This is a genomic window from Synechococcus sp. MIT S9508, from assembly GCF_047303045.1.
In the GTDB taxonomy this organism is placed as follows: Bacteria; Cyanobacteriota; Cyanobacteriia; order PCC-6307; family Cyanobiaceae; genus Synechococcus_C.
The window spans coordinates 2395963-2453633 of the sequence record NZ_CP138941.1; the positions used below are offsets into that span (position 1 = coordinate 2395963).

55 protein-coding genes, 1 tRNA gene, 1 other RNA gene and 2 pseudogenes (2 of these 59 only partly in view) are annotated in these 57671 nt (G+C 56.3%); 38 read left to right on the forward strand and 21 right to left on the reverse strand.

Going from position 1 to position 57671, the window contains the following annotated elements; genetic code table 11:
• The 5 genes from miaB to ftsZ all read left to right on the forward strand — a co-directional run.
• Window positions 1-1030: the 3' portion of a tRNA (N6-isopentenyl adenosine(37)-C2)-methylthiotransferase MiaB gene (gene miaB / locus SIB42_RS13345; RefSeq protein WP_369818434.1), read on the forward strand. 383 nt of this gene lie to the left of the window's left edge; 1030 of the gene's 1413 nt are visible here — the last part of the coding sequence; its start codon lies off the left edge, out of view; its stop codon occupies window positions 1028-1030.
• A gap of 39 nt (window positions 1031-1069) precedes the next feature.
• Window positions 1070-2131, forward strand: a complete 1062-nt coding sequence (locus SIB42_RS13350; protein WP_067094196.1) for a D-alanine--D-alanine ligase family protein — start codon at window positions 1070-1072, stop codon at window positions 2129-2131.
• 25 nt (window positions 2132-2156) lie between these two features.
• Window positions 2157-2567 (forward strand): hypothetical protein, encoded by a 411-nt coding sequence (locus tag SIB42_RS13355; protein ID WP_067094194.1) that lies wholly within the window; start codon window positions 2157-2159, stop codon window positions 2565-2567.
• Window positions 2567-3412 (forward strand): cell division protein FtsQ/DivIB, encoded by an 846-nt coding sequence (locus tag SIB42_RS13360; RefSeq protein ID WP_067094190.1) that lies wholly within the window; start codon window positions 2567-2569, stop codon window positions 3410-3412. Before SIB42_RS13355 ends, SIB42_RS13360 begins: the two co-directional genes overlap by 1 nt.
• Window positions 3413-3484: 72 nt before the next feature.
• The gene (ftsZ, locus tag SIB42_RS13365; RefSeq protein ID WP_067094187.1) at window positions 3485-4645 is read left to right on the forward strand and encodes a cell division protein FtsZ; all 1161 of its coding nucleotides are present in this window, start codon (window positions 3485-3487) and stop codon (window positions 4643-4645) included.
• Between the two features lie 65 nt (window positions 4646-4710).
• Here the strand turns inward: ftsZ and ffs are convergent.
• Window positions 4711-4807: signal recognition particle sRNA small type (gene ffs / locus SIB42_RS13370), an RNA gene on the reverse strand.
• Window positions 4808-4851: 44 nt separating this feature from the next.
• Here ffs and panB point away from each other — a divergent pair.
• Window positions 4852-5670 carry a 3-methyl-2-oxobutanoate hydroxymethyltransferase gene (gene panB / locus SIB42_RS13375; RefSeq protein WP_074160732.1) on the forward strand — a complete coding sequence of 273 codons (819 nt, stop codon included), beginning with the start codon at window positions 4852-4854 and terminating at the stop codon, window positions 5668-5670.
• On the opposite strand, the gene hemW is transcribed toward panB, so the two are convergent.
• Window positions 5582-6844 (reverse strand): radical SAM family heme chaperone HemW, encoded by a 1263-nt coding sequence (hemW, locus tag SIB42_RS13380; protein ID WP_067094181.1) that lies wholly within the window; start codon window positions 6842-6844, stop codon window positions 5582-5584. The two genes, panB and hemW, sit on opposite strands and share 89 nt — an antisense overlap.
• A 71-nt stretch (window positions 6845-6915) precedes the next feature.
• Here hemW and SIB42_RS13385 point away from each other — a divergent pair, with 71 nt between their 5' ends.
• The 5 genes from SIB42_RS13385 to cbiB are packed head-to-tail and all read left to right on the forward strand — an operon-like array spanning window position 6916 to window position 11512.
• A complete protein-coding gene (locus SIB42_RS13385) occupies window positions 6916-8070 on the forward strand; it encodes a PIN/TRAM domain-containing protein (protein ID WP_067094178.1) in 1155 nt (384 codons plus the stop codon).
• A gap of 29 nt (window positions 8071-8099) precedes the next feature.
• Window positions 8100-8771 carry an ATP-dependent Clp protease proteolytic subunit gene (locus tag SIB42_RS13390; RefSeq protein WP_067094175.1) on the forward strand — a complete coding sequence of 224 codons (672 nt, stop codon included), beginning with the start codon at window positions 8100-8102 and terminating at the stop codon, window positions 8769-8771.
• A 53-nt stretch (window positions 8772-8824) separates the two neighbouring features.
• The gene (locus tag SIB42_RS13395; protein ID WP_413328142.1) at window positions 8825-9427 is read left to right on the forward strand and encodes an ATP-dependent Clp protease proteolytic subunit; all 603 of its coding nucleotides are present in this window, start codon (window positions 8825-8827) and stop codon (window positions 9425-9427) included.
• Between the two features lie 56 nt (window positions 9428-9483).
• A complete protein-coding gene (ilvC, locus tag SIB42_RS13400; RefSeq protein ID WP_067094169.1) occupies window positions 9484-10479 on the forward strand; it encodes a ketol-acid reductoisomerase in 996 nt (331 codons plus the stop codon).
• Between the two features lie 28 nt (window positions 10480-10507).
• Window positions 10508-11512 (forward strand): adenosylcobinamide-phosphate synthase CbiB, encoded by a 1005-nt coding sequence (gene cbiB / locus SIB42_RS13405; RefSeq protein ID WP_067094167.1) that lies wholly within the window; start codon window positions 10508-10510, stop codon window positions 11510-11512.
• Here the strand turns inward: cbiB and SIB42_RS13410 are convergent.
• A complete protein-coding gene (locus tag SIB42_RS13410; RefSeq protein WP_082825026.1) occupies window positions 11506-12180 on the reverse strand; it encodes a sugar transferase in 675 nt (224 codons plus the stop codon). The two genes, cbiB and SIB42_RS13410, sit on opposite strands and share 7 nt — an antisense overlap.
• A 281-nt stretch (window positions 12181-12461) precedes the next feature.
• Here SIB42_RS13410 and SIB42_RS13415 point away from each other — a divergent pair, with 281 nt between their 5' ends.
• Both SIB42_RS13415 and SIB42_RS13420 read left to right on the forward strand, forming a co-directional pair.
• The gene (locus SIB42_RS13415) at window positions 12462-12719 is read left to right on the forward strand and encodes a hypothetical protein (RefSeq protein ID WP_067094164.1); all 258 of its coding nucleotides are present in this window, start codon (window positions 12462-12464) and stop codon (window positions 12717-12719) included.
• A 154-nt stretch (window positions 12720-12873) separates the two neighbouring features.
• Window positions 12874-14148 (forward strand): glycosyltransferase, encoded by a 1275-nt coding sequence (locus tag SIB42_RS13420; RefSeq protein ID WP_074160731.1) that lies wholly within the window; start codon window positions 12874-12876, stop codon window positions 14146-14148.
• Between the two features lie 136 nt (window positions 14149-14284).
• Here SIB42_RS13420 and SIB42_RS13425 read toward each other — a convergent pair.
• The 8 genes from SIB42_RS13425 to hisF form a co-directional block, all read right to left on the reverse strand.
• Window positions 14285-14371, reverse strand: a tRNA-Ser gene (locus SIB42_RS13425).
• Window positions 14372-14426: 55 nt separating this feature from the next.
• The gene (locus tag SIB42_RS13430) at window positions 14427-15584 is read right to left on the reverse strand and encodes a ComEC/Rec2 family competence protein (protein WP_197459871.1); all 1158 of its coding nucleotides are present in this window, start codon (window positions 15582-15584) and stop codon (window positions 14427-14429) included.
• Window positions 15556-16362 carry a DUF4131 domain-containing protein gene (locus SIB42_RS13435; RefSeq protein WP_156485159.1) on the reverse strand — a complete coding sequence of 269 codons (807 nt, stop codon included), beginning with the start codon at window positions 16360-16362 and terminating at the stop codon, window positions 15556-15558. Before SIB42_RS13435 ends, SIB42_RS13430 begins: the two co-directional genes overlap by 29 nt.
• A 42-nt stretch (window positions 16363-16404) precedes the next feature.
• Window positions 16405-17310: a glycine--tRNA ligase subunit alpha gene (glyQ, locus tag SIB42_RS13440; RefSeq protein WP_067094493.1), complete on the reverse strand. Its 906-nt coding sequence runs from the start codon at window positions 17308-17310 to the stop codon at window positions 16405-16407.
• 53 nt (window positions 17311-17363) lie between these two features.
• Window positions 17364-17711 carry a hypothetical protein gene (locus tag SIB42_RS13445; RefSeq protein ID WP_067094159.1) on the reverse strand — a complete coding sequence of 116 codons (348 nt, stop codon included), beginning with the start codon at window positions 17709-17711 and terminating at the stop codon, window positions 17364-17366.
• Between the two features lie 85 nt (window positions 17712-17796).
• A complete protein-coding gene (gene ubiE / locus SIB42_RS13450) occupies window positions 17797-18498 on the reverse strand; it encodes a bifunctional demethylmenaquinone methyltransferase/2-methoxy-6-polyprenyl-1,4-benzoquinol methylase UbiE (protein ID WP_067094153.1) in 702 nt (233 codons plus the stop codon).
• Window positions 18495-18752 carry a hypothetical protein gene (locus tag SIB42_RS13455; protein WP_231856384.1) on the reverse strand — a complete coding sequence of 86 codons (258 nt, stop codon included), beginning with the start codon at window positions 18750-18752 and terminating at the stop codon, window positions 18495-18497. The genes ubiE and SIB42_RS13455 overlap by 4 nt, the downstream gene beginning before the upstream one ends.
• 47 nt (window positions 18753-18799) lie before the next feature.
• Window positions 18800-19579, reverse strand: coding sequence for an imidazole glycerol phosphate synthase subunit HisF (gene hisF / locus SIB42_RS13460; RefSeq protein WP_067094150.1), 780 nt, complete (start codon window positions 19577-19579; stop codon window positions 18800-18802).
• A gap of 77 nt (window positions 19580-19656) precedes the next feature.
• Here hisF and SIB42_RS13465 point away from each other — a divergent pair, with 77 nt between their 5' ends.
• Genes SIB42_RS13465 through SIB42_RS13475 form a run of 3 tightly spaced genes read left to right on the forward strand, consistent with a single transcriptional unit; the run spans window position 19657 to window position 22876 of the window.
• Window positions 19657-19905: a DUF2862 domain-containing protein gene (locus SIB42_RS13465; RefSeq protein WP_067094487.1), complete on the forward strand. Its 249-nt coding sequence runs from the start codon at window positions 19657-19659 to the stop codon at window positions 19903-19905.
• Between the two features lie 11 nt (window positions 19906-19916).
• On the forward strand, window positions 19917-20870 hold the full coding sequence (gene chlG, locus SIB42_RS13470) for a chlorophyll synthase ChlG (protein ID WP_067094147.1): 954 nt from the start codon (window positions 19917-19919) through the stop codon (window positions 20868-20870).
• On the forward strand, window positions 20867-22876 hold the full coding sequence (locus SIB42_RS13475) for a transglycosylase domain-containing protein (RefSeq protein WP_067094144.1): 2010 nt from the start codon (window positions 20867-20869) through the stop codon (window positions 22874-22876). Before chlG ends, SIB42_RS13475 begins: the two co-directional genes overlap by 4 nt.
• On the opposite strand, the gene SIB42_RS13480 is transcribed toward SIB42_RS13475, so the two are convergent.
• Entirely contained in the window at window positions 22854-24197 is a 1344-nt protein-coding gene (locus tag SIB42_RS13480) for a 16S rRNA (cytosine(967)-C(5))-methyltransferase (RefSeq protein ID WP_067094141.1), read from the reverse strand. The two genes, SIB42_RS13475 and SIB42_RS13480, sit on opposite strands and share 23 nt — an antisense overlap.
• A 305-nt stretch (window positions 24198-24502) precedes the next feature.
• Here SIB42_RS13480 and SIB42_RS13485 point away from each other — a divergent pair, with 305 nt between their 5' ends.
• Window positions 24503-25282: a phycobilisome rod-core linker polypeptide gene (locus tag SIB42_RS13485; protein WP_067094138.1), complete on the forward strand. Its 780-nt coding sequence runs from the start codon at window positions 24503-24505 to the stop codon at window positions 25280-25282.
• Here the strand turns inward: SIB42_RS13485 and SIB42_RS13490 are convergent.
• Together SIB42_RS13490 and SIB42_RS13495 are read right to left on the reverse strand one after the other, a co-directional pair.
• Window positions 25261-25632, reverse strand: a complete 372-nt coding sequence (locus tag SIB42_RS13490) for an MGMT family protein (protein ID WP_067094135.1) — start codon at window positions 25630-25632, stop codon at window positions 25261-25263. The genes SIB42_RS13485 and SIB42_RS13490 overlap by 22 nt on opposite strands.
• Window positions 25632-25790, reverse strand: a pseudogene (locus SIB42_RS13495) (glycine zipper 2TM domain-containing protein); the annotation flags it as partial. The pseudogene SIB42_RS13495 and the gene SIB42_RS13490, both read right to left, overlap by 1 nt.
• Before the next feature lie 416 nt (window positions 25791-26206).
• Between SIB42_RS13495 and SIB42_RS13500 the strand changes: the two are divergent.
• A complete protein-coding gene (locus tag SIB42_RS13500) occupies window positions 26207-26740 on the forward strand; it encodes a hypothetical protein (RefSeq protein WP_067094130.1) in 534 nt (177 codons plus the stop codon).
• A gap of 73 nt (window positions 26741-26813) precedes the next feature.
• A complete protein-coding gene (locus SIB42_RS13505) occupies window positions 26814-27008 on the forward strand; it encodes a hypothetical protein (protein WP_067094127.1) in 195 nt (64 codons plus the stop codon).
• A 77-nt stretch (window positions 27009-27085) separates the two neighbouring features.
• Here SIB42_RS13505 and SIB42_RS13510 read toward each other — a convergent pair whose 3' ends face one another.
• Window positions 27086-27451, reverse strand: a complete 366-nt coding sequence (locus SIB42_RS13510; RefSeq protein WP_413328149.1) for an AIR synthase — start codon at window positions 27449-27451, stop codon at window positions 27086-27088.
• A 139-nt stretch (window positions 27452-27590) separates the two neighbouring features.
• Here SIB42_RS13510 and trmH point away from each other — a divergent pair, with 139 nt between their 5' ends.
• The gene (trmH, locus tag SIB42_RS13515; RefSeq protein WP_067094120.1) at window positions 27591-28280 is read left to right on the forward strand and encodes a tRNA (guanosine(18)-2'-O)-methyltransferase TrmH; all 690 of its coding nucleotides are present in this window, start codon (window positions 27591-27593) and stop codon (window positions 28278-28280) included.
• Window positions 28281-28307: 27 nt separating this feature from the next.
• Here the strand turns inward: trmH and SIB42_RS13520 are convergent, their stop codons facing one another.
• Both SIB42_RS13520 and SIB42_RS13525 read right to left on the reverse strand, forming a co-directional pair.
• Window positions 28308-28568, reverse strand: a complete 261-nt coding sequence (locus SIB42_RS13520) for a hypothetical protein (RefSeq protein ID WP_067094117.1) — start codon at window positions 28566-28568, stop codon at window positions 28308-28310.
• Window positions 28569-28589: 21 nt separating this feature from the next.
• Window positions 28590-29408 carry an ABC transporter permease gene (locus SIB42_RS13525; protein WP_231856392.1) on the reverse strand — a complete coding sequence of 273 codons (819 nt, stop codon included), beginning with the start codon at window positions 29406-29408 and terminating at the stop codon, window positions 28590-28592.
• A 56-nt stretch (window positions 29409-29464) separates the two neighbouring features.
• On the opposite strand from SIB42_RS13525, the gene SIB42_RS13530 reads away from it, so the two are divergent.
• The 3 genes from SIB42_RS13530 (at window position 29465) to SIB42_RS13540 (ending at window position 32275) form a co-directional block, all read left to right on the forward strand.
• Window positions 29465-30949, forward strand: coding sequence for a sensor histidine kinase (locus SIB42_RS13530; RefSeq protein ID WP_231856383.1), 1485 nt, complete (start codon window positions 29465-29467; stop codon window positions 30947-30949).
• A 29-nt stretch (window positions 30950-30978) separates the two neighbouring features.
• The gene (locus tag SIB42_RS13535) at window positions 30979-31314 is read left to right on the forward strand and encodes a hypothetical protein (protein ID WP_369818428.1); all 336 of its coding nucleotides are present in this window, start codon (window positions 30979-30981) and stop codon (window positions 31312-31314) included.
• A 220-nt stretch (window positions 31315-31534) separates the two neighbouring features.
• The gene (locus SIB42_RS13540; RefSeq protein WP_067094103.1) at window positions 31535-32275 is read left to right on the forward strand and encodes a response regulator transcription factor; all 741 of its coding nucleotides are present in this window, start codon (window positions 31535-31537) and stop codon (window positions 32273-32275) included.
• On the opposite strand, the gene SIB42_RS13545 is transcribed toward SIB42_RS13540, so the two are convergent.
• Entirely contained in the window at window positions 32229-33542 is a 1314-nt protein-coding gene (locus SIB42_RS13545; RefSeq protein ID WP_067094100.1) for a sensor histidine kinase, read from the reverse strand. The two genes, SIB42_RS13540 and SIB42_RS13545, sit on opposite strands and share 47 nt — an antisense overlap.
• 130 nt (window positions 33543-33672) lie before the next feature.
• Between SIB42_RS13545 and SIB42_RS13550 the strand changes: the two genes are divergently transcribed.
• Together SIB42_RS13550 and SIB42_RS13555 are read left to right on the forward strand one after the other, a co-directional pair.
• On the forward strand, window positions 33673-34089 hold the full coding sequence (locus tag SIB42_RS13550; protein ID WP_067094097.1) for a type IV pilin protein: 417 nt from the start codon (window positions 33673-33675) through the stop codon (window positions 34087-34089).
• Window positions 34089-34658, forward strand: a complete 570-nt coding sequence (locus SIB42_RS13555) for a hypothetical protein (protein ID WP_067094094.1) — start codon at window positions 34089-34091, stop codon at window positions 34656-34658. Before SIB42_RS13550 ends, SIB42_RS13555 begins: the two co-directional genes overlap by 1 nt.
• Window positions 34659-34748: 90 nt before the next feature.
• On the opposite strand, the pseudogene SIB42_RS13560 reads toward SIB42_RS13555, so the two are convergent.
• Window positions 34749-34969, reverse strand: a pseudogene (locus SIB42_RS13560) (elongation factor 4); the annotation flags it as partial.
• Window positions 34970-35363: 394 nt separating this feature from the next.
• Here SIB42_RS13560 and SIB42_RS13565 point away from each other — a divergent pair.
• From SIB42_RS13565 to SIB42_RS13605, 9 genes are all read left to right on the forward strand, one after another.
• The gene (locus tag SIB42_RS13565) at window positions 35364-36080 is read left to right on the forward strand and encodes a peptidylprolyl isomerase (protein WP_197459869.1); all 717 of its coding nucleotides are present in this window, start codon (window positions 35364-35366) and stop codon (window positions 36078-36080) included.
• Window positions 36081-36089: 9 nt separating this feature from the next.
• A complete protein-coding gene (locus SIB42_RS13570) occupies window positions 36090-39044 on the forward strand; it encodes an ABC transporter transmembrane domain-containing protein (RefSeq protein ID WP_067094087.1) in 2955 nt (984 codons plus the stop codon).
• Window positions 39041-40201 (forward strand): HlyD family efflux transporter periplasmic adaptor subunit, encoded by a 1161-nt coding sequence (locus tag SIB42_RS13575; RefSeq protein WP_067094083.1) that lies wholly within the window; start codon window positions 39041-39043, stop codon window positions 40199-40201. The genes SIB42_RS13570 and SIB42_RS13575 overlap by 4 nt, the downstream gene beginning before the upstream one ends.
• Window positions 40202-40533: 332 nt before the next feature.
• Window positions 40534-41001 carry a type IV pilin protein gene (locus tag SIB42_RS13580; RefSeq protein WP_156485158.1) on the forward strand — a complete coding sequence of 156 codons (468 nt, stop codon included), beginning with the start codon at window positions 40534-40536 and terminating at the stop codon, window positions 40999-41001.
• 22 nt (window positions 41002-41023) lie between these two features.
• Complete coding sequence (locus SIB42_RS13585; protein ID WP_156485157.1) at window positions 41024-42445, forward strand: hypothetical protein; 1422 nt, start codon at window positions 41024-41026, stop codon at window positions 42443-42445.
• A 781-nt stretch (window positions 42446-43226) separates the two neighbouring features.
• Window positions 43227-49571: a hypothetical protein gene (locus SIB42_RS13590; protein WP_413328154.1), complete on the forward strand. Its 6345-nt coding sequence runs from the start codon at window positions 43227-43229 to the stop codon at window positions 49569-49571.
• 5 nt (window positions 49572-49576) lie between these two features.
• Window positions 49577-50167, forward strand: a complete 591-nt coding sequence (locus SIB42_RS13595; protein WP_067094074.1) for a hypothetical protein — start codon at window positions 49577-49579, stop codon at window positions 50165-50167.
• Complete coding sequence (locus SIB42_RS13600; protein WP_067094071.1) at window positions 50145-50693, forward strand: prepilin-type N-terminal cleavage/methylation domain-containing protein; 549 nt, start codon at window positions 50145-50147, stop codon at window positions 50691-50693. The genes SIB42_RS13595 and SIB42_RS13600 overlap by 23 nt, the downstream gene beginning before the upstream one ends.
• Entirely contained in the window at window positions 50693-52069 is a 1377-nt protein-coding gene (locus tag SIB42_RS13605) for a prepilin-type N-terminal cleavage/methylation domain-containing protein (protein ID WP_067094067.1), read from the forward strand. Before SIB42_RS13600 ends, SIB42_RS13605 begins: the two co-directional genes overlap by 1 nt.
• Window positions 52070-52133: 64 nt before the next feature.
• Here SIB42_RS13605 and lepA read toward each other — a convergent pair whose 3' ends face one another.
• Window positions 52134-53948, reverse strand: a complete 1815-nt coding sequence (gene lepA, locus SIB42_RS13610) for a translation elongation factor 4 (protein ID WP_067094064.1) — start codon at window positions 53946-53948, stop codon at window positions 52134-52136.
• A 72-nt stretch (window positions 53949-54020) separates the two neighbouring features.
• On the opposite strand from lepA, the gene SIB42_RS13615 reads away from it, so the two are divergent.
• Both SIB42_RS13615 and SIB42_RS13620 read left to right on the forward strand, forming a co-directional pair.
• Window positions 54021-54356 (forward strand): DMT family transporter, encoded by a 336-nt coding sequence (locus SIB42_RS13615; protein ID WP_067094061.1) that lies wholly within the window; start codon window positions 54021-54023, stop codon window positions 54354-54356.
• A 123-nt stretch (window positions 54357-54479) separates the two neighbouring features.
• Window positions 54480-55133, forward strand: a complete 654-nt coding sequence (locus tag SIB42_RS13620) for a TVP38/TMEM64 family protein (protein WP_067094058.1) — start codon at window positions 54480-54482, stop codon at window positions 55131-55133.
• On the opposite strand, the gene SIB42_RS13625 is transcribed toward SIB42_RS13620, so the two are convergent.
• Window positions 55122-56603 carry a malate:quinone oxidoreductase gene (locus SIB42_RS13625; RefSeq protein WP_067094055.1) on the reverse strand — a complete coding sequence of 494 codons (1482 nt, stop codon included), beginning with the start codon at window positions 56601-56603 and terminating at the stop codon, window positions 55122-55124. The two genes, SIB42_RS13620 and SIB42_RS13625, sit on opposite strands and share 12 nt — an antisense overlap.
• 90 nt (window positions 56604-56693) lie before the next feature.
• Here SIB42_RS13625 and SIB42_RS13630 point away from each other — a divergent pair, with 90 nt between their 5' ends.
• Window positions 56694-56939, forward strand: coding sequence for a NifU family protein (locus SIB42_RS13630; protein WP_067094052.1), 246 nt, complete (start codon window positions 56694-56696; stop codon window positions 56937-56939).
• A gap of 463 nt (window positions 56940-57402) precedes the next feature.
• Window positions 57403-57671: the 5' portion of a hypothetical protein gene (locus SIB42_RS13635; RefSeq protein WP_156485154.1), read on the forward strand. 64 nt of this gene lie beyond the right edge of the window; 269 of the gene's 333 nt are visible here — the first part of the coding sequence; its start codon is at window positions 57403-57405; its stop codon lies beyond the right edge, outside the window.

Sequence of the window (57671 nt, forward strand, 5' to 3'; positions counted from 1 at the left end):
CAATCGGCTGGAAACCCTCTTGCAGCAAGTTGAGAGCGGTCAGCAGGTGGTGGCGACTGAAGAGCAGCACATTCTTGAAGACATCACCACTGCGCGCCGCGACAGCAGCATCTGCGGCTGGGTCAATGTGATCTATGGCTGCAACGAACGCTGCACCTACTGCGTTGTGCCCTCCGTGCGTGGCAAGGAACAGTCGCGCCTACCGGATGCGATCAGGCTGGAAATGGAAGGTCTGGCCGCGCAGGGGTACCGGGAAATCACCCTGCTGGGCCAAAACATTGATGCTTACGGCCGAGATCTCCCTGGCATTACTGCCGAAGGACGGCGCAAGAACACACTCTCCGACCTGCTTTATCACGTTCATGACGTTGAGGGAATTGAACGGATCCGTTTCGCCACCAGCCATCCCCGTTACTTCACCAGGCGTTTGATTGATGCCTGCGCCGATCTGCCCAAGCTCTGCGAACACTTCCATATCCCCTTCCAGAGCGGAGACAACGACGTGCTGCAGGCCATGGCGCGCGGATACACCATCGAGCGTTACCGCAAGATCATCGACCACATCCGTAAGCGCATGCCTGAGGCCTCTCTCAGCGCCGATGTGATCGTTGCCTTCCCCGGCGAAACCGACGCCCAGTTCAGACGAACCCTGCAGCTGATCGAGGAGATCTGCTTTGACCTGGTGAACACGGCCGCCTATTCACCACGGCCCAACACCCCAGCTGCGAACTGGGAGAACCAGCTCCCCGAGGACGTGAAAGTGGCACGTCTTCAGGAGATCAATGCTCTGGTGGAGCGCTGCGCCAAGGAACGCAATGCTCGCTATGCCGGCCAGGTCGAAGAGGTGCTTGCAGAGGGCATCAATCCCAAGGACCCCACGCAGCTGATGGGACGAACGCGCACGAACCGCCTGACGTTTTTCACTGCAGTGGGCGCCGATGGCCGGAACTATCAGCCAGGCGACCTGGTTCAGGTTCGGATCAATGCGGTGCGTTCGTTCTCTCTCAGTGGCACTCCCGTGCACGGCTGATACGTTTGCGGCGCAGACCTTCTTACAGATCTTTCCCCCATGCCGACTTCTCCTCTCCGCGTTGGCGTGGTGTTCGGAGGTGCTTCCGGGGAACACGACGTTTCAATCCGGTCGGCCTCAACGGTGATCAAAGCCCTGACCGACCCCAGCAATCGGGAGAGGTTCCAGGTGACCCCCCTCTACATCGACCGTGAGGGGCGCTGGTGGCCGGACACCATCGCCAAACGCGTGCTGGAGAGAGGAGCAGCACTGACCGATGACCATCTGCCTCAGCCACTGCCTGCACATGGACTGCGCCAGTTGCCGGTGGATCCCGATCAAATCGATGTCTGGTATCCGGTTTTGCACGGACCCAACGGAGAAGACGGCACGGTTCAAGGTCTGTTCACGCTGATGCAACAACCCTTCGTGGGTTCAGGCGTACTGGGATCCGCCGTGGGCATGGACAAGCTGGCTATGAAAGCAGCCTTTGCAGACGCCGGCCTCTCCCAGGTTCCTCATGTCGGAGTCAACGCGGCTGACCTTAACAATCCAGAGCAGCTGGAACGCCTGCTGATCAGGCTGGAGAAGGAGCTCGGCTATCCCTGCTTCGTGAAGCCCGCCAACCTCGGCTCATCCGTGGGCATCAGCAAGGTGCGCAATCGCGATGAACTCCTAGCAGGTCTGCGACTGGCAGCGGAACTCGATCCACGCTTGGTGGTGGAACAGGGCGTCACGGCTCGGGAGCTGGAATGTGCCGTCCTGGGGCGTGCGCAGCTGAAGGCTTCCGTTGTGGGTGAAGTGCGGTTCGACGCCGATTGGTACGACTACGAGACCAAATACACCGAAGGACGCAGTCAAACGCTGATCCCGGCACCCCTGCCCGATACCGTCAGCCAGCGGGTTCAGGCCATGGCCGTTGCTGCCTGCCGGGCCGTTCACGCCTACGGACAGGCACGTGTGGACGTCTTCTACGACGAAGCGAATGGGCAGATCTGGCTGAATGAGATCAACACACTGCCGGGCTTCACCTCTCAGAGCATGTATCCCACTCTCTGGGAAGCCTCCGGTATTCCTTTGCCACAGCTAGTGGCGGAGCTGGTGGCTACAGCGCAAGAATGAGCCCTCTGCCTCTGCTGCTGCCGCGATGATGCACGGTTTGCTCTGGTTCCCGCTGCTGCTGGTGTTTGTGCTGCTGGCGTCCTTGGGCTGGCTGGAGCGACGACGCCAGAATCTGTTTCGAGTCTGGAGCGAAGCATCCGAGCTGGCCAAACTCGATGGCTGCGGCGCAGCACGGCTGAAGAACGGTGAGCTGTGCTGGAGCAGTTTCCATGCCGGCAGCTTCAAGGATGAAGGTCGCTTTGTGATCAAGACACTGGAATTGGTGGAGTTGATGTCGCTCTCCTCTGGTGATGCACCGCTGGCCCATGAGTCTCAGGGTCGCTGCCGCCTGAGGCTGATCGGTGAAGGCCAACAGATGGACGTGCCCTTCTCGGATGCGGAACGGGCCCGCCGCTGGATGAATCAGTTGATGGCGAAGGCTCGTTGCGACCTGTGATGGCCCGCTCCAAAGCCAACAAACAGGACAGCAGCAACAGCAGCGCTCCCCTTCCTCCAGGCGTCGAACGCCGGCGCAGGCTGCGCCAGGAAAAACGCCAGGAGCAGTTGATTCAGAGCTGGCGCATCTTGCTGTTTGGCGGAGTCTCAAGCGGACTGATCTTGGTTCTGCTGAGCACCGGCTGGAGCTTGCGCTCGCAGCAGCAGCTCACAGTCCGAGGCAGCGATCGCCTCGGGAGTGATGCGGTGGTCAAAGCGGCCGGACTGCGCTTCCCAAGGCCCTTAATCACCTTGGAACCAGGACGTCTCGAGCGCCGATTGCTGGCCGAACTCCCGGTGCAGTCCGTGTCGGTGCAGCGCCGTCTTGTCCCGCCCGGTCTGGAGATCGAGCTCAAGGATCGTCGTCCAATCGCGGCGGCCAGCCGCATGGGGGCCCGCGGCAAGGAACAGGGCATGGTCGACGTTGAAGGACATTGGATGCCACTCACAGTTGCGCGCCAAGGAGAAGCCCCCGCCAGTGCGGTGCGAGTGGAGGGGTGGATTCCCAGCCGGCGTTCGATGATTGCGAAGGTGCTGAACAAACGAGATCAGCTGGGCAGTCCGTTGACGGTGATCCATATCGCCCCAGATGGTGACATCAGCTTGCGCACGCAAACTCTGGGTCTGGTGCGACTGGGCTCCAATGAACGTCTGCTGGATCAACAGCTCAGCACCATCGCCCTGCTGTCAAAAAGTCTGCCCGAAACCCTGCGAGGCAAAGCCAGCAGCGGCATCGATCTTTCAGACCCTTCCAAACCCGAATTGCAGTTGAAAGCGGATCCGAAACAGAAAACGAGCAAACCCTGACCAGAGGTTGCAGCGTGCTGAAACCACAACGAGTGTTATTTGAATTCGGCGATTGTGGCTCGCAGGGACATAATGCACACGCACCTCAATGGTTCGACGACGGCGATGGAGATGGTGAGCGGTCAGATGTCCCCTTCTCCTGATTCAGCAGGAATCCTTCCCTCTCAATCCGCCCGAATTGAAGTCATCGGCGTTGGTGGCGGTGGCAGCAATGCTGTGAACCGCATGATTCAAAGCGACCTCGAAGGGGTTGCATACAGAGTTCTTAACACCGATGCACAGGCCCTGCTCCAATCATCGTCAGAACATCGCGTTCAACTCGGGCAGACGCTGACACGTGGCCTCGGAGCTGGCGGTAACCCCAGCATTGGTCAGAAAGCAGCTGAAGAATCCCGCGCTGACCTGCAGCAGGCACTGCAAGGTGCTGATCTTGTCTTCATTGCAGCCGGCATGGGTGGTGGCACGGGAACCGGTGCGGCACCCGTGGTCGCTGAAGTCGCAAAGGAAAGTGGCGCCCTCACGGTTGGCATCGTCACCAAGCCCTTTGGCTTTGAGGGCCGTCGTCGCATGCGCCAGGCCGATGAGGGCATCGCCCGGCTTGCCGAGCATGTGGACACGCTGATTGTGATTCCCAACGACCGTCTCCGCGATGCGATTGGCAGTGCCCCTCTTCAGGAAGCCTTCCGCAGCGCAGATGATGTTCTGCGCATGGGTGTGAAGGGCATCACCGACATCATCACCTGTCCAGGCCTGGTGAATGTTGACTTCGCTGATGTGCGCTCGGTGATGACGGAAGCCGGCACTGCTCTCCTTGGCATTGGCGTCGGATCCGGCCGATCGCGTGCGATCGAAGCCGCCCAGACAGCAATCAATAGCCCTCTGCTTGAAGCTGCTCGCATCGATGGTGCCAAGGGTTGTGTGATCAACATCAGTGGTGGCCGCGATATGACCCTTGAGGACATGACCAGCGCCTCCGAAGTGATTTACGACGTGGTGGATCCCGAGGCCAACATCATTGTTGGAGCCGTGGTGGATGAACGTCTCGAAGGAGAGATCCACGTGACTGTCATCGCCACAGGGTTTGAGAATGGTCAGCCCTATCGCACCGAGAGAAGTGTTCCGCGCGCTGCCACGTCTGCTTTCAGTCCCGCTGAATCTCAAGATTCAGGTGCTCGCATTCCTGAATTCCTGAGACAGCGTCAGCAACGCCAGGATGGCGGCCAGAACAACTGACTCAGCGTGCAGTGCACTGATTGTGATGCCCGACTCTGGTTGTCCGGAGTCTTCTATTGCAATGTGGTGACCCGGAGTCCACGCCTGTCCAGAGCATCCCGTGTGGCTGCTGCCTTCCGGTTCTGACCAAGTTTGGGCGTCTGAACCGCATAGGTCCGAGTCATCTGTGATGTTAGCAATGGAAGTCCGCTGATTTGAGAAAGCGGTTGCGCGCCTCTGACCTGATCCGGTTCAAGCAGACCGGCCAACCGATCACCATGCTCACCGCCTGGGATGCTCTGAGCGCCTCCCTGGTGGAGGACGCCGGCGCTGATGTGGTGCTGGTGGGAGATTCACTCGCCATGGTCAGCCTCGGTCACAGCACAACCCTTCCCGTCACGCTGGAGCAGATGCTGCTGCACACCCAGGCGGTCTGCCGCGGTTTGAGCAAGCCGTTGGCCCAACAACCTCTGGTGATCACCGACCTTCCCTTCCTCAGCTACCAGTGCGGATTGGATCGCGCGGTAGCCGCAGCAGGAAGCCTGATCAAACAATCCGATGCAGCGGGAGTGAAGCTTGAGGGCGCCGAACCCGAGGTGTTGGCGGTCATTGAGCGCTTAGTTCGCACGGGAATCCCTGTCATGGGGCACCTGGGATTGTTGCCTCAAGCGGTCCACAGCCTTGGCTACCGCCGTCAGGCCAGGGATCCACGCAGCCAGGAACGCCTCTTACAGCAAGCTTCGGAACTGGAGTCGGTGGGGTGTTTTGCGATGGTGCTCGAGCACGTTCCCTCCGAACTCGCGAGCCAGGTGAGGCGGCATCTGGCCATCCCGGTGATCGGCATCGGAGCAGGGGATGACTGTGATGGGCAGGTGAGCGTGACCGCCGATCTACTTGGGCTGACCCGCTCACAACCACCTTTCAGCCAATCTCGGATGGATGGTCGAGGCCTTGGGGTCAAGGCTTTGAGCAGCTGGTTGGATGATCAGCGTCAGCACTCAGCTCCTCCCACCACTCCACCAGCTCCACAAGAACCGCATTGCTGACAGCCATCCCCAGAGGATCGGTGAGCTGCCAGCGAGCGCCGCGCTTGCGCAGCAGGTCTGTTAAGAGAAATCCTGCCCAGCGATCCTCCAGTTGAGGCAGCCAGCGACTGCAAGCTTGCAATGACCAGCCGCAACTCAGGGCTTGTTCCAGCAGGTCAACGCCTTCATGTCGCCTGAGCCCCACGAGCAGACGGTCCTCCAGGCTCATCGGCAGGGCCAACCCCTTTTGCAAAGACGAATGCGGACCGTCCCTCTGCTGCTGGTCGAGCCATTGCCCATAGGCTTCACGGGTGCGCGGTCTCGCGAAGCGCTCACCCCAGGGAGCACTGGTGGCACCCAAACCAAAAGCCCACCAACCGGCTCCGCTCCAGTACACACGGTTATGCCTGGAGGCATGGCCTGGCCTGGAGAAATTGGAGATTTCGTAGCGGCAGTAGCCAGCCCTAGCCAAGCGATCACTGGTGGCGGCAATCCGATCGGCAGCGCCGTCCTCATCGGGCAACTCCAGCTCACCGCGTTGCTCCAGCTTTGAGAACACCGTGCCAGGTTCCACGCTGAGGTCATAAATGGAGAGATGGGGAGCACCCATGGCAACTGCACGCTCCAGCTGAACGGCCCAGGCGTCGTCGCTCTGATTAGGCAAATTGCGAATCAGATCAAGGCTCCAGCTACGCAGAGCTCCATTTTCAACGGCTCCATGGAGCCATTCACAGGCTTCCAGCAGATCCGAGCGGCGATGACGGCGACCGAGGGCTTCCAAAACCTGGTCGTCAAAACTTTGACCACCCAAACTCACCCGATTCACACCGCAGCGCAGCAAGGCCTCGAGATCCATCCGCTCAAAGCTGGCAGGATCCATTTCCAGGGTGATCTCAGATCCGCTCTGCAAGCCGAAACGCGCCCTCAGGGCATTGAGCACACGCCACACCTGTTCAGGGGTCAGCAGCGAGGGTGTGCCTCCTCCGATGTAGACGGTGGCCAAAGGCGGCCCCATTGGAGAACATTCGATTTCCTGCAGCAGCTGGCCGAGATATGTCTCTATTGAGCGACTCCCAGGCCCACCTTGGGCATCCGCCTTGTCTCCCAGCGGCACCACCGCGAAATCGCAGTAGAAGCAGCGCCGATGGCAAAACGGAATATGGATGTAAGCGCTGCGGGGCGCGGGTGCGGTCATCAGCCCGAGCCAGGAGAGTGAGAATGGTGCATGCTGCCTGCAACTGGACTGGGCAGTGAGAACCCAACCTCATGGTCGAAGCGCTCATCATCATCCTGTTCCTGATCTCCGGGACGGCCACCGGCTGGATGGGCGTGCATCTGCTCCCGCAGGAATTGCTGGATGACACCAACGCCCAGCAGGTCCGTTTGGGACTGAGCGCCAGCGGTGCGGTCATCGGCCTGGTGGCCGGAGTGGTGTTCCGACGGCTGCGGCAGCGACTGATGAATCAGGTGCGCACCATGCCCACCGATCTACTGGTGAGCAGGGCTGTTGGACTGATCCTTGGCCTGCTGGTAGCCAACCTGCTGCTGGCACCGATTCTGTTGCTGCCTCTTGCCGGTGCCAGCTCTCTGGTGAAACCCCTGGCAGCGATTCTCAGCAACGTGTTTTTCGGTGTGCTGGGCTACAACCTCGCCGAGGTGCATGGACGGACGCTGCTGAGGCTGTTCAACCCAACCTCCACGGAGGCCCTGCTGGTGGCGGATGGTGTGCTCACACCAGCCACAGCCAAAATCCTCGATACCAGCGTGATCATTGACGGCCGTATTCAGGGAATGATCGGCTGCGGACTGCTGGAGGGGAAGGTGATCGTGGCCCAGACAGTGATCAACGAAATGCAGCAACTCGCCGATTCCAACAACATCGAGAAACGCGGCAAGGGTCGACGCGGTCTGAAGCTGCTCAATGCGCTACGCGAGACCTACGACAAACGTCTGGTGATCAACACGACCCGCTACGACGGAGCAGGCACCGATGATCGCCTGCTGCAGCTCACGGAAGACACCGGCGGCACGCTGGTGACGGCGGACTTCAATCTGGCTCAGGTGGCGCGGGTGAAGGATCTCAAGGTGATGAACCTCAGCGAACTGGTGATCGCCCTGCGCCCTGAAGTGCAACCCGGAGATGAACTCAACCTGAAGATCGTTCGCGAAGGCAAGGAGGAACACCAGGGCGTGGCCTACTTGGAAGACGGCACGATGGTGGTGATTGAAAACGCACGAGCTGCAATTGGTGAACGACGGGCCGTGGTGATCACGGGAGCCTTACAAAATCCAAGCGGCCGGATGGTGTTCGGTCGGCTCAACAAAGAAGGCGAAACAACCGCCACCAGCAAGAGCATTCCTGGAGCAAAACCGCCCCGCAAAAATCGACGCAATGAGCGTCCAACCCCAGAGTCCCGCTAGGCTCCACCGACCACGGCAGCCCGACGCGGATGACCACATCAGCTCCTTATTACGGCGATTCGTCGGTGATGCGGACCCCGCCCCCAGATCTCCCTTCATTGCTGCTCAAGGAGCGCATTGTCTATTTGGGGCTACCGCTCTTTTCCGATGACGACACCAAACGTCAGGTCGGACTCGATGTCACTGAACTGATCATTGCTCAGCTTCTTTTCCTGGAATTTGATAACCCTGACAAGCCGATTTACTTCTATATCAATTCAACTGGTACCAGCTGGTACACCGGAGATGCCATCGGCTTTGAAACGGAAGCTTTCGCGATCTGCGACACCCTCCGCTACGTGAAACCGCCGGTCCACACCATCTGCATCGGACAGGCGATGGGCACAGCAGCTGTGATTTTGTCTGCCGGAACCAAAGGACACCGCGCAGCCCTGCCCCACGCCTCGATCGTGCTGCATCAACCCCGCAGCGGAGCCCAAGGCCAGGCAACGGACATTCAGATCCGTGCCAAGGAAGTGCTGCACAACAAGCGAGCGATGCTTGAAATCCTGTCGACAAACACCGGCCGCAGCGTGGAGGAACTCTCGAAGGATTCCGATCGCATGAGTTACCTCACTCCAGACCAGGCCAAGGACTACGGGCTGATTGATCGCGTGCTCTCCAGTCGCAAGGAGCTACCAGCTCCCGTTCCGGCCGGCTGATCCAGGCCTCCTCCCTCACGTTTCACTGCTTTCTCTTCATCCCACCAGGACTCATGCCGATTGGAACCCCCAGCGTCCCCTACCGCCTCCCTGGCAGCCAGATGGAGCGCTGGGTGGACATCTACACCCGATTGGGAGTGGAGCGAATCCTCTTCCTGGGTTCCGAGGTCAATGACGCAGTCGCAAACAGCCTGGTTGCCCAGATGCTCTACCTCGACTCCGAGGACAGCAGCAAGCCGATCTACCTGTACATCAACTCCCCGGGCGGATCGGTCACAGCAGGGCTGGCGATTTACGACACCATGCAATATGTCAAGAGCGACGTTGTCACCATCTGCGTGGGTCTTGCGGCGTCGATGGGAGCCTTGCTGTTGGCGGCGGGCACCAAAGGCAAGCGATTGGCCCTTCCCCACAGTCGGATCATGATTCACCAGCCTCTGGGCGGAACTGCCCAAAGACAGGCCAGCGACATCGAAATTGAAGCGCGCGAGATTCTGCGCATGAAAGAGATGCTCAACCGCTCGATGGCGGACATGAGCGGCCAGAGCTTCGAGAAAATCGAGAAAGACACCGACCGCGATTACTTCCTCAGCAGCGAGGAGGCCAAGAACTATGGACTGATCGACCGGGTGATCGCCCACCCCAACGAGGCCTGATCGATCCGGCTCTTGCGTAAGCTCTGTCGTTACCAAGCTCCACGTTCATCGTCCGGATGGCTCAGCTTTTTTACGACTCCGATGCCGATCTCTCGCTGCTCAACGGCAAGACAGTTGCCATCATCGGCTACGGCTCTCAGGGCCATGCCCACGCCCTGAACCTCAAGGACAGCGGTGTGAACGTGGTGGTCGGCCTCTACGACGGAAGCCGCTCCGCTGACAAAGCCAAGGCCGACGGCCTGGAGGTTCTGAGCGTCTCGGATGCTGCTGCCAAGGCGGACTGGATCATGGTGCTGCTGCCCGATGAGTTCCAGAAAGAGGTCTATGACAAGGAAATCGCGCAACATCTCAGCGCTGGCAAGGTCCTCAGCTTTGCCCACGGTTTCAACATCCGTTTCGGCCTGATCCAGCCTCCCGCCGATGTGGATGTGGTGATGATCGCCCCCAAGGGCCCAGGTCACACCGTGCGTTGGGAATATCAAAACGGTCAGGGTGTTCCTGCACTGTTCGCGATTGAGAAAGACGCCTCCGGCCATGCCCGTGGCCTGGCCATGGCCTACGCCAAGGGAATCGGCGGCACCCGTGCCGGCATCCTGGAGACCAACTTCAAAGAAGAAACCGAAACCGACCTGTTCGGCGAACAGGCCGTTCTCTGTGGTGGCCTGTCCGAACTGGTGAAAGCCGGCTTCGAGACCCTGGTCGAAGCGGGTTACCAGCCTGAGCTGGCCTACTTCGAGTGCCTGCACGAAGTGAAGCTGATCGTGGATCTGATGGTGAAGGGTGGTCTGTCAGCCATGCGCGACTCGATCTCCAACACTGCCGAGTATGGCGATTACGTGAGTGGCCCCCGCCTGATCACCGCCGACACCAAAGCGGAGATGAAGCGAATTCTCTCTGACATCCAGGACGGCACCTTCGCCAAGAACTTCGTGGCTGAGTGCGAAGCCGGCAAGCCCGAGATGAACAAGATTCGCAAGCGCGACGGTGACCACAAGATCGAGGAAGTGGGCAAAGGGCTGCGTTCGATGTTCAGCTGGCTGAGAGCCTCCTGATCAGGGCATCATTCAGCCCTTTCTGCTGGTGATTGCCGCGGCCGGTCTCGACCGGCTGATCGGTGATCCCCTCTGGTCCCCACACCCTGTGGTGTGGATGGGTCGTTGTATCAGCACACTGCGGCGCAGCGTTGAACATTGGAGCGGTGGGCACCCGCGGTGGCTCCGTCTGGGTGGACTAGCCATCACGCTCGTTCTCACCCTTGGCAGCGCCAGCATCGGTTGGCTGATCGAACGGATGGCCCTGCAAACGGACGGCATACTCCAGAGCGTCGCTCTGCTGGCACTGGTCGCTGGCCTTGCCAGTGCTCTGGCAGCCAAAAGCCTTGAACAAAGCGTGCTGAATGTGATCGCAGCCCTCCCCCGCGAAGGGAGAGGCAGTCTCTCAACGGCACGAGAGCAGCTCAGCTGGATTGTGGGCCGCGACACGACCTCACTCAGTGGAGACGAGATCCTGCGCGCCACCGCCGAAACCGCCAGTGAGAATGCGGTGGACGGGCTGTTCGCACCGCTGTTCTGGATGTTGGCGGGTGCAGCTCTCTGGAGCCTTGGATTGAGCGACGCTCCAGGGCCACTAGCCCTGGCCTGGGGATTCAAGGCGGCCAGCACCCTGGATTCCATGCTCGGGTACCGCAGAGGAACGCTGCGCTGGCTGGGCACGGCAGGCGCAAGACTCGATGACCTGCTGACCTGGCTGCCCTGCCGCTTAGTGATGCTGAGCCTGCCGCTGGTCAGCATGCCCTGGCGCCAGTGGCCAGCTCTGATCAGATCGGCTGAATCCGAAGGCCAGCTCGATGCTTCACCGAATGCAGGACGCTCAGAAGCGATCTATGCGCACTGTGCAGGCGTGCAACTCGGCGGCAGGAACCGTTACGGCGATCATTGGGTGGAGAAACCACTGCTTGGAGCTGATCAGCCCAACGCAGACCCGCGAGGGATCAGCAGAATCCTGGAGCTGACTAGACGACTTGAACTGCTTTGGATCCTGATGGCAGCCATGTTGAGCTGGAGCCTGCAGGCGCGTGCTCAGTAAGCACCACGATCCATCGGCAGCAACAACACGCCGAACGTGCGCAGGATGATGGCCAGGTCAAGCAAGAATGAACGTCCGCGGGCGTAAGCCAGATCAAGCTTGACACGCTTGTCATAACTGAGATTATTTCTGCCGCTCACTTGCCAGAGGCCAGTCAAACCAGGCCGGACCGCCAGGACTTCATCCATGTAGTCGCCATAGCGAAAGATCTCTTCGTTCACGATCGGCCGTGGTCCGACCACACTCATCTGACCACGGAGAACATTCAGGAATTGAGGCAGCTCATCAAGGCTTGAGCGGCGGAGAAACCTGCCGATTGGCGTAATGCGTGGATCGTTACGCAGTTTGAAATCTCGTTCAAATTCAGCGCGCAACTCTGGTGAACGCTGCAACACCTGGGCAAGAACGGCATCGGCATCAGGCCGCATCGTGCGGAATTTGATGCACCCAAAGCGTTGATAGCCGCGCCCGACCCGTTTCTGCACATAAAACACTGGGCCCGGTGAGCTGAGCTTCACCAACACAGCCAGCAGCAGAAAGAGCGGAAAGCCCAGTCCAAGCACTGCCGCTGAAAACGCAAGGTCACCAGAGCGCTTGAGCGATCGACCAATCTTGCTCTGAGCACCAACAATGGTGCTAGCAGGAAGATCCGAAGGCGGAGCTGTCATCAACTTCAGGTGACGACGTGATGCGCGAAGGCGCAGTGCCGTTGCGGATGCTGAGAGGAGGGTCTGACGAGGAGTATCAACCACGGAATGTCCCTCTCGTCTCCAACCAATCAACCTGAAGGCCAAACATTCGTCAGCTGCAAAGGGCCAGTAACCGCAACGGCATAGAAGCACATCGCGGCCCAACCGGTGACATCCAGATGCGCCTAAAAGCGCAGAATATTGATCAAGAAGTCTCTCAGGCGATTGCCGTCTCACGTCCCACTCCCGAAGCTTGAGGTATGGCAACCACCAGCACTGCTCTCAACGGCCTCCTAGAGGAAGCTCTCCAGGAAGCCTCAATTGGAGAAACCGATCACTTCCACTGGCATGCCACAGCCGTGGGAATCGCCGCACTGTGGAGAGAGGAAAAGCCCCCGAACACCCCTCCCTTCGATGAAGCAGTCAGCGAAGGCCTAGAGGTCGGCCTGGATTTGAGTAGAGAGGAGAGGGAGTTCCACCAGGTCAAGGAAGGATTGGTGCTGCTATTCCACTCATAAGAGAGCAAAATCGAGCACCTGAAGAGGCAACAGCACTAAGGAGAGCAATACTTACAAAATCAATCCACCATCACGAAAACATCTCATTCCACCCTGCATCAGAAGCGCAAATCAGGGGCTAACTGCTAAAGTACTTTAATCAATCAATTTGACGATGAAGATTTATCTGCCGGTCTTTTCTTATTCAGCCTCATGCAAAACATTTGACCTAAATACAGAGCACAACCCCGGAATCGGAGGCACACAGCACGTCACAGTCCTACTTGCCTCAAGACTGGCAAGAGCGAAGCCACAATGGAACATCTATTTAGTAAACTATTCTCCAATCAACATTTTAAATGCAAGTCAAAATTTAAAACAAGTCAGCTTCACGAGCTTAGAGCATTTTTGTCAATTCCTAAGCAGCCCAGCAGAGACCGGCTCTCGCGCAATAATAACCGCATTACTCCTGGAAACGTGCAAGCTTGCAGAGCTGAAACTTATATCCAATAGAGTATTTTGCTGGCTACATCACCCCTTTCACTTCAAGCACAAGCTTCGACAAGCAGACTTTTTGGCATACATCAACCAAGGATCTTATCAGCACTCATCCAATTGCAGATTTTACCCAAGATGCATAATCATACAAAACATTTTTTCGCCAGCAAACAAATCTAACACAGAGAGTTCAATAGAAACAAGACAAGACTTCCCTCTTCGACTCGTCCACCTGGGCGCACTAGTTCCAGACAAAGGACTACTTCACATTGCCAAACAATGGAAAAGAATAAAAAAATTATATCCAAACGCCCAGCTGAATATAATCGGCTCAGCATTGACCTATAACTCTTGGAATGATGTTCATCAGCTAGTACCTGCGAACCCTAGTTACGCTAACCAAATTTTAAAGTACATTCCAGAGTCCGATATTGCCGAAGGCCACTGCAAGTTTCATGGCAACCTTGGCCTTGAGAAGGATGAAATCATCGAATCATCTCATCTTGCTCTCCAAAACCCAACCGGCATTCGCGAATCATTTGGTGCAGCGACTTTTGAATGCATGGCGCTTGGCACACCAGTCATAGCATCTGGAGATTATGGAATGCATGAAGCGATGCAATATTTTCCTGAATTAACAATCCAAAGAACCAGCCAACTGGCAGGAATAATTCGAGAAGCCTGCTCAGATACCAATCGGTACAAAGAACTACAATGCAGATCATTAGCAGTTGCAAAATTGTTTTCTCTGAATTCAGAAGCAGCTACGTGGAAATGGATCAGAGTTCTTCAAACAGAGAAACGCGAAATAACTGCGGACAGTATTATTTACCCTGGCTTCAACAGCAGCACTCTCAAGGCCATAACAAAACTGAATTACAGAAGAGTCAACGGCGTCCTAAGAACAAGCATCAAAAGTGCAACTAAATATTGTCTGCGAAAAACAAGATAAATACCAGGATTTCTACTCACACAATCGGGATACATCCTGGTGTTCGGCGAGACTATCCAGGACTAGAAAGAACTAGAACAGTCCCCGACCGCAAAAGGGTTGGGACGACGCGGAGCTTCTTAGGACTTGCTTGGAACGGAGAGGGTGGGATTCGAACCCACGAGGGTGTTACCCCTACACGATTTCGAGTCGTGCGCATTCAACCGGGCTCTGCCACCTCTCCAAGCGCTTGAAGCGCATTCCCACTTTAGTAGGCAGCCCTCTCGCACCCTGAACACTCAGCCCGATTGAAGGCGAAGATCACTGCGACGCAGTCGTTGAACTCGAGTTCCAAAGCGGACGTTCAACATGCGACCCCGCTGGTCAGCGACGCCAACACTCAGTCCATCGCTCTGGAGACGCTGCCCTGGCGTAAGAGGAAGCCGGCCTCTCTGTTCAACTTGAAGCGTGCGCGCCAATGCGTTCCAACACACCTGCTGATCCGTACCCACCGGATCGAGAACCGCAATCCAATCCAGCCGTTGATGGCCGAGCCCATGACTCAGTCGCGTCGCGATTCGACAACTGAGGTCATCACCATGGCGGCTCAACAGGGCCGCCCGACCTCGGTGGCGCAACACCAACCACTGACGACCCCACTGCTCCACACGAATCAAGTCGTCCCGCAGCTGAACATGAACCTGCAGGCATACCGCCAACAGAAACCACAGCTGCGAAAGGCCACGCCAGCGCTGCTGAGCAAGCAATAGCCAAGGGAGCAGCCCCAGCGCAAACAACAACACAAGCAAGGGATGCACCGGCCCTGTGAGCATCTGAGCCCCTGGACACTGAATGATCCAATTCACCAAACTGATCAGCCACCAACTCAACTGCTGCACAGGCCAGATCAAGCCAGGCAACAGAGCAGCGCTCAGAGCAGCCGCCAACAGCAACAGCAGCACCATCACTGCCAGTGCCATGGCGGCCAGGGTGAGTGGAGCTAACAACGGAGCAGCAAGCAGATTGCTGAGCAAGGCGTAAAGCGGCGCTGCTCCGAAATACAGCAATTGCAACGACAGGGTCCAGAACAGAGCAGCAAGGGGAATCGAAAGCGCCGGAGCCAGTCTTTGCAATGGCTGGGGCCAGTTCTGAACGATCCATTGCTCCAGGGGGCCGGCCGAAATCACCAGGCCAGCCGTCGCCGCTGCATTGAGCTGAAAGCCTACGGAACGCCCCCAGGCTGGATGCACCAGCAGCATGAGCACCAGGGTGACCAGGAGAGCCCCCAGCGGGCGACTGCGATGTCCGCTCTCACGAATCAGCAGTGCCTCAGCACCCATCAACACTGAGCGCACCACGGATGGCTGGATGGCTGCGCGCCCGCAAGGGCAAGAAACAACGCCATGGCTCCACTCCCCGCAGCAAGCCTTAAGGCCGCAGGCAAGGTCCTGGTGCAAGCGAGTGCTCTGCCCAACAGCACAGAGAGATGAAATCCGGTGCCGCCAGAGCGTGCGATAACCCAGCCACCCGAAATCCCTCGCGCAGGCTTCGCGGCAAGGACACCTGAGCAGCTTCAAGCACCAGAGCCGCGAGCAAAACTCCCGACTGCTCCCCGGCAAGGTCAGTGAAACGCTCAGCAATCGTGCGGCGTGCATCTGCCAGAGGAGTCCAGTCCTGCCGCAACACGTGCATGGCATCAGTGCGCAGACGACTCCACGTTCGTTGCAGAGCCAGTCGCTCATCACCACGGGCCAATAGCGGGTGCGAGCCAGGTTGAGGGCGGCGCAATTCGCCCTCAAGCTCGAGCCATGATCCAGTCAATAAAGGTGTCGTGCACAGGTCGATGGTGAGCTCCGTTCGGCCTCGACTGAACTGGCCATGGAGGCTGCTGACATCCAGCAGAGACCGGCAGAGACCGTTGGTCACAGCACCGTCAGCATGGATGCGGACCACGAGGCGCACCGCGAGTGGCGTGCCATCACGAGGAATAAACAGGCTGGGATCTCCTGACTGAGGCTGGGGCATGGCCCCAGCTCCACAGCGAGCGCTAACGAGACAGAGCATCAAAGCGAGACCCGCCATAACCTTTCTCGGCCGATGACTGGCTCGCCCCCAGGCAACCAGTCCGCCGACCAGAAGCGCCACCAGGCTCAACCACTGCGCTGGGGAGCGAACATAGGTCGCCCCTATGCAGGCCATGAACAGCAACAACCCGGCACTGAACACCGGTTTCATTCAGCACGATCGGAGTTGTTGCGAGAGTCCCCCCCCCCGCGATCAGACGGCGGTGGCTGCTACGGCAGCAGCAGCGGCGGGCTGCTTCAGCAATGGGAACCCCAGCACCTCCCGCTCAGACAGCCAAGCCTCGGCAACCTTGCGGGCCAGGTTTCTGATCCGACCGATGGTGGCTGTGCGCTCCGTCACCGAGATCACCCCTCGAGCCTCCAACAGGTTGAAGGTATGGCTGCACTTGAGCACAAAATCCAGGGCGGGCGCAGGCAGATTGCTTTCAATGAGATCAGCAGCTTCCGCTTCATAGATCGCGAACAACTGCTTGAGGCGCTCAGGGTTGGAGGCCTCAAAGTTGAAATGGCACTGTCCTTTCTCAAAAGGAAGCCAGATATCGCCATAACTACGGTCGGCATTCCAGCTCAGATCCCAGATGCTTTCGACGTCCTGCAAATACGTCGCCAAACGCTCAAGCCCATAGGTGATCTCAATCGACACCGGCTTGCAATCGATGCCGCCGCACTGCTGGAAATAGGTGAACTGGGTCACTTCCATGCCATCGAGCCAGACCTCCCAGCCCACGCCCCAGGCGCCGAGGGTCGGTGACTCCCAGTTGTCTTCCACGAAGCGGATGTCGTGATCAGCAGCACGGATCCCCATCGCTTCCAATGAGGCGAGGTAGGTCTCCTGGATGCCATCCGGCGAAGGCTTGATCAGCACCTGGTACTGGAAATAATGCTGTGCCCGATTGGGATTATCGCCGTAACGACCATCGGTGGGGCGACGGCAAGGCTCGGGATAAGCCACGGCCCAGGGCTCCGGTCCGATCGCTCGCAACACCGTGTGCGGACTCATGGTTCCTGCGCCCTTTTCCGTGTCGTAGGGCTGCAACAGCAGACACCCCTGCTCGGACCAGAACCGGTTGAGAGTGCTGATGATGTCCTGAAAATGCATCCGTGCGCTGGAGCCAATCCAATGCATTCTCGCGCCAGAGCCGCCTGGACAGCTCAGCTCAGGGAAAGGCAGCGACGCAGATGGGCGATCGCGTGATGGCGATGGGGATGACTGCGCCCCGGGCCCATGGTGCCCAGCCAGAAACTGCCATCACCCTGAAAAACCAGAACGGGTTTGCTGGCGCCTTTGCCGTGGGTCTCCAGCAGCGACATACAGAGCTTTTCGGCCACCTCCGCACCCCTTGGGCGAGAGCGCAGACGGCGCAGAACCGGATCCACTTGAGAGAACGAAACGAAGGTGGCCTTTTGTGAGTCGGTGACCAGGATCATCCCGTCCAGCCACTGGACTTCATCCAGCAAATCCTCAATGGAGGACAGCAGAGACGGCAATGGAAAGGCCATGCGTTTCTCCCCCGCTTCTTAATCATTCCTTCATAGTTCATCGGTCTCACCTGTCGCAAGCGAGGCACGTCGGAAAATGAATAGCTCAGGCCCAAACTGTGAGAAGGCCCATCAGGCCTGCTGCCACTGGGCGATGGCAGGCTTCGCGAAAACCGGCATCGAGAGCCAGCTGCTGCTGAGCGGCTCCATCGGCAAAACGCTTGAGGCTCTCCTCTAAATAGGCGTAGTGCTCGGCAAGACCGGCCCGAGACGCAATGGGAACCACCACTCTGCGCAGGTAAGTGCGTTGGAACAGAGCCGCAGCAGTACCTGAGGGCAGTCGGTTGAAATCCAGCAGACCGGCCCGGCCTCCATCACGCAGCACGCGCCGAAGCTCCCTGAGACCTGCCGCTGGGTCAGCAAGATTTCGTAATCCATAAGCCATCAACACCCCATCGACACAGGCATCAGGCATCTTCAGGTTCAGAGCATCACCCTGTTGCCATTGCACCGGCAGCCAGGGTTCGCGCGCCGATCGTTGGGCCGCAATCGCCAGAGGTGCAGCGGCCGCATCCACACCAACCACACTCCCTCCAGGTCGCAAACGGCGTGCCAAAGAGAGGGCTAGATCACCTGTTCCGCAACAAAGATCCAACCATTGCTCTCCTGGCTTTGGCGAGAGCTGCAGCACCATCTCTCGCTTCCATTGGCGATGCAGCCCAAGACTGAGCCAATCGTTGAACTTGTCGTAACTGTGCGCAGCATCGTTGAACAACTGTTCAACGGCTTGAGCATCGCCGGGCTTCAAAGCGGCAGGCCACTCAGAGTCATGACCATCACAGTGGCGAGTCCGACGGCGGCTGAGCACACCATGCAGCCAGCCAACATGAGCGAAAACTCGCCCTGATCCATGGCGGCTTGCATCAACTGAAGTGCCCAGCCCACAAGGGCGACCACCACAAACACCAGCAGAATGCCCAGAGGCAGCACCCAGCTCGTTGGGATGAGTGGGTGAACTGAAGAAACCGTCAGTGCCTCAATCGTGGAAAGCAGGAGATGCACTAAGGGAGTCCGACCACGCAGAACAGTTCTTTACACACTAAGAGAAGTCAAGCCTCAAGGGGCCGGATCATCAGGCCTCGGCTGAGCAAATCGGCCTTGATCGCCTCAACGGTGAGGATTCCGTCATGAAGGAGGGATGCCAACAGTGCAGCGGATGCCTGTCCGCCATCCGGACCTTCATCGAGTGCCGCAGCGATGTGATCAAGACAACCAGCGCCGCCGGAAGCGATCACAGGCACAGGCACGGCCTGTGCAACCGCCCGCGTGAGCTCGAGGTCATATCCCGCCTGGGTGCCATCACCATCCATGGATGTGAGCAGGATTTCACCGGCTCCGAGTTCAGCCACCTGGCGTGCCCAGGCGATCACATCCAGGCCAGTGTTCTCACGGCCACCCTTCACATACACATCCCAGCCGCCTGCCTCCCGCCGGCGAGCATCAATCGCCACTACGATGCATTGACAACCGAAGCGGCCCGCTCCATCCTTCACCAGCTCCGGCCTTCGCACTGCTGAGGAATTGAGGCTGACCTTGTCAGCTCCCGCCCGCAACAACTCGGTGATTCCCTCTACTGAAGCAATTCCACCACCAACGGTGAAGGGAATAGTGACCTGCTCCGATGTTCTGCGGACCATCTCCACCAGAGTGGCTCGGCCCTCATGACTGGCCGCGATATCCAGAAACACCAGTTCGTCAGCACCGGCCTGGCTGTAACGGCAGGCCAGCTCAACAGGATCTCCCGCATCACGAAGTCCGACGAAATTCACCCCCTTCACCACGCGCCCCTTGGCGACATCAAGACAGGGAATCAAGCGAAGGGCGACCATGGCATTCGATACACGGCTGTTAAGGTGCAACGTCTTTCCAAGCCTTGCAGGTCATGCTGGGAAATGTTCTCAATCTGATCAAACGATTAACCGGCTCAGAACCTCTTCCAACACCGAAACTCGAGTCCATTGAGGTTGGGAGCAAAGTTCGGGTCACCCGGGTTCGTGATCGCATTCCCCAGGGCATGGTTGACCTCTTAAAAAGTGATGCCTTCGGCACCGTTACTGAATTCCGCACGGTCGATGGCAAAGGCATTGGAGTGGTCGTCGAGCTGAGTGATGGATCCAGCTCCTGGTTCTTTGAAGACGAGATCGTCGCTGCCTGAGGCCTGATTCCGTGAGTGACGCCCGACAGCTGCTCGGCATGAAAGGTGCCAGTGGCACCACCAACATCTGGAAGCTGCGTCTGCAGCTCATGAAGCCGGTCACCTGGATCCCCTTGATTTGGGGCGTTGTCTGCGGCGCTGCGGCAAGTGGGAACTACGAATGGCGTCTTGATCACGTGCTCGCCGCCATCGCCTGCATGCTGATGAGTGGCCCCCTACTGGCGGGTTACACCCAAACCATCAACGACTACTACGACCGCGACATCGACGCGATCAATGAGCCCTACCGGCCGATCCCATCCGGCGCGATCTCACTGGGACAAGTCAGGCTGCAGATCTGGGTGTTGCTGCTGAGCGGATTGGCTGTGGCCTGGGGTCTGGACCAATGGGCCCAGCACACCACCCCTGTGCTCTTTCTGCTGGCTGTCGGCGGGTCTTTCATCAGCTACATCTATTCCGCGCCTCCTCTCAAGCTCAAACAAAACGGCTGGCTTGGTAACTACGCCCTGGGCGCCAGTTACATCGCTCTTCCCTGGTGGGCAGGCCAGGCACTCTTCGGTCAACTCACTTGGGCGACCGCTCTGCTCACCCTGGCCTACAGCCTTGCAGGGTTGGGGATCGCCGTGGTGAACGACTTCAAAAGTGTGGAAGGTGATCGTGCCCTCGGGCTTCAGTCACTTCCGGTTGCATTCGGAATTGGCCCAGCAAGCTGGATCAGCGCTGGGATGATTGATCTGTTTCAGCTGCTGATGGTTGCGGTGCTGATCGCGATCGGGCAGCATTTTGCTGCTGTTCTTCTTGTGCTGCTGATCGTGCCCCAGATCACCTTCCAGGACATCTGGCTGCTGCGCGATCCCGTGGCCTATGACGTGAAATATCAGGCGAGCGCGCAACCCTTTCTGGTGCTGGGAATGCTGGTCACCGCCTTAGCGATTGGTCACAGCCCTCTGACCCAAGGCATGTGATCCGCACCCGTCGTCATTGGATTCTGATCGGCGGCTCAGCCCTTTTGATCGGCAGTAGTGTGGCTCTGGCGCAATCCGCCGTTGTCAGTGCTTTCGACGCCACTCTCCCCGATGCACGCGGCATCAGCCGTTTCAGTCGACCCGGCACGATCACCCTGCTCGCCAGTGATGGCGCGGTAATCCAGAAGCTGGGACCTGCGACCCGCGAAAAAATCAAACCCGGGGAGATGCCTTTGCTGGTGAAGCAGGCGTTCATCGCCGCCGAAGATCGACGCTTCTACGAGCACAACGGTGTTGATATCTGGGGCATCGGCCGGGCTCTAGTGCGCAACGTGCGTCAGGGAGCCGTGCGAGAAGGCGCCAGTACGATCACCCAGCAACTGGCACGAACGGTGTTCCTCAGCCAGGACCGCACGATCACGCGCAAGCTTAAAGAAGCAGCCCTGGCCTACAAACTCGAACGCCAGCTCAGCAAGGAGCAGATTCTCGAGCAGTACCTGAACTATGTGTATCTCGGCGCCAGCGCCTATGGGCTGTCCGATGCCGCTTGGGTGTATTTCTCCAAGACACCAAATCAACTCAACCTGCAGGAAGCCGCACTGATTGCCGGCCTTCCCCCTGCTCCATCGGTGTATTCACCGCTGGTGAACCCTGACCTGGCCCTGGAGCGACGCAGCATCGTGCTGAATCGGATGCAACAGGCTGGATTCATCACCGCCAGCGAAGCCGAGCAGGCTCGTAACAGCCCGCTCGATCTCAAACCAGCCATTCCCAAATATTTCAACAGCTCAGCGCCGTACTTCACCAGCTGGGTGGCCCAACAATTGCCGCAGCTGCTGACCCCTGAGCAAATTGAAGTTGGAGGTCTGAAGATCCGCACCAGCCTCAATCTCGACTGGCAGAAGAAAGCCCAGCAAGTGGTGAGGAAGTATGCCCCGTTCAACACCGAAGGGGTGATCGTGTCGATGGAACCAGGAACAGGCCTGGTGCGAGTGATGGTGGGTGGCAAGAACTTCAGCAGCAGTCAATTCAACAGAGCAACCCAGGGCCTGCGCTCGCCGGGATCCACCTTCAAGCTGTTTCCTTATGCCGCTGCCCTCAGTTCGGGAGTGAAGCCGGAAGACATTTTTGTGGATGCTCCTCGCTGCTGGTCGGGCTACTGCCCCAAGAATTTCAAAAACAAATACTTCGGCAACATCTCACTGGCTGACGCCCTCAAGAATTCGCTGAACACGGTGGCCGTGCAGCTTCAGGACAAAGTCGGCTTCGACGCGATCATCGGCACCGCCAACAAGCTGGGCATTGGCAACGAGCGCCCGCTTGGCAAGTACTACCCGATGGCCATCGGTGCCTATGAGCAGACCGTGCTCGAGATGACGACCGCCTATGCCGCCGTGGCCAATCGCGGGGTGTACGTCAAACCCATGGCCTTCGAAGAAATCCGCGGCCCTGAAGGCAACGTTCTCTGGAGCAGGCGCATCGATGGCGAGAAAGGCCGTCGGGCCCTCGACAGCGAGGTGGCCGATGCCATGAACTGGATGCTGCAACGGGTGGTGACAGGAGGAACGGGTGCTGCAGCACGGCTTGATGATCGCCCTGTGGCTGGCAAAACCGGCACCTCCGAAGGAGCCCGAGACCTGTGGTTCATTGGCTCAATCCCACAGCTCACCACCGCGGTCTGGTTCGGCTACGACAACAACGCCGAAACCAACAGCAGCAGCGGCGAGGCCGCCTGGGCCTGGAAGCAATTCATGATCCAAGTGAAGGGCAGCTACAACGTTCAGAACTTCCCTCCTAAACCAGTCCTCAACCGCCCCTTCACAGGTCCGCAAAGGCAAAGCCGCACCACAACGGGCGCCACAGCCACCGATGAAAATGGGGACCAGCCGTTCAGCAGCGGCGAAGAACCGACAACCGACAAACCAGCCACACCCCCAAGGCGCTACATCGCTCCACCCGGGGGGCCACCTGTGGATGAAAACTTCATGCCGCTGCCGGTGCAGTGATCACTGCGGCATAAAAGCCATCGCCCCCACTGGGATCAGGCCAGCGCTGCTGCTCTGAGTTGAGCACGAGATCAGGATGCTCCTGCAGCCAGCTGTGGATCTGTTCAGTGTTTTCTGAGGGATGGATCGTGCAGGTCGCGTAAACCAGACGTCCACCCGGTGCCAGCAACGATCGAAGACCGTGCAGAAGCTCGATCTGCAGCTTCAGCAAGTCAGCCACCGACTCCTCGGTGACTCTCCAGCGAGCATCGGGATGGCGCGCCAACGTGCCTAGACCTGAACAGGGTGCATCCACAAGAATCCGGTCAAATCGCCCTCTCCACTCCGGTCGCTCCTGGGCGAGCTGCGACGCATCGGACGCCAGTGCCTGAATACTGCTGCAGCCCAGCCGTGCCGCATTGGCGGCCACCCGCTGCAAGCGACCGGGTGAACGGTCCACAGCCCAGATCTCTCCCTCATCACCCATCAACTCGGCCAAATGAGTGGCTTTGCCACCTGGGGCAGCACAAGCATCCAGCACGCGCTGACCAGGGCATGGATCCAGCAACGGAACCACCCACTGAGCCGCACGATCCTGGACGCACCAATAGCCTTCGCTGAAACCAGGCCACTGGCGCAGATCACCGGATGGCTCCAGCACCTGAAGTCCATCCGGGCAACCGGCGATCGCAGCTGTTGCAATGCCGCTTTCGGCGAACAGCGCTTCCGCACGATCGGGAGTTGAACGCAGGCGATTCACGCGCAGATCGAGGGGTGGAACCTGATTGAAAGCTCTGGCAACGCGCTCCGCCTGTTCTGGGCCACACCACTGAAACAGTCCACGGCTGAGCCACAACGGCAGCGACTGCTCCTGGGCCAGAGCAGCCGCCGGCTCCGCAGGCAGAGCCAACGCTTCGCCAGCCTCACGGGCTCGCAAGGCTGAACGCAACAGTCCATTCACCACCGGTGCCAAACGCGCCAACTTGCCGTGCTTGGCCAGTTCCACGGTGGTATTCACGGCAGCCGAGGCAGGAATGCGCTCCATCCGCAGCAACTGGTAAAGGCCGATGTGAAGCAGCCAGCGCAGACGTGGTGGCTGCTTGCGGGCAGGCACCTTGCCCAAGCGATCCAGCCAGCCATCCAGCCACTGCCGCCAGCGAATCGCCCCATAGGACAGCTCCGTGACAAATCCACGATCGAGAGCATTCAGAGGCCGTCGGCGCAGAGCCCGCTCTAGAGCGACGTCCGCGTAAGCCCCTGCTGCAACCGCCTCAAGCACATCCCAGGCAACACGACGAGAGAGCAGAGCATCTCGGGAAGACGGATCAGCAGGTTGAGCCATAGATGGGCTTCGCTGGCTTCAATCATCGGCCAGCAACCTCCAGAGCCTGGGGTCATGCGCCAGCAATAAGGCAACATTCAGCCTGAGACAACAGTCTTCAAAGACAACCGCACAAGCCGTCAAGCGAAATCAAAGGGCTAGCAGGGATATTGAAAATCGCCTAAAAAAGAAACTTAATTTCACTAAAAACGTCGATCAATTTGAAAAAAGATCTTGTTTATTTGCGAAAGCATAAGAATCGCTCAATTCAATCTTAGTTCGGCTCAAGACTCTCTTTGATACCAAGGTCACGTCCAAAAATTGCCATGCTTTCGTCCACCTCTGTCGCGACACAATTCGGCGGTGAACGTGCAACCAAGCAACCCGTAAAACTGCGGTCCGGGTTTTCAGGCTCTGCAGAAGCAGCTGATGTCGATACAGCCATTCAAGAGGCCTACAAGCATGTTTATGGCAATGCACATGTCATGGATTGTGAGCGCTCAATCTCCCTGGAGGCCGAATTGCGCGATGGACGGATCAGCGTGCAGGAGTTCATCCGAGGCCTCGCCAAGTCAGACTTCTATCGCAAAAACTTTTACGATTCCTGCTCTCCTCAGCGAACCATCGAACTGGATTTCAAACATCTGCTGGGCAGGCCGCCTCATGACCAAAGCGAAGTGTCCGAATCCATTCAGATTCAGGCCGCAGCCGGACATGATGCGCTGGTGGACTCTCTGATTGATTCAGAGGAATACAGCCAAGCTTTTGGAGAGCATGGCGTTCCGTTCGTGCGCTCCTGGCAAAACCAACCTGGATCAGCCCAGTCGGCCTTCAACCGCACTGCCGCAGTCTCTCTGGGTTACGCCTACAGCGACAAAGCCATCGGAACAGGCTCCAGGCTTGGCAATCAACTGGCGACTGGGCGCGCCAGCAGAATCGCGTTTCCTGCCTCCGCCAAGCTCCAGTTAATGCGAATCTCCAACAGCTGGAGAGGCAATCAGCCACCACGCTGGGCCACCCGAGTTGCAACGGTGTTCGTGATCGCAGGCGTTATCGAAGTGACGCGTTTGGTGGTCACCGTGGCCTACAGCGCCATGAGCAACTGACCCATCTCGGCGAGCTGCCCTTCATCAGGTGACCACAGGAACCTTTTGAGGGGCAAACGGCCTTCTTGATCCACAGGAATCCCCTCAGCGATCAGAAGCTCCCGCTGCATCCAGTCGGATCCCTCGCGACTCAGGCTCATCGAGATACGGCCTTGGGCATTGACCACACGCTGCCAGGGAATGCGCGACGGCAGACATAAACGGCGCAGGGCCCAACCCACCTGGCGTGCACAGCCATAGGCACCAATCCAGTCCGCGACCTGGCCATAGGTGGACAGGCGGCCCTCAGGAATGAAGGCAACCACAACTCTCACCCGCTGATCAAACGCGTTGCGCCGTGGAGCCGTCATCAACCGCCGTCGACCTGACAACCAATCAGAGCACCAGCGGCACCCCCAACCGGCACACCGAACCAACGCCCATTGCCACGCGACAGGGCAGCACCGAGACCGGCTCCGAGCAGACCGCCGATCACGCTGCCCTCAACGCAACTGTTGGTATCTGCGTTGGGTTCCTCCCATGCAGCGCGCCGAGCAACGCCATTCGGTTGATACAGATACTTACGTCTGTTGTCGTCGTCACGGCTGTTGTTGTAAGCACGTCGACTGTCATAAGCGCGATAGCCGTAGTCGTCACGACCGTCGTAGCCGCGACCATGATCACCCCGATATTCATACGCCAACAAAGGAGTTGCCGTGATTGGCAACAGGGCAGCCAGCGTCAGCAGCGCCGAGAGTCTCACCGGAACAGGCTGATTCATGGTGACTTCATGCATAGACAGAGCCATCCTGTTGAGGCCCACCTCTGAAGAGGTGACTGAACATCGGCGACCCTGCATCCAGATATGACTGGGCTCAGCCACATGCTCCAAACAGCGATCCAATCCACGCCATCAGCTTGCACTAGGCAACGAGGGCAGGGGCATTGAGCAAGCAACACAAAAACAGCCAGCCCAAAAGCAGCATCTATGCCTTGCAGGATTCAGAAATCCTGGAGCTGCTTGCTGCCTTGCCGCAATCAACGATGGGTCGCCGCTATGGCTTCGCATTCCAGTTGATGGCCACCTATGGCCTCCGAGCCGCTGAGCTGCGCTACCTGCAAGTTCGCAATCAGGAGAGCGAGCTCTGGCTGCGTGCAAGACGCCATTGCACTAAAAACAGCTTTCGCAGCAGCGAATCCTGCAAGCTTGAAGCCGTACCTGTTGTGAACATCGACGGCATCCCACAGGAGTGGAATCTGGTAGCTCGAGTCGCCATGGGCGAGCGGCTGCCACCCCTCGGCAGCGACTCGGAAGCAAGTCAGCATCTAGAGTCTTACCTCAACGACAGACCTATCTGGCGGGAGGTTCAAAACAAGGCGTTGCAATTTGGAGAACAAGCCATGGTGAATAGCTTTAGGCAGCGCTACGCCTGCGCAGCCCACAACCTTTGCGATACCGACGGGAGTACTGACACATAGCTCTGATTGCATCAGTCGAGATCGCCTAAGCATCAGACAGGCATAATGGTTGATCACAACACAAGCCCCAGCAATGCCCGAACCAAGCAATATCCAACGCGTCGAATTGATTAACTACAAAAACGACGCTGGCAAGGAACTTTTAGGCCTTGGCGTTGAACTCTCTGATGACCCAGATGGCGGCATCAAAGTGCGCGTCTTGATGGATCCGCAAGTCGTGAGCGGCGTCACTGTCACTCCACTAAAGCAAAGCAGTTGCTGCGGATAAACACGTCGATCAGCCGAGCAAATCAGGCGATTGAGGGTTGAGCTTGAACAAAAAGAGTTCAACCCTTAGTAACAATTTTATTCGGTCCTAAACGAGAAGCAATTTCCACACGACGACACATCAATCGTCTTGCCTGATAGAAAAAATCCGCCACCGGACAGTGACTCCTGATAGTCGATCACCATTCCAGAAAACAACCGCACTTGCTCCGCCTTGGAGTAGAGCGTCACTCCAGATTCCCTGGAGATTGGCTCGCCCGAATTGCGGCCTGCCTTGAACACAATCGCGTAATCCGAGCAGCCTCCAGACACCACTTCGGCATGCATTTCACCGGGAATGCCGGCAACAGCGGATTGACGCATGAGCTCCAAAGCCGCATTCGACGTCAAGATCGTGCCCATCCCAGATCCCTGGCTCTGATCAGTGCTAACAGCTAAAGCCACCTTCAGACGGTGGCCATGACATGGGCTTGCGTAGCAAATGCAATGTCGTGTCCGCAGGATGCCAATTCGGCTTGCATGCAAATCTGAGCAATGCCCCTATGGCTGCCGGCATGCCTTCGCGCCTGCAGCGATCTCAGCGATGCCGATCCTTCCCCGCAGATTTCAGCGTCTGAAGCAGGTCCTGGACTGCCGGATGTCGGATCTCACCGTTCTGGTGGAGCACGTGGAAAAGCCCCACAACCTCTCGGCCATCCTGCGCAGCTGTGATGCCGTGGGGGTTCTTGAAGCCCATGCCGTCAGCTTCAGCGGACGACCCCGCACCTTCAACAGCACTGCCCAGGGCAGCCAGCGCTGGGTGCCCCTGCATGACCATGCCGACATCAGCAGCGCAGTACGCCACCTCAAAAACAAAGGGTTCCGGCTGTACGGCACCAACCTGGGCGTGAACGCGCGCGACTACCGCGAATGCGACTTCACTGGCCCCAGCGCCTTCATTCTCGGTGCGGAGAAATGGGGACTCACCGAAGAAGCCACCGCGTTGATGGATCAGGCGGTCTTCATTCCGATGCGTGGCATGGTGCAGTCGTTGAATGTGTCAGTGGCCACGGCCACACTGCTATTTGAGGCGCTCAGACAACGCCAGGCGGCTGGACTCGCCCCCCTTCAAGGCGAAGGCATTCCTGCAAATCAATACGCCGAACTGCTGTTTGAGTGGTGCTACCCGGAGGTTGCGAGCTGGTGCCGTGAGCAGGGCCGCAGCTATCCGCCGCTCTCAGAAGACGGTGAGATTCTCGAAGAGCTGCCGCGCACAGCCAAGCTGCGCTGCTGAATCGAATCCAGATCTCAACGACCTGGCTCAGAACGGCATCAACACGTCCTTGCTGCCTTGCCTGCGCTCCATCACCGGATGGTTGCGACGCGCTGCAGGCAGTCGCAGGGCAAACACCAGAGCCAGCAGCTCCAGCGGCAGGCTGCGGCCGATAAACAGAACCACAAGCCCAAGAGCGATCGCCAACATCTGCTCCAGCAGACCGATCACGTCATCGGGGTTACTCCGGCCAGAAATCCATAGCGTCACCATCAGCGTCAGCAGAGCGAGCGTGGCCCAGAACGGCATGGTCTGATCGGTTCCTTTGCTCTATTTTGCCGCGTCCCGCCCCGTGCTGCTCACCCAAGCTTCAAGCCCCTCACCCAGAAACGACAAACCCAGCACCAGCACGAACATCGCCAGGCCTGGGTACAGAGCCGTCCACCACACGCCAGTGGGCACAGCAGCAAGCGCGAGGTTGAGATCACTGCCCCATTCCGGCACCGTTTCCGGAAGACCTAAGCCGAGAAATCCGAGGCCACCCAGCACCAGCACCGCATCGGCGGCATTGAGAGTGAGCAGCACCGGCACCGAGGTGATCACGTTGCGCAGCAGGTAACGGCGCAGGATCCAGACCGGTCCGGCGCCGAGCGTGCGCGCTGCCTCCACGAACAACTCGGCTTTCACCTGGGCTGTCTGGTTGCGCACCACCCTGAAGTACTGGGGGATATAAACCACGCACAACGCTGCGGCCGCATTGGGAACACCCCGCCCCAGTAGGAAGGCCAGCACCACCGAAAGCAACAACACCGGCAAGGTGTACAGCGTGTCCATCAGCAGCACGAGCACGCGATCCACGCTTCCCCCCAGATAGCCACTCACCATGCCCAAGGGCACACCGATCACCAGCGCGAAGGTCACGGCCAGGAGAACCACCTGCAGTGCCACACCGCTGCCTTGCAACGTGCGCACGCAAACGTCACGTCCCAGACGATCGGTGCCGCACCAATGGGCCATCGAGGGAGGCGCGTAGATGGGATTGTCCAGGCCGGCATTGGGATCCGGCAGCAGGCCAGCCGCCAACAACACAGGTGTGAGCAGGGCCACCAGGCCATAAATCGCCACGATCACCAGGCCCCAGCGGGCCATGCGAGCCGAAAGGCTGGGACGGGCAGTGCCCAGAGGCGAGGCGGCAAAACTCACAGATGAGCGCAGTGCTGATCAAGCGCATTCTTGCCCGACTCCCCGACCGAGAGCAGGATTGGAGCATGAACCGTTCCGGCCACTGGCGCTCTCGCCTGACGGGCACCATGCTCGGCCAGCTGCAACTTGCCACCTATGCCGCGGTGCTGCTCGGCTTCACCGGTGCCACCAGCACAGGGCTGTTGCTGAGCGAACGCAGCCGGCTGCGCGTGAGTGAAGCGGAACTGCTGGCCGCATCGGCATCACTCGCTGATCGCCTGGAGAACCAACACGGTCAGGGCGATCAAAGCGAAACCTTGATCGTGCAGCAACTGCGAGATCACTCCAGCGTGCGCACCAACCTCTGGCTGGAACAGCCCAATGGGCAGTTGATCACTCCCAGAAGAGCTCATCGCCCCATCCCAGCGGATCTACTCAAAGCCGCCGTCTCGGCAAACCCGCTGCGGAAGCGAGGCCAGTCGCATCTGATCGTGCTGCAAGAGCGCGAGTACCTCACGCTGCTGGACCGACGTCTGCCGTCGGGTGATCTGCTCTGGAGCAGCACGGAGATCTCCGGCCTTGGCTCAGCCCAGGGCGAATTTCTGGCCTGGATGATCTTGATCTGGGGCAGCTCCCTCAGCGCCTCGTTGCTGCTTGTCAGCTTGCTGGTGAAGCGCATCACCAAACCGTTGCAGGAGCTCAGCAACCGCAGCGCCGAGCTCACTGCTGAAGGCTTGCAGAATGCCGCCTTGCCAGTGCCCAAGGGACCACAGGAACTCAGCCAACTCACACGCACCTACAACGCCCTCACCGAACGACTGGCCCAGTCCTGGAGCCAACAACGTCAGTTCGTGAGCGCGGTGAGTCATGAATTACAAGCGCCGCTGACCTTGGTGTCGGGCTCTCTCAAACGCGTGATCCGCAAGGCACCGGAGCTGGAGGCACAACTGGTGCAACGCCTTCATGACGCCGAAGAGGAAACGATCGGCATGCAGCAACTGCTCAACGACCTGCTCGACCTCTCACGCAGCGATTCAGGGCGGTTGCAGGTCAAACAAGAGCCAGTAGATCTGCACCCTCTGCTGGATGAAGTGGTTCGCGCCCAGGGGACAGTGCTGGATCGTGAACTCAGCCTGGAGCTACCAGCAGATGGGATCACCACCACAGCACTCGGCGATGAAGCCAGGCTGCGCCAGGTGTTGCTCAACCTGATCGAAAACGCTCACAAGTACTCACCCCCAGAACAGCCCATCCAGCTGCGCCTGCGATCGGGCCTCAACACTCTGATGCTTGAGGTGGAAGATCGAGGCATCGGCATTCCCTTGCAGGACCAGGCCTATGTGTTCGATCGCTTCCACCGGGGGGCCAACACCACGGGGCAGAGCGGCAGCGGCGTTGGGCTCTCAGTGGTGAAACTGCTGCTGGAGGCGATGGGTGGCAGCATCAAGGTGAAGAGTGAACCCGGCATGGGCAGCTGCTTTCGTATTCAATTGAGGCGAGCCCCTTGATTCCCTACCTAATACTGATCTCGCTGCTGGTGCCGGCCAATCTATGGGCGTCGATCACACCACATCTGCATAGCGATCTAAGCATGCGTCTTCTGCACGGCGTATCGACGCTGGTGTTGATGCCTCCCTTGTTCAGCATGTGGCATCAACGCCGGCAGCTTCAACGGCTACCAGCCCTGCTGCTGGCCAGCTTCTCCCTGGTGCTCATCGTGGTTAACACCCACATCGCCGCCGTCGGCATGGGTGTTCGCTACGGCTGGATTGATCACCTGTTTCTGGCGATCGCCTGCCTAGCCGTGCTGGCCTTCTATCTGATTAATGATGCGGAGGATGAGCTTGCGGAGCAGGAGACGCGCACCTCCTGAAGGACAACGACTTCACACGGAAGGCCACAACAGCAGACAGAGCCAAGGGAAGAACAAACCCTGTCGCGCGCAGCTGCCGCGTTGCTGAGAAACGCTGTCGAAATCCCGGGAACGAGACAGCGGTATTTCACGACTGCATCGAACATTCCCCCGGATGGGTGATGTGGATTCCAGATGTTTCGGAAATGATGCAGATACAGAAAAGAGGGGGGCAGGACATATGCGAAGCTCAAGCGAGGAAGCCAGCAGCAGCAGGTTGCTGGTTGTTGATGACGATCCTGAACTGCTCTTGCTGCTGAAGGATGAGCTCAGCCAGCAGGGGATGACCTGCAGCAGTGCCAATTGCGGCAGTGATGCTCTGCTGATGCTGAGGCAGGAGAGCTTTGATCTGGTCGTGCTCGATTGGAAACTGCCGGATTTCGAAGGAACCGAGATCTGCCGGCGGTTGCGCAGCAGCGACGACACCACACCGGTTCTGATGCTCACAGCTCACGACGATGTAGACGATCGGGTGCACGCGCTGGATCTGGGTGTCGACGATTACCTCACCAAACCCTTCGAACTGAAGGAGTTACATGCCCGCGTACGGGCTCGATTACGCCGGGGCCAGTTTGCGAACTCTGAACGCCTCAAAGACAGCCTCAGTCTTGGAGACTTGCACATCGATCTGATCAAACACCAGGTGCAACGAGGGGGTCATGCATTGTCTCTCTCTCAGCGGGAATTTGATCTGCTCGTCTACCTGATCAAGCACCAAGGCGAAGTGCAACCCCGTCAGCAGATTCTGGAAGCCGTTTGGGGGCAGCCATTCGTGGGCGACCCGAACACGCTGGATGTCTACATGGGCTACTTACGGCGCAAGATCGAGAACCCCGGTCAGCTGGCTCTGTTGCACACCGTTCGTGGCGTGGGCTTCATTGCTCGCCTTCCAACAGAAGACTTTGGTCAGGGGCAAGCTTGAAACGGAGCTGAAGATCGGCTCCGCCTCCATCGGCATCAGCAATCAACAGATCTCCCTGCATGGCATGCATCAGCTGATCGGCAAGCGCCAGGCCAATACCGGATCCCTGGGTGCCAACGGCTGTTGAACCCCGCTTGAAGCGTCGCAAGACGAGATCCCTTTCATCCACGGGGATCCCTGGCCCCTGATCGATCACATGCAACACCATCTGGTCGCCGACCTGCTCGGAAGTCATCTGCACAGCTCCCTGGCTGTAGAGCAAAGCATTCTCCACCAGTACATCCAGACACTCCTGCAGACGCACACGGTCGGCAATCATCTTCGGATGGGGCTCATTAGCGGGTTGAGGAATGAGCAGGCGATCCGTTGCCATCGGCAGCACCCGTTCATAGGCCAACAGCAACTGCTGGTCGGGATCCACAGGCATCAGCTGAAGATCCAGCCGCGCTGAATCACTACGGGCCAGATCACGCAGAACCTTCAGAAGCTGATCCATCCGCTTGGCCTCCAAACGGATCGAGGCGGCTGAACGCTCAGCCGCTGGAGAAAGGTTCTGTCGCCGAAGCCGCTGTGAATGGCCAAAGATCACCGTGATCGGGGTGCGCAATTCATGCGACACAGCATTGGCAAAAGCGCGTTCACGCTCCCAGGCCTCTGCGAGGCGCAGTTGAAGGCTGTTGATGGCCTGTGCGATCGACCGCAACTCCCTTGGCTGAAACACCGGATCAACGAGATTGGCGCCAAGGTTGGTGGTATCAAGGGCCTGCAGCTGCTGATGAAGACCCCGCAGAGGCTGCACGAAGCCCCGGCGCAACACCAGCCGCAGCATCAGTGATGTGAAAAGGATCGAGACACTTACAGCAGCTACGAGAAGAAACTCACCAAAGCGCTGCTGCTTGATCGATGCAGACACGTTCTGACGAACCTTGAGCGTGCGGACTTCCCCGTCCGGCAGCGTTAAACGTGTTCGGCTCAGCAGCCAGTGCTGACCAGATGCTCCAGCTTGCACGTGAGGCAACTGGATAGGGCCTGGGGGCGTAAGTGATGCCTGTAAATCTGAGCCAAACCAAGCCACTGAGGAGGGCTGCGGGCTTCCTTTCTCAATGCGCTGCGTCAAAGCAGCCACCAGCTGCTGATGGCCGTGCTTACGTTGGTGATCGGCCAGAGCACCGTGGATCACAAGCAAGACCGTGTAACCGACGATCACGCTGAGTACTGATGTGGACTGCAACCACACCTGCAAGGAATACAGCCACCGGAGTTTCACTGTCTGAGCAAGACCCTAAGAAAGTTCTTAGAGAGATCTAGCCGTTCTTTCCTCCAGCGGCCATAGAAACAGGAGAAGGTGAATAAGTGAGCACAACGGGTGCCAATTCAACCTTCAACACTCGATAACAATGACTTCATTCAACCAACTACTCAGCCGAACACGCATCAAGTCAAAGAACAAGAAACCAAACGGTTTCACTATGATTGAACTAATGATTGGTGTAGCCATCGTTGGGACTTTATCAGCAGTGGCTCTTCCCGAGCTATCTAAAGCTCAGAATAGAGCAAAAGACACTGCAGCCGAATCATTACTCATCAACGCCTCAAAAGAGTGCTCATTAGAACTAATATTAGATCCAACGAAAGCCAAAGCCACATTTGCTAAAACACAAGATTCGGGCGAAAAGTTCGATGGCGTAACAGGCGATTGCGAAATCGCCAACGGCGTCGGCCCAACTCTTAAAACTACATCTGCAACAGGGGAAAAATATATGTCTGTTTTTACAGATAGCACACCTGGAGAAGTCGAAGAGGATCCTTCATAATGAACATCACATCAACCATTGTTGGCATTACAATCATGGGGGCTGCGGCCCCCTCCGTGATGCAAATGACCCTGGCACCAGTAGAAGCACAGGCGCGGGCGAAAAACTTTAGTAAAGCTGAGTCTTCTGCTGTTACATTCTCCGCTGAGTGGGAAGGAAAGGAGAACCCTGGATGGATATCCAATCCAGACTTGATCCCGAATAATTGCGAGGATCCAGCCGAAACATCTACAAGGGCATACGACATAACCTGCAAGGGCGGGAGTAAAGGCAGCAAGTACGAGCAAGCAGTTACACGATCTTTCAGACTTTCTCCTGATGATGGTGATGACTATGAGAATCCCAACAGAGAATACGCATTCGAAGCGCCTAAAGATCACTCACACGTTCCATGCCAGGTTGACGATCCTTGGGGAGTTATTTGGTACAATAAACACCTGAAGGCAGGCAATATGAAGGCATGCATTCCACCAGATGCTCGAACAAAACAAGCATACTTGGCTTCTGATCCTGCAGATTGGCTGTATGACTTATCAGATTATGGATGGGGAAAACATCCTAATTACTAAAGCCTCACATAGAGGCTTTTTCTTGAAAAACATTCCACACGAAAGCACTTATTAGCAAGAGCTTATTGACAAGAGTAGATTTCATTTTGATTAATTAAACTTAAGCGCCTCCATGAAGGCTTCGTGAGGCAAGTCCGCTTTACTCATCGCCTCAATACATTTCTTACCTTTGACCGGCTTCTTCAGCAGTTTATTCTTGCGTGAGATGCCACTGCCTAGAGCTTAACCAGCACGTCTTTACGCATAGCGCTAATGCTGGCAGAAGCAAAAATGTGACTGCCAATCGAAGCCTGGAGTGGAATCCTGAATTTCTAGAGAGGAATCAGCCACTTGGTATTTAAACAAACTTTTACGCTCGTTTTTCGGCCTAGCCGTAATGCACGACTCTTCGGCGGGGATGTACTGATCACGGCGCTCTGAACAATTCTCTGTCAACGCACCATTGTAGTCACTAGGTATATACATCTCCATACTCAAGTAGAGCTCTACGATTGATCAAGGCTCCTAAGGATCCGCAAGTATGCCGGGGTTATCCACCATCTGTTCGCTTCCATCAACAGAGCTACTTGCCAAGTTTCGAAACTCCTTTCATTCCATGTCCATAGTCCCATCCAGAGCAATGGGGGCTGCTGTCGCTCACCTGGGGGATGCCATTGGCGATCAACTACCCCTAAATAGAGGATGACTACCCATTGGCTCAAACCATTGGACCAAACCAAGGTTCCTCAAAGCAGTTTCAGCAGCCAACAGCTTGCAAGCTGGGGGATGCTGCGCCAAGCCCGTCTCGAGGCCACCATCGATGATTACCTCCAAAGCATTTCGCCACCACCAGTGGAGCAGCTCAAGGCCATGCTCGATCAGTGGTGCCAGCAGCAACGCATCGACTCCCCGCAAAAACTGCAGCGATGGCAACAACAACAGGGCTTGAGCTCAGAGCAATGGCAGCAGTTTGTGGCCCGCCGTGGCTGCTGGCTGCTGTGGTGCGAGCAAAACCTCGAAGACAAGCTGAACAACCATTACCTCGAACGTAAAAGTCAGCTGGATCAGGTGAGTTATTCGCTCTTGCGCGTCAAAGACCAACACTTGGCCAATGAATTGCACCTTCGCATCAAAGAAGACGAGGCCAGCTTTGAAGAGATTGCCTCAGAGTATTCAGAGGGTCCTGAGCGCCAGCAAGGAGGCCAGCTCGGGCCTGTGCCATTAAGCCAGCCCCACCCGATGCTCGCCAAATTGTTGCAGGTGAGCACCCCAGGGCAACTATGGCCGCCCAAACAACTCGGAGACTGGTGGATTGTGGTACGGCTTAAGGAATTGCATTGCACTGAGCTCACCGATTCGCTCAAGCAACGTCTGCTATTGGAGCTGGGCGATCAGCACTTAGAAGAGCAACTCTCGGCTGCCGAAACCAAAGGCCAGGCCTAGATTTTCCATATGCTTAGTCAGCAGCCACAGCCCAAGTCCAGCGGGTGGCAGAAGTTCCCCGGCGTCAGCCAAGAGATGCTGCAGCCGCTGCGACTCAACCCCGGCCAAGCTCTGCATGAACGCGACCACCTGCCGCCTGGTGTGCTGTTGATCGAGCGAGGCGACATGCGCCTGTTAGGCCTGGATCAACGCAAAGAAGCATTCACCCTGCAGCGCTTTAGCAACGGCGAGCTGGTCGGTGGTGAGCTGTTGTTAAGGGGTGTCAGTGGATTGAAGCTGACGGCTGCAACGGAGGTGGAAGGTTCGCTGCTGCCGGCTGAACGTTTTTTTCAACTCCTCGATCGCCATCCAGAGCAGCTGAGTCAGTTCTGCTCTCTGAGTCCTTGGGAGCTGTGGTCAGCCGCAGCCAGCCGGCAAGATCCCCGCTACCCCACAGCTCAAGAACTGCTGCAGTGGGCTCAACAAGCTTGTGAGTTGAGTGAACAGCCTGTCCGCCTACTGACTCCTGGTTCCCATGAACTCGGCTTGAGCGATGGCTCCTGGTTAGTCAGCAGTGACAACATCGAGGGCGAAACCGTGGGCACTGTGCTCCAGAGTCCTTGCCGCCTTGAGGTACTAGGACGTCTCCCGGCTCGTTTACTCGCTCTACCGAGCCATTGGCCTCCACAACGTCGCCTCGATCCTCAAGACAACAAGTTGATCAAGGCTCCTGACCAGAGCATCACGACCACGCCAGCCTTACCAACCCCGCAAGTCCAACAGGAAGCTCTCGAGGATTGGTATGGACGGCTGCATAACGACGGCAGCTACCCACAACACAACGGCAATGGTCCGATCGACGAACCCTTGGCCTGCTTACGGATGTTGGCCCGCCACTTCGATCTGCCGTTCCGGCGCGATGTACTTAGCCGAATCCTCAATGACCAACTGAAACGCGGTGGCCAGGATGCGTTGCCCCTGCAAGCTGTTGCCGCCATTTGCGATCTCCTCGGTCTGCGCACCTCAGGCCTACAACCCAACAGCGCTGATTTACTCACACGCTTGCCCTTCCCTGCATTCACCCTGATCAATGGTCATCCCTTGGTGCTGTGGCAAGCCCGCCAACAGCAGCTGCTGGTTGGCGACCCAGTGTCTGGTCAGCGCTGGATGGAGGCCGTTGAGCTACTTGAGCAAAACGCTGGCGAGCAGCTGCAGGTGTTGTGCCTTGAGCGCAGTGCCAGCACCCCGAAAGCACGTTTTGGCCTGGGCTGGTTCTTACCAGCGATCCAAAAGCACCGCAATGCCTTGCTGCAGGTAGTGATCACTAGCTTTTTTGTGCAACTGCTGGGCTTATTCAACCCACTGCTAATTCAACAGATCATCGATGCGGTGATCAGCCAGGGCAATTTTTCCAGCCTCAACGTGCTCGGTACATTGCTGGTCGCCATGGCCTTAGCCCAGGCGCTTCTGGGGTCATTGCGTACCTACCTGTTTTCAGACACCACCAACCGGATTGACATCTCCCTTGGAGCCTCAATCATTCACCACTTGCTGCGCTTGCCGCTCAGCTATTTCGCCAAACGGCCGGTGGGGGAAGTCAGCAGCCGTATTGGCGAACTGGAGAAGATCCGAAGCTTCCTCACAGGCACCGCCCTCACCGTTCTGCTCGATGCGGTGTTTTCGGTGGTCTATATCGCTGTGATGCTGCTCTATTCGGTGCCACTCACCTTCGCCGCTCTTGGCGTCTTGCCATTGTTTGTGGGTCTCACCATCGGGGTGGCACCCATCATTCGCCGGCAGTTGCGCCAGCAAGCCGAAGCGAATGCCAAGGTGCAGAGCCATCTGGTGGAAACCCTCTCTGGCATGGAGACGGTCAAAGGCCAAGGCATGGAACTTCCTAGTGAATGGCGCTGGGAGCAACTCTATGGCGGCAAAATTGAAGCGGGATTCCGCAACACCATCACCAGCACAGCGGCAGGGTCAGCCAACCAATTCCTAGGACAAGTCTCCGGTCTCATCGTGATTTGGTTTGGAGCCATGTTGGTGCTCGAGGGGGAAATGACCCTGGGCCAATTGATCGCCTTCCGCATCCTCTCGGGCTATGTCACCAGCCCCCTACTGCGCCTGGCGAGCCTCTGGCAAAACTTCCAGGAAACAGCACTATCACTTGAACGCCTCTCCGACATCGTCGATCACCGCGAAGAAATCGAAATCGCGGGGGAAAACCTGCCGCCAATTCCTCCTTTGCAAGGCGCTATCTCTTATGAGGGCGTGAATTTCCGCTTTGGCAGCAGCGGGCCCTTGCAGCTGCTCAATGTGAACTTTGAGATTCCTGCTGGCAGTTTCGTTGGAATTGTGGGCAGCAGCGGTTCAGGAAAAAGCACGATGCTGAAAATGCTGACTCGCCTCTTCGATCCGCTGGAAGGGACAATCCACATCGATGGCTACGACATCGCCAAGGTGGATCTCTATTCCCTGCGCAGCCAAGTGGGAGTGGTTCCACAGGACAGCCTTCTCTTTGAAGGCACGGCGCAAGCCAACATTGCTCTAACCAGACCCGATGCCAGCTTCGAAGAGATCACCGGTGCCGCACAAGTGGCCTGCGCCCATGATTTCATCCAGGCCTTACCCGGTGGTTATTCCAGCTCAGTGGGCGAGCGTGGTTCAGCCCTTTCCGGTGGCCAACGGCAACGCATGGCCATCGCGAGAATGGTGCTGAAGCGGCCCAGGCTGCTGGTGCTCGATGAAGCCACCAGTGCCCTTGATGTCAACACCGAACAACAAGTGACCCGCAATCTGGCTGAGGTGTATCGCGGCAGCACGGTGCTTTTTATCACCCACCGCCTCGGCAGCCTGCGCCATGCCGATCGAATCTTGATGATGCACGAAGGCAGCTTGGTGGAGCAAGGCACTCACAGTGAATTAATGAAACTGGGTGGCCGCTACGCCACCTTGTACCGGCAACAGGAGGCGGGGCAGTCATGAACGGCTCCAACAATGAGCAGAACAATGCCGACAAAGGTGCGTTGGTACCTTTGGCCCACCAAGAAGTGCGCTATCGCGCTGCTCCAACTTGGACCAGGGCCCTGCAATGGGCCATCGTCGGCTGCATCGGTTTTGGCATTGTTTACGCCGTCGTCGCCCGAATTGATGAAGTAGTCATTGCCCGCGGCGAACTCAAGGGCATCGGCGCAGAGCGTCCCATCAAAGCTCCGGTCTCTGGAGTTGTCAGTGGCATCCCGGTCAGCGAGGGCGAACTCGTCACCGCAGGCCAGGTATTGATTCAGTTCGACCCTGAGGTGAATACCGAGCGGTTGCGGTCCTTAGAGCTCCAAAAAGCACTGGAAAGCAGGCGCCTCACAGAAGAAATCCAAGCCTTTGAAGCGCGGGAAGACAGTGTGCAGGCCAAACTCAAAAGCTTGCAGATGACCTTGAAGGTCGAACAATCCATCGTCGATCGCATGGCTGGCATGGTGAGCCAAGGGGCGATTGCAGAGGTGCAGTATCTGCAGCAAAAGAATCGACTCCAGGAGCTGCAGTCAGAGGTTGCACAAACCGAAGCCACCCTGCGTGAAGTGCAGGCCGAATCGATTAAAAGCAAGCAGCAGATCCAACGCGAACTGGCTGATCTCGATCGTCAGCTGGTGGAAACCAATAAATCCCAGGAGTACGAGTCCCTACGTGCTCCGGTGAAGGGCTATGTCTTTGATCTGATTGTCGCCAGTCCGGGCTATGCCGCCAGCAGAGGAGAAACACTGCTCAAGATCGTTCCCGAAGGAATGCTGGAAGCCAGTGTGTTTGTCACCAACGCCGATGTGGGTTTTTTAAAACCCAAGATGCCTGCCCAAGTGCGGATCGATGCTTACCCCTTCACTCAATACGGCGATATTCCAGGCGAGCTCAAACGTGTGGGCAAACAATCACTCGAGCCCGATCAACAAAACTCCGAACCCCGCTTCCCAGCTCAAGTGGTGCTGAAACGTCAATACCTCGAAAAACGCGGAAAACGCTTTCCCGTTGCCGCTGGTCAAAGCGTATCGGTGAACTTCATTGTGCGAGATAAACCTGTGATCAGCCTGCTGACCGACTCGGTGGAGAAAGCCTTTGACGCCCTGCGCGGCATTAAAAATGATCAACCCTGAACCATCAAGCGACTTCTCCCTGAAGCCCTGAAGATCCTGTTTTGGATCAGCGCCAGCTCCTTTTTGGGCATCGAATGGCCCGGGCCGCAGCACACAGCCCACCATTCAACCCTGGAGCCAGTTGGCTTGAAAGAGACCGAAGACGCTTGATATACCAGTTGTTTACAGCCTGAAACACCCAGTTCAGCCTGCTGAACTGAGGGCAAATGGCGCAGACATCGCATCAGACCGCAAAGCGAGCCCTAAGGACATGAATCCAATCCTGGACTCATGTGTCTTACTCTTAGAGATAAGTTTGTTGAATGCACACCATGACGAGCTCAACCAGCCCGATGCTGGCCATGCGCTTGCTCCAGCGACTTAAGAGAACGCAGGCCAGAACTTACAACGCCTTCACGTTGGTGGAGCTGCTCGTGGTGGTCGCCATCGTGGGCATTCTTTCAGCCGTTGCACTGCCCAACTTCTTATCTCAAACCGACAAGGCCAAGGCAACGGAAGCAAAAACCAACATCGCTTCAACCCTGAAACAAGCGCATGCCAAATTCCTAGAGGATGGTGCGGCACCCGAAAGCACGATTGCCAATATGAACTCTAATTACGGCACACCCACAAATGGCACTACCAATTTTAATTACGAGCAAGTGAGTTGGTCCACACCTGTATGGACCATCAAAGCTGTTGGCAACAGCAACGACTCGGGCTTAGAAGACAAAGAGCTCGATGCCTGCGTAAACTTCAATACAGGAATTATCGATATCCAATCCCAACTGGACTCCACCACAGCAGTGAGCTGCAGCTGATTAGATGAAGGCCTGAGCAGGCATGAAATGCCTTTTCTACAAAAGTAGAAGCTTAACTACTCATAGAACATCATTGCGCCATGAGCAAGGCTTAGCCTTGGTGATTGTTTTGATGGCTTCAGCCATTGCTGCTACAACAACCATCGCAGTAGCGATACGTTCTTACAACAGTTATGTCAATGGGACCAGGCAAAGCCTGGCCAGCCGCGCCAAAGAATCAGCTGAAGCAGGCCTCAATATTCTGATTGAAAGCCTCAACGAAGATCACCCTGAATGGCTGATTGAGCCTTACAACGGCGATGGCAGCTGGTCAATCAGTAGAGCTGCCACTGGCGGCTGCCGCATTAATGCCAGCGAGAATCCAACCATTCAAGGAACGAGTAACACCTATAACAACGGCACAGAAGGGAGATACAAACTATCCAAGTACTCATTTGAAGGAAACAACTTCTATGGCGGAGTTGGCAGCTTCGAAATGGAAGGCGAGATCAGATCAAGCAACAACAAACTGCTGGCTTCCGCCAAGATCTATCAAGACATGAGCATCATCGCCAAAGCATGCAATGCGCTTCCTGGCGATACCAACAGTCAAGATTCAATTTGGCCTGGAATCTTTGTCCTGAGCAGAATACAAAATTATCGCGGCGGCAAAGCCGTCATGAAGGGGTCTGAGCCACAAGAAGCAGCAGAGATTATTTGCACAGAAGCTGACTGTGTCTCAGGAAAATGGGATAGCGATTACCCACCAGAGCCAACCATTGGCGATATTGAGCTCCCAAACACACAAGAGCCACCAGAGCAGGTCAAAGGCATCAGTACCAGCAAACTCAAAAGCGCAGTCAGATCAAAATTCAGAAAATGCCAGAACTTCAGGATCCCGGAAGATCTCAGCGATGATGCAAAATGGCAGGACAGTAATGGCACATGGCACGTTTATATCAGCGGCACCGGATCTGCCAGCCTGAATGGCTACTCCAAGTGCAAAAACCCCAACAGCTCGATCAAAATCTCAAATTCCGGACCTGTCCGCCTTTACCTTGACGGAAGCCTCAACATTGGATCAAGAACCTGGATTGACACCACTGATGTCAACCACGCTGCCGATTTCATGATCTTGGGAACACCAAAAGCCAAGACCAATCAAAAGATAGATATACGGGGAGAAGCCCCTAACGGAGAAGCGCTCAAAACGTTTGTGTGGCTTCCCAAGGGAGAAGTAAAATTTCAGACTGGAAAAGAAAAACGCTTGGTGGAAGGCGCTATCTGGGCAGACAGCTTTTGGCGATCAGCAAACGCACAACTCGGTGATTTTGAGCTGAGGCTTCCAGAAGACATGCCCCAATTGATCTACCAACGACTGGGCAAAGAATTTGGAATCGGCCAACGCGACTATGTCGCCCAGGGGGTGACCAGCTGGCGAAGCTACGGCAGAACCCCTGACTAAGCAGCTAAAAACAAACAATTTACCCAGAGGAAAAGCAACCGGTTACGCCGAATATTTTTTTAGTTCCAGAAAAATTAAAGTTTATATTTGAACGGGAAAAATTGAAAACCCAGGCCGTCACAGGCCAGTAAGCATTTATGCATATTTTGCATTGATTAAATCTTCTAATCACTCGCCAACCTCCTGGAAATTCCCATGCCCATGAGATAAAGTCTCAGCCCAGTCTCACTCAGGACTCATGCAGCCCTAGTCGAACCTTGATCGCCCCAAGCGTTCAACTCGGCCAAACACCAAAAAACATCCAAAGGCAGGCATTCAACCTACCTATCAATACCTAAAAGCTCATTTTGTCAATCGAGATGGGTCTGCTTCTTGTGCCCAGCCATTAGTTCCCTCCATCAATTATGGGCGAGGCCAGAGGGGAAGATCCACCAAACAAATCTCTCATCCATTCCTCATCAATTTCACAGATATCCCCCATTTGGGGGAGGCGGCTGGAGGGAGTGGTGGTTGAAGCTCCTTCCCAAATCACCGACAGCGCCGAAATCCCTGGTTTTTCAAGAAAGCCAGTAGTCCACATTCCCTGAATTCACCAATGTCGACAACTACTTTCAGCTCAAGCTCTTCTGGTGGCTGGTCTTCCTGGTGGAGAGGTGGATCTTCAAATGCCAACGCTGTCAATAATCAACGCCTATCCGTTAATAGCGACAGGCTCAACGTTTTCTCAAATGCATGGAGCTGGAGCGGTTCGAGCTCTGCAACTGCAATCAACAACGCATCGGTGACCTTTACCGGTCAGTACGTCAATATCCAAAGCCACTCCTCTGGGAGCCAGGGATCAACCACAGCGCTTCGCAATACATCCTTCATTGCAACGAGTGATTTAGGCACACGCATCGATATCAACGCTTCCTCCAACAGCAATGGTGGCTGGTGGTGGAACAGCGGCAGCAGCAACACCACCGGCATCAGCAACACCAGCATCGAAACGGGTTCTGGCAACGACGTCATCAATATCAATGCCAATGCCAACAGCAATGGTGGTGGCTGGTGGTGGCGTAGGGGTGGCAATGCCGATTCCGTTGGCATCGACAACAACTCATCCATCAACACTGGCGCTGGTAACGACTCGGTCTACGTCAATGCCTTTGCTTCAGGCGCTGCCACCAATGCCTGGGCCATTCGCGATAGCTCCATTGATGTTGGCTCTGGCGATGACGTCGTCAGCCTCAATGCCACAACCTTCCAAACACAACGTCGCTACGACCCTGCATGGGGTTCAGAAAACAGCTCTATCGACTTAGGCAGCGGTAACGACCGACTGTTCATCAACGCCAATGCCTCTGGCCAAGGCGAGATGCGCGCATTCGGTGCGCTCGATTCCACCATTGATGCTGGATCTGGCGACGATGCCATTTCCATCAACGCTTCTGCCAACAGCAACAACGGCTGGTGGTGGTGGGGCGGCGGCAATGACCCCGCCACAGCCAAAGGCCTTGCCAACTCAGATGTTGATCTCGGCTCTGGCAACGACTTCCTCTCCGTTAGTGCCTCCACCAATGGCGGCATCTCAAATGCCACAGCTGTAGAAGATTCCAGCATTGACGCTGGATCAGGCAACGATGTCATCAACATCAATACCAACGCTCGCGCTAACGGCGGTGGCTGGCGGTGGTGGAACCGCGGCGGCAATCCAGCCACTGCCAAAGGTCTGGACAATTCAGAGATCTCAACAGGCGATGGACAAGATTCCATCTCCATCAACACCACTGCAACCAGCAATGGTGGTGGCTGGTGGTGGGGCGGAGGCGGCAATGCCGATTCCGTTGGCATCGACAACAACTCATCCATCAACACTGGCGCTGACAACGACTCGGTCTACGTCAATGCCTTTGCTTCAGGCGCTGCCACCAATGCCTGGGCCATTCGCGATAGCTCCATTGATGTTGGCTCTGGCGATGACGTCGTCAGCCTCAATGCCACAACCTTCCAAACACAACGTCGCTACGACCCTGCCTACGGATCTGAAAACAGCTCTATCGACTTAGGCAGCGGTAACGACCGACTGTTCATCAACGCCAATGCCTCTGGCCAAGGCGAGATGCGCGCATTCGGTGCGCTCGATTCCACCATTGATGCTGGATCTGGCGACGATGCCATTTCCATCAACGCTTCTGCCAACAGCAACAACGGCTGGTGGTGGTGGGGCGGCGGCAATGACCCCGCCACAGCCAAAGGCCTTGCCAACTCAGATGTTGATCTCGGCTCTGGCAACGACTTCCTCTCCGTTAGTGCCTCCACCAATGGCGGCATCTCAAATGCCACAGCTGTAGAAGATTCCAGCATTGACGCTGGATCAGGCAACGATGTCATCAACATCAATACCAACGCTCGCGCTAACGGCGGTGGCTGGCGGTGGTGGAACCGCGGCGGCAATCCAGCCACTGCCAAAGGTCTGGACAATTCAGAGATCTCAACAGGCGATGGACAAGATTCCATCTCCATCAACACCACTGCAACCAGCAATGGTGGTGGCTGGTGGTGGGGCGGAGGCGGCAATGCCGATTCCGTTGGCATCGACAACAACTCATCCATCAACACTGGCGCTGACAACGACTCGGTCTACGTCAATGCCTTTGCTTCAGGCGCTGCCACCAATGCCTGGGCCATTCGCGATAGCTCCATTGATGTTGGCTCTGGCGATGACGTCGTCAGCCTCAATGCCACAACCTTCCAAACACAACGTCGCTACGACCCTGCCTACGGATCTGAAAACAGCTCTATCGACTTAGGCAGCGGTAACGACCGACTGTTCATCAACGCCAATGCCTCTGGCCAAGGCGAGATGCGCGCATTCGGTGCGCTCGATTCCACCATTGATGCTGGATCTGGCGACGATGCCATTTCCATCAACGCTTCTGCCAACAGCAACAACGGCTGGTGGTGGTGGGGCGGCGGCAATGACCCCGCCACAGCCAAAGGCCTTGCCAACTCAGATGTTGATCTCGGCTCTGGCAACGACTTCCTCTCCGTTAGTGCCTCCACCAATGGCGGCATCTCAAATGCCACAGCTGTAGAAGATTCCAGCATTGACGCTGGATCAGGCAACGATGTCATCAACATCAATACCAACGCTCGCGCTAACGGCGGTGGCTGGCGGTGGTGGAACCGCGGCGGCAATCCAGCCACTGCCAAAGGTCTGGACAATTCAGAGATCTCAACAGGCGATGGACAAGATTCCATCTCCATCAACACCACTGCAACCAGCAATGGTGGTGGCTGGTGGTGGGGCGGAGGCGGCAATGCCGATTCCGTTGGCATCGACAACAACTCATCCATCAACACTGGCGCTGACAACGACTCGGTCTACGTCAATGCCTTTGCTTCAGGCGCTGCCACCAATGCCTGGGCCATTCGCGATAGCTCCATTGATGTTGGCTCTGGCGATGACGTCGTCAGCCTCAATGCCACAACCTTCCAAACACAACGTCGCTACGACCCTGCCTACGGATCTGAAAACAGCTCTATCGACTTAGGCAGCGGTAACGACCGACTGTTCATCAACGCCAATGCCTCTGGCCAAGGCGATATCCGCGCATTTGGTGCGCTCGATACCACCATTGATGCTGGATCTGGCGACGATGCCATTTCCATCAACGCTTCTGCCAACAACAACAACTGGGGATGGGGTAACGCTGCGACGGCAACTGGTATTGGCTCAACAGAGATCAGTACTGGGAGTGGTGATGACAGCCTGAGCATTAATGCCACAGCACACGGCAGACAAAATGAATGGAGTAGCCAATCATCCTGGGGATATGACTACAGCTATAGCGGCGCAACTCAGTGGAGTAGTGAATACAGCCACTCAGCCAACTTGGCCTTTGGAGGAGGCTGGTGGGGGAGTTCTAGCCTCAGTTATGGATACCAATCGAAATATGATTACGATTATGAGTACGCCAACCAAGGGCACTACAAGAGCAGCCATAGCAGCCGCAACGTTGATATCTCAGGTGGTGAATCCTATGGAGCCATCAACTCCAGCATTGACCTTGGAAGTGGTGACAACACAGCAACTGTCAATGTTTTAGCGGGCAACCAAGCGGTTGGCTTCAGAGCTACAAGCCTCAATAGCGGCAATGGCGATGACAGCTTCAGCCTGAGCGTTAACGCCAATGGCGAGCGGAGCTATAGCTACACAAGTGATTACGAATACGCATCGTCTGGCTACGACATTGGAAGCAATAGCGGCGAATCAAGCTCGTGGCGTTCGTATCAGAACAACTCTCGCGCTTGGTGGTGGGGAAACTCTCAAAGTCAATCGGAGCATGCGAGCAAGTGGGATAATTCATGGAATCACAGCCATGAGTACAGCAACAAAAGCGCAAGCGAACACTCAAATACACAGCGCTTTGGCAGTTCCCTAGGCAGTGAAAACAGCACGATCGACTTAGGCAACGGCGACAACAACGCAGAGATCTCAGTCAAAGGAGGAGAACGCGCACTAGGCCTAATCAGCAGTGACTTACTGACAGGATCTGGATCAGACACCATTTCTATCGACACTAGTGCTGAGGGATTGGTTGAATACAGCAATACAAGCAAAGGGAGCAACAGCAACAGTTACTCCAATATCTACAACTACAGTAATAGCAATAGCCATGAATACTCGTATTCATCAGCTAGATGGTATGGACACAACCAATCGAGTAGCGAAGGAAACTACGACTACAAGTCCCAGGGGGAATACACGAACCAAGGGCAATCCAACTGGGACAATGAGTACTCGCGAACTTATCGCTTTGGGGTATCGATTGGTGCTGAAGACAGCTCCATTGACGCCGGCGATGGAAACAACAGCATCAATCTCCAATCAATCGGCGGAGAGCTTGCCATTGCTCTTGCCGGCTCCTCAATTACTGCTGGCAGCGGAGACGATTCGTTAGCAATCATTGGCCTTGCCGAAGGAGAAGATAGTTATATCAATCGGAAGAAGAGTAACTCAACATGGAATCACGATTCTTGGAATTCCAACAAAAGGTCTGAAGAGTACAGCCGCAGCTACACAAGTGCATACTACTGGTACAACAGAATTGAGGAATACTCAAGCAATCACGAAAGCGAAAGCGATGGCTTTTCAATCTCCCTCAGCAGATACAACCAAAACTATGAATACTCAAGGATCAAACGATTTGGCACAGCCTATGGAGCCCAAAAGAGCAGCATCAACTTGGGCAATGGCGACAACGAAGCATCCATTAGTGCCAATGGCGGCGAGAGCGCTGAGGCGCTCAGTGATAGCAGCCTAGAAACCGGCAAAGGCGATGATGTCATCTCGCTCAGTGCCACAGCACTTGGTGAAAACAGCCTGATCAACAAAAATGAATATCTCAGTGAACACAGCTCTGTTTATAGCCATAAGAGTGAATATTCATACCAAGGCGAAGGCCTCAATCAATCACGCTATGGCTGGGGCTGGTGGAACCCAACGAGTGAAAGCAGTCATTCATACAACAACAAAGGCAACCACAACAGTCAAGGCAATAATCAAAGCCTGTTTATAGAGGATTATGAAAATTCTTTGATCCAAAAACTCGGCTCAGCCATTGGCGCTAATCGATCAACCATTGACACTGGTAGTGGAGACGATCTTCTAACGATTGATGCCAAGGGATACACCGAGGCGGTCGGGATCAAAAATAGCTCTATTGATCTCGGAAAAGGGGATGATGTCTTTACTATCAGCAGCAGCGCATTTGGCTTCACCAGCTACTTACGGCAAGGCCTAGGCAGTTACGACTACAGCTATGACTACCAGTCATCTGGCAGCCAATCTGGCGAGTATTCCAATTCCTATCGCTACAGCTACCCATGGTGGTCGTATGGGCGGAGTTACAGCGGAAGCTATGGCTCTCAGTGGAATTATGGGTACGGCTATGCCAGCTCAGGCACTTGGAGTTACAACGAAGACTCATGGCTTATCAACACAGGAATTGCCAAAGGCGCCGTTAATTCAACTATTGATACTGGCAAAGGTGATGACAACATCTCCATCACAGCAAGAGCATCATCGAAGGCCACGGCCATCGAAGACTCTGAAGTCTTAACTGGTGATGGCGATGACTCAGTAGAAGTCAGCGCTGCAGCAGAAGAAGATGCCACGGCCATTGAAGACTCTGAAGTCTCAACAGGTGATGGCGATGACTCAGTAGAAGTCAGCGCTGCAGCAGAAGAAGATGCCACGGCCATCGAAGACTCTGAAGTCTCCACCGGTGATGGTGAAGACCTGATAGAGGTTGAAAGCACCGCTGAAAGCAGCGACGAAGCAAGCGATGAAGGCGTCGCGAAAGGGCTCGTCAATACGACAATCGATGCAGGCGCTGATGACGACGCCCTGCTCATGGAAGTGACCGGTGAGACTCTCGCCATTGGCATGGAGAATTCAACCCTGAATGTGGGCGATTCCGATGACATCATTGACGTGATCGTGGAAGCCACCAACGAGGAGGATGGCGAAGCCATTGGCCTCAGCGGAAGCACCATCTCCAGTGGTGGGGGCGATGACTCCATCTATGTGGAGGTATGGGGAGAAAGCTCAGCCAAAGCCATGGTGGACAGCTTGATCGAGGCTGGTGATGGTGATGACTACATCACCATTGATGGCGAGATTGAAAACAGCACGATTGATGCTGGAGATGGCGATGACGTTGTTGATCTCTACGGAACAGGCGACGCGACTGTCCAAGGCGGCGCTGGCGAAGATGAACTCAACGGCGATGAAGGCAATGACACCCTGCTAGGCGGCGCCGACAACGACATCCTCAATGGCTACAGCGGCAATGACACGCTGAAAGGCGGAGAAGGTGACGACATTCTTGATGCCGGGATAGGCCTAGACAAACTCTATGGAGGTGATGGAGAAGACACCTTCATCCTGAATTTGGGTGAAGGCTACGCGACGATTTACGACTTCGTTATTGGAGAAGACATCCTTGAATTTTCCGATATGGGTGATATCACGATGGAATATAAAGATAAAAACAGCCTGTTCTACAGCGGCACGGATTATCTAGGTGTTGCCAACGGCGTTCAGCTCACAAGACAAGAAGACGAGACCTTCGCGTAAGTCATATGAAACTGAAATCAAGGGCTCAACAAAAAAGATTTAAAAGCCGGCAGGCTCTGCAAGAGAAGGGCCAGAGCTTGCATGAAGTGCTGATTGCATCATCCATTTTGGCTATCACCATCAGTGGCTTTACCAGCGGCATCATTCGCTCAAACCAGATCACACATCAAGCCAGCTTGCGAAAAGCAGCTGAAAGTGCGATCACCGACGACTTGGAATCGACCGTTAAGCACCGCTTCTACACCTTTCGCTGCAGGCAAGGACCATGCACAGCCGCAACAGCAGAAAATGATAAGAGCCTGATGTATTACAACAGGGAAGATTCAGACGATAAACAAGACTTTATGGAGCACTGCAATGCGAGGGATCTTGCAAAAGAACTCTTATCGGAGGATGAAAATGGTGTCACCACTGGCGAGCAAGCCATTCCCAGTAGCTTATTAGCTGATAGGAACATCACAATCACCAGAAGCATCTCCTTAGACGACTCCAACAACAACCAGGCAATGATTGAATACGACGCAGAAAAAGACAATAAGATCATCGCTACGCTCAAAACGACGCTTGTCCCGAATGCTGTTCACTGGTGTCACTAGCCGCCAAGGCAAGCAAGCCAGTAGCGGCTTCACAATCTGGGAATTGATGGTTGTGCTGGTGATCTTGGCGATCCTCATCGCTGCAGCTCTACCCAACTTGCGCCCAAGCATGCGACGCGAGCAACTCACTGCCGCAAGCCTTGGCATCGTGAATTGGCTTGAGCGAGCAAGGAATCAAGCCGTTAAAGATATGGAAACATGCCAGCTCAGCATTAGCGCTGATGATGCCAGCGATGCATCGCTGGCCATCACATCGGGTAGCCCTGGCTGCAGAGAGCTAACGATGTTCAACATTAATGATCAAGAGAACACAGCGACTGATATCTCGTTGACGTTATCGGATAGCTCAGACAGTGAGTTCAGCTTTTCACCCCGAGGCAGTGTGAGTCGCCACCAGGAAATGGAACTCACTATGGAGGGAAGCCCAACCACCCGCTGCATCAAGGTGGTTTTTCCTGTTGGCTTGGTGCGCAGCGGCATCAAGCGGGATGCCGCGTGCAGCTATGAGAAGGAGTTGAAGTACTAGTGAAAAAACTGCTTCAACAACTCCACAAGCACCCGGATCAGCGGAACACAGGTTTGACCCTTGTGGAGCTGCTGATCGCCATGGGCATAAGCAGCGTCGTAGTGATTGCGGCATCCAATTTGGTGATCCAATCAATGGAATGGAGAACCAATGCAGAAGAGCTTCGCCGCAAGCGGGCTGAATGGAATCTCGCTCGCCGGTTTATCGAAGCAGAAGTGACCTCTGCAACGCGAGTGATCACCGACCTTGATGCCATTGAGATTCCCGAGGAATGCGGACTCAAAAACGACAAAAAATTTAAATTCACCCATGCGGTTGTGTTCCCGTTGGAGCGACCGGTGCGGGTGAAAGACGACGCCTCACTTAGGGAGAACTTCCAGGTGTTGCCAGCGGCGATCTATGGAGTGAAGGAAGACATGGACGATGGCAGTGTGGTCAGCGGCAATGCGCTCGTGCGGTGCGGTCCACGCATCAATCACGACAATAGCTATGGGGGGTTTTACGAGGCTGAGTTGTGTGCCGATGGCCAAGACAGCAATTGCCACGAGGTGATCCTCGACAACTTGGGCAGTAACGACGACTGCGAAGACGGCTTTTGCGTCAATGCCACGGAATGCAAAAGCAATGAGCTTGACCAGCGAGGGCTGCGGTTTTACTTACTCGCAAATGGCCTGAGCACCAGCTCCAAGAGCCCCTATGGGCAATGCCTCGGCACCCAGTCACGCGTGGCACCGGTGCATTACTTTCCAGATACAAGAAATGTTTGCGCCGGAGAAGGCAACTGGCAAAATAAGAATTTATTATATGTAACCAGAGAGCGCTATAGAAATATTAGCCATTACCTAAAGAACGGCAAATACACTTTCGAGCCAGAAAATCCAAATGACAAAGAAGTCATAATTTGCGGCGAAAACTTCTTTGACGTGATTATTGGTACCACTGAAAATGACATCGTCGCAGCCAACGACCAAACGAATGAACCATGCGACGAGAAAATCAATTTACATTGCGCTGATAGTGTTGAGATCAATGGTGAAGGCGGAGATGACCGCCTTTTAGGGGGAAAAGGCGATGACACCCTCGCAGGTGGTGCCGGTGATGATGTCTTAATTGGTGGGGCTGGGGATGACATTCTCAGAGGAGGTAGCGGCAAGAACACCTACCTCATTGAAGGCAATGACACGATTGAAGGATCTGATGGTGTCGACATCATCTACATCAAGCGCCTAAAGGAAAATGTGAGCCTTGGTAGCTGCAGCAAAAAGGAATGCGTGGCCTCAGACAGCAGCAGCTACAACGGGGATCCAAGCTTCGAGGCGAACATCACCAAGGGAGATATTCTGATTTTCCTAGATGGAAGGCAACGACTCAAATAAGCAATAATCAAGAGCTACAAATCGGCCAAAGAGATTTCGGCGAATGTTCGAGAAAAGCTTTGTCCTATTCGTTCCCGTTGAGCTTGAGAACCGCCATGAAGGCTTCCTGCGGCACATCCACCTTGCCCATGGCCTTCATTCGCTTTTTACCTTTGGCCTGTTTCTTCAGCAGCTTTTTCTTGCGCGAAATATCACCGCCATAGCACTTAGCCAGCACGTCTTTGCGCATGGCACTGATGCTGGTGGAGGCAATGATGCGGCTTCCAATTGAAGCTTGCAGCGGAATCTTGAACTGCTGGCGGGGAATCAGCTCCTTGAGTTTTTCCACCAGGCCTTTACCCACGTTGTAGGCCTTGTCGCGATGCACGATTGTGGTGAGCGGATCAGCCCGTTCACCATTAATCAACACATCCAGGCGAACCAATTCATTTTTGCGGTAACCGATCAGGTGATATTCCATCGACGCATAACCCTGGGTTCGCGTCTTCATCTGATCGAAGAAGTCGGTCACCACTTCAGCCAGCGGTAATTCATAGATCAACGTCACCCGGTCGGTCGTGATGTACTTCATATCGACGTACTCACCTCGGCGTTCCTGACAAAGCCCCATCAACGCACCGTTGTAGTCGTTGGGCGCATAGATCTCCATGCGCACGTAGGGCTCTTCGATGGATTCACGTTTCTGCGGATCCGGAAGCGTGGCGGGGTTGTCCACCATCTCCTCGCTGCCATCAATCATGTTCACCTGATAGATCACCGACGGTGCGGTGACGATCAGATCAAGGTCGTATTCACGCTCGAGGCGCTCCTGCACGATTTCCATGTGCAGCAAACCGAGGAAGCCGCAGCGGAAACCAAAACCCATGGCACTACTGGTTTCAGGCTCAAACTTCAGTGCCGCATCCGAGAGCTGCAACTTGTCGAGCGCTTCACGCAAATCTGGATACTGATCCGCTTCAGTTGGGAACAGACCGCAAAACACCATCGGCTTGGCCTCGGTGTAACCGGGCAGTGGCTCCTCCGCCGGTGCATTCAGCAAGGTGATGGTGTCACCCACACGGGCATCGGCTACCGCCTTGATCGATGCAGCCAGATAACCAACTTCGCCGGCATGCAGTTCACCCACCTTGCGCTGGTCGGGCGCCATCACGCCCACTTCATCGAGCTCGTAGATCTTCTTGCTTTCCATCAGCAAGACCTTGTCCTTGCAACTGATCCGGCCGCTCATCACCCGGAAATACACAATCACCCCCCGGTAAGGGTCGTAATAGGAGTCAAAGATCAGTGCCTTGGTGGGTTCATCCACCGCATCCGCAGGCGGCGGCACCTTGTCCACCACCTCTTGAAGAATCTCAGGCACTCCAAGCCCGGTCTTGGCTGAGCAGGGAATCGCATTGCTGCAATCAAGCCCGATGATCGCTTCGATCTCTTCCTTGATGCGATCGGGATCCGCACCCGGCAGATCGATCTTGTTCAGCACCGGAATGATCTCAAGATCGTTCTCGAGGGCCAGATACACGTTGGCCAGGGTCTGAGCTTCCACACCCTGGCTGGCATCCACCACCAACAGAGCGCCCTCACAGGCCTGGAGGCTGCGGCTCACCTCATAGGAGAAGTCCACATGACCTGGTGTGTCGATCAGGTTGAGGGTGTAGGTCTCACCATCGGCGGCTGTGTAGTTCATGCGCGCAGCCTGCAGCTTGATCGTGATGCCGCGCTCACGCTCCAAGTCCATGTTGTCTAGGAACTGCTCCTGCATGTCCCGGTTGGCCACCGTGCCCGTGTCCTGCAGCAAACGGTCGGCCAGCGTCGACTTGCCATGGTCGATGTGGGCAATGATGCAGAAATTGCGAATCCGTGAGACGGGGGCGTCGGTCATGCGGTTGGCGGAATCCCGGCTCGGGCGTATCGACTCAGTCAAGCGATCCTAGGGAGCAGCGACCAGCTCTCTGTGACTTCAACCAACCCTTGGCTGCTCCTGTTACTGGCGATCGGCGCTGAGGTAATCGGCACCTCCTGCCTCAAGCTCTCGCAGGGATTCAGCAGACCAGGCCCAACGTTGATCATGCTTTCGGCCTATGCCATCTCAATGACCTTGATGTCGCGGGTGGTGCAGGTGCTCCCCATGGGCCTCACCTACGCCCTCTGGAGTGGCATCGGCATCGTGGCCATAGTGCTCGTCGGCCTGCTGGTGTATCGACAGGTGCCTACCCAGGGGCAGCTCGTTGGCATGGCCTTGATCACTATCGGCGTCATCACCGTGAACCTTCAGGGGCACCCAGGCTGAACGCAAAACTCGACTACAGAAGCGCTGCTGGATCAGGGAACGTGTGCATATCAACTGATACCTCTGGTCGCAGGAGACGACATCGATATGGGAAGGTCATCAGCACGCTGAACCTCCCTGCCTGTGTCGCGCTTTCGTCGATTCCTGCTGATTGCAGCTGTGATTGCCGGGCTTGCCGGGCTGTTTCACCTGATCAATGTGCACGGGCTTGAGCCGATCCGGGCTCAGGTGGAGCGCCTGGGGTTCTGGGCCCCGCTTGGGATCCTGTTCCTGCGTGGCGTCAGCATCATCTTGCCGGCGCTCCCCAGCACGGCTTACTCACTGCTGGCAGGAGCACTGCTGGGGTTCCAGACAGGCTTCATCACGATCGTGGTCTGCGATCTGATCTTCTGCCAAGCCGCGTTCCTGCTGGCCAGCAACTACGGACGCGGCCCGATCCAAAAGCTGGTGGGAGAGGGAGCGATGAAAACCATTGAACGCTTCAGCCACAACCAACTGGAAGGCAATCCGTTTCTGCTCACCGGTCTGCTGATGACAGGCCTGTTCGATTTCGTGAGCTATGCCGCAGGCCTGGGAGGCATCCCCTGGCGGGCATTCGCCCTGCCGTTGCTGGCCAGTGTGTTGCTGAGTAGTGCACCCATCGTGGCCCTAGGTGCTGGGATTTTCAGCGGCGGCAAACTGTTACTGATCGGCGCTGTGTTTGGCATGTTCGCCCTGGCAATCGTGGCGAGTGTGATTCAACAGCGCATACGCAAGCAGACAGGCTCAGACGCTTAGACCCAGCAGCGCATCACTGCGTTCCCGAGTCCGCGTCAAGAGCCCGGAATCGATGTTGAGATCCTGGCCATAGCTGGGAAGCAGTTGATGCAGGCGCTCCTGCCAGGCCTGCGTGGCCAGTTTTGAGGCGAAGCAACGCTCTAGCACCTCCACCATGATCTGCACGGAGGTGCTGGCCCCAGGAGAAGCTCCAAGCAGTGCTGCCAGAGATCCATCCGCTGCACTCACCACTTCCGTGCCCATCTGCAGGCGACCGCCATCAGACGTGCGTTTGATGATCTGAACCCGCTGTCCGGCCACCGACAGGCTCCAGTGATGTGCGTCGGCCTCAGGTAAGAACGCACGCAAGGCCTCAATCCGATCAGCATCGCTTTGGCGCAGCTGATTGATCAGATATTTCACCAGAGGCAGATTGTGAACTCCCACCTGCAACATCGGCAGCAGGTTGGTGGGCCGTACCGAGCGCGGCAGATCCAACAATGAACCGGTCTTGAGGAATTTGCTGCTGAATCCGGCATAAGGACCGAACAGCAGTGAGCGCTTGCCGTCGATCCAGCGGGTATCCAGATGGGGCACCGACATCGGCGGCGCGCCCACCTTCGCCTTGCCATACACCTTGGCGTGGTGGCGCTCCACCAAAGCAGGCTCACCGCACACCAGCCACTGGCCACTCACTGGGAAGCCGGCATAGTCGGCGGCCTCAGGGATGCCACTGCTCTGCAGCAGTGGCAGGGCACCACCACCAGCGCCGAGAAACACAAATGGAGCATTCACCTTGCGACGGCCTGACGGACCGCGCAGCTCAAGCTGCCAATCACAAGAGCTCATCGACTCTGTCAGCGGTCGCTTGATTCCCTGCACTGACGTGCCGTACATCACCTGGAGTACGCCCGCTGTCTGCAACGGCAGCAGCAGTGCTCTGGTCAGCGCTCCGAAGTCGAGATCGAGCCCACGCTCGATACGGGTGGCTGCAATCTGCTGATCAGGGCGGCGCCCTTCCATCACCAGGGGCATCCAGTCGCCAATCTGCCCGGCATCCGTACTCCACTGCATGGCGGAGAAGGCCGGCAGAGCACTTAACTGACGTTGCCGCTGCTGAAGAAATGCCACATCCCCCTGTCCCCAGACAAAGCTGAAATGGGGCACCTGGTGAAGAAAGCTGCCTGGGTCCAGCACCCCCTGGTCTGTGAGTGAGGCCCAAAATTCCAGACTGCGCTCGAATGCTGCATTGATTGCAAGAGCCTTCGCAGTCGACACCGTTCCATCGGCCTGCTGAGGGGTGTAATTGAGCTCACAGTTGGCGGCATGGCCGGTGCCGGCGTTGTTGACCGCAGCACTGCTCTCTAAAGCCGGTGCCTCGAGACGCTCCACCAGCAGCAGGCGCATCTCCGGGTCGAGGGCATGCAGCAATGAAGCCAGGGTGGCACTCATCATTCCCGCACCCACCAGCACGGCGTCGTAACGATCCATCGCGTCGGGTGATCCTGCTTCTCAAGGGTATGAATCAATCCGGACACTTGCCTGCCTACGCTGAGCGAAAGCACTCACCCCCATCCGGCTATGAGCACTGAAACAATGCCGCTCACCACTGAAAACGTGGAGAAGGTGCTCGATGAGCTGCGCCCGTTCCTGATGGCCGATGGCGGCAACGTGGAGGTGGTGGAAATCGATGGACCGGTGGTCAAAGTGCGATTGCAGGGTGCCTGCGGAAGCTGCCCCAGCAGCACCATGACGCTGAAAATGGGAATCGAGCGCAAGATGCGCGAGTCCATTCCTGAGGTAAGTGAAGTGGTTCAGGTGCTTTGATTCCTAGAACGTCTCGTCGTTTATGGCAGCCCAAAAAAATGGGGAAGCACAGGACCTCCTGATGGTTGGCTAAAGGGAACTGATGTGACGGTAATCCGGGCGATACTGATCGAACTCAACGGATATCCAATAGTCACCCAAGGTTCAGGAAGAGTTACTCAGAAGACTCCGGATGCGAGCGCCATTAGTCAGGTGACGGGCGCTGCATGTAGATCTATCAAGAAACAGATATTGCAAAAAAACAAAGCAACTCGACAGCACAGCTCACCACTCTTGGGTTACGTCAGCTAGCTCAAAGCCAAAGCGGATCTCAAAAAGCTCAGTCAACTTCAAAAAATCTGATGAACCCTGTTGAAAGCATTAGCTTCAGCTAGCTAGTTCCAGGCAGCTTGTAGTCGTATTCACAGCAAGCTGACGAGTTATAAATCACTAGCTAAGAATGGAAAAGTTATGGTGGTTGTCCATGAAGCTTTTTCTTCTCTCAGCTTTTGTCCTGGCTCTTGTGACACCAGAAGTCGCAATAGCAAAGGATCTCAAGCTCAATGGTGGAGGCTGGGATTACATAACTTATGCAGATGACGGCACGCAATATTTCGGGAAAATTCAGACCAAGCTTGGCGACCAAAGGGTGCTGAAAGTCCGGTTTATTGACGACCCAGACAGCAAAAACAAAGACTACGTAAATACTTTTGGCGTAAATTGCACTACCAGGCTTTACAAACCCGCTGGAAG

Coding starts and splice junctions, on each gene's coding strand:
- SIB42_RS13350 (WP_067094196.1), top strand. CDS start 1,070: ATGCCGACTTCTCCTCTCCGCGTTGGCGTGGTGTTCGGAGGTGCTTCC.
- SIB42_RS13355 (WP_067094194.1), top strand. CDS start 2,157: ATGATGCACGGTTTGCTCTGGTTCCCGCTGCTGCTGGTGTTTGTGCTG.
- SIB42_RS13360 (WP_067094190.1), top strand. CDS start 2,567: ATGGCCCGCTCCAAAGCCAACAAACAGGACAGCAGCAACAGCAGCGCT.
- ftsZ (WP_067094187.1), top strand. CDS start 3,485: ATGCACACGCACCTCAATGGTTCGACGACGGCGATGGAGATGGTGAGC.
- hemW (WP_067094181.1), bottom strand. CDS start 6,844: ATGACCGCACCCGCGCCCCGCAGCGCTTACATCCATATTCCGTTTTGC.
- SIB42_RS13385 (WP_067094178.1), top strand. CDS start 6,916: ATGGTCGAAGCGCTCATCATCATCCTGTTCCTGATCTCCGGGACGGCC.
- SIB42_RS13390 (WP_067094175.1), top strand. CDS start 8,100: ATGACCACATCAGCTCCTTATTACGGCGATTCGTCGGTGATGCGGACC.
- SIB42_RS13395 (WP_413328142.1), top strand. CDS start 8,825: ATGCCGATTGGAACCCCCAGCGTCCCCTACCGCCTCCCTGGCAGCCAG.
- ilvC (WP_067094169.1), top strand. CDS start 9,484: ATGGCTCAGCTTTTTTACGACTCCGATGCCGATCTCTCGCTGCTCAAC.
- SIB42_RS13410 (WP_082825026.1), bottom strand. CDS start 12,180: ATGACAGCTCCGCCTTCGGATCTTCCTGCTAGCACCATTGTTGGTGCT.
- SIB42_RS13415 (WP_067094164.1), top strand. CDS start 12,462: ATGGCAACCACCAGCACTGCTCTCAACGGCCTCCTAGAGGAAGCTCTC.
- SIB42_RS13420 (WP_074160731.1), top strand. CDS start 12,874: ATGAAGATTTATCTGCCGGTCTTTTCTTATTCAGCCTCATGCAAAACA.
- SIB42_RS13435 (WP_156485159.1), bottom strand. CDS start 16,362: ATGAAACCGGTGTTCAGTGCCGGGTTGTTGCTGTTCATGGCCTGCATA.
- glyQ (WP_067094493.1), bottom strand. CDS start 17,310: ATGCATTTTCAGGACATCATCAGCACTCTCAACCGGTTCTGGTCCGAG.
- SIB42_RS13445 (WP_067094159.1), bottom strand. CDS start 17,711: ATGGCCTTTCCATTGCCGTCTCTGCTGTCCTCCATTGAGGATTTGCTG.
- hisF (WP_067094150.1), bottom strand. CDS start 19,579: ATGGTCGCCCTTCGCTTGATTCCCTGTCTTGATGTCGCCAAGGGGCGC.
- SIB42_RS13480 (WP_067094141.1), bottom strand. CDS start 24,197: ATGGCTCAACCTGCTGATCCGTCTTCCCGAGATGCTCTGCTCTCTCGT.
- SIB42_RS13485 (WP_067094138.1), top strand. CDS start 24,503: ATGCTTTCGTCCACCTCTGTCGCGACACAATTCGGCGGTGAACGTGCA.
- SIB42_RS13490 (WP_067094135.1), bottom strand. CDS start 25,632: ATGACGGCTCCACGGCGCAACGCGTTTGATCAGCGGGTGAGAGTTGTG.
- SIB42_RS13505 (WP_067094127.1), top strand. CDS start 26,814: ATGCCCGAACCAAGCAATATCCAACGCGTCGAATTGATTAACTACAAA.
- trmH (WP_067094120.1), top strand. CDS start 27,591: ATGCCGATCCTTCCCCGCAGATTTCAGCGTCTGAAGCAGGTCCTGGAC.
- SIB42_RS13520 (WP_067094117.1), bottom strand. CDS start 28,568: ATGCCGTTCTGGGCCACGCTCGCTCTGCTGACGCTGATGGTGACGCTA.
- SIB42_RS13525 (WP_231856392.1), bottom strand. CDS start 29,408: ATGGCCCGCTGGGGCCTGGTGATCGTGGCGATTTATGGCCTGGTGGCC.
- SIB42_RS13530 (WP_231856383.1), top strand. CDS start 29,465: ATGAGCGCAGTGCTGATCAAGCGCATTCTTGCCCGACTCCCCGACCGA.
- SIB42_RS13540 (WP_067094103.1), top strand. CDS start 31,535: ATGCGAAGCTCAAGCGAGGAAGCCAGCAGCAGCAGGTTGCTGGTTGTT.
- SIB42_RS13550 (WP_067094097.1), top strand. CDS start 33,673: ATGACTTCATTCAACCAACTACTCAGCCGAACACGCATCAAGTCAAAG.
- SIB42_RS13555 (WP_067094094.1), top strand. CDS start 34,089: ATGAACATCACATCAACCATTGTTGGCATTACAATCATGGGGGCTGCG.
- SIB42_RS13570 (WP_067094087.1), top strand. CDS start 36,090: ATGCTTAGTCAGCAGCCACAGCCCAAGTCCAGCGGGTGGCAGAAGTTC.
- SIB42_RS13575 (WP_067094083.1), top strand. CDS start 39,041: ATGAACGGCTCCAACAATGAGCAGAACAATGCCGACAAAGGTGCGTTG.
- SIB42_RS13580 (WP_156485158.1), top strand. CDS start 40,534: ATGCTGGCCATGCGCTTGCTCCAGCGACTTAAGAGAACGCAGGCCAGA.
- SIB42_RS13585 (WP_156485157.1), top strand. CDS start 41,024: ATGAAATGCCTTTTCTACAAAAGTAGAAGCTTAACTACTCATAGAACA.
- SIB42_RS13595 (WP_067094074.1), top strand. CDS start 49,577: ATGAAACTGAAATCAAGGGCTCAACAAAAAAGATTTAAAAGCCGGCAG.
- SIB42_RS13600 (WP_067094071.1), top strand. CDS start 50,145: ATGCTGTTCACTGGTGTCACTAGCCGCCAAGGCAAGCAAGCCAGTAGC.
- lepA (WP_067094064.1), bottom strand. CDS start 53,948: ATGACCGACGCCCCCGTCTCACGGATTCGCAATTTCTGCATCATTGCC.
- SIB42_RS13625 (WP_067094055.1), bottom strand. CDS start 56,603: ATGGATCGTTACGACGCCGTGCTGGTGGGTGCGGGAATGATGAGTGCC.
- SIB42_RS13630 (WP_067094052.1), top strand. CDS start 56,694: ATGAGCACTGAAACAATGCCGCTCACCACTGAAAACGTGGAGAAGGTG.